The organism is Paenibacillus sp. FSL H8-0283 (assembly GCF_045040675.1).
Lineage (GTDB): Bacteria > Bacillota > Bacilli > Paenibacillales > Paenibacillaceae > Paenibacillus > Paenibacillus amylolyticus.
The window spans coordinates 3,514,569-3,572,239 of record NZ_CP150295.1 but is presented as its reverse complement, the minus strand read 5'-3'; the positions used below and the strand labels follow the sequence as shown (position 1 = coordinate 3,572,239).

Genomic DNA, 57,671 nt, shown 5'->3' with positions numbered 1-57,671 from the left:
CCTCCCATGAGTCGGTGCCAAATCGTTTCTGTAGTTCAGGGAATTGGTCCATATACGGTGTCAAATCGGCAAGAACTCCTTGGTCGTAATATTGCGCAAGATCAGCACGACTTTTCAAAAAGATCAAGTCTGGAATATCCCCGCCTGCAATGAGTGTATTCAGTTTGGTTGTTGCTTGCCCAGCCTGAGGAATCATCATCTCCAAGTCGATGTTCATCTCTTCTTCCAACATTTGGCGTTGAATATCTTCATCACGTGGAGGTACCGGAGCAGCAGCATTAAAAGTGCCTTGGTTAAACATTGAGATTTTCATTTTTGTTGCAAACTGGCCAGACTGGCCTTGCGAATTACTCGAAGTTGTCGATGTAACTTCTTCATTCCCCCCACATCCTGATAAAAGCGTTCCAAGTCCTAAGATTGCCGATAGAATAGCAAATGAAATCTTTTTACGCTGCATATTGACCTCTCCTTTGCTTGTATATTATCACGGTTTCCCCGTAATAAGTTAGGTTGGAACACCTTTTATCCTTTAACGGATCCCAGGAGTACACCTTTGGTAAAATGCTTTTGCAAAAATGGATAAACGATCAATATCGGGACTGTAGTTACAACTACTGTAGCCATCTGCACAGCGAACGTACTGACAGCCCCGGAATTGGCGAGCGAATCAGCGCTTTGAGTTGCAACGTTAAGCAGAATGTTGCGCAAAATCACTTGAAGTGGCATGTAGTTGGAATCATTGATATATACAATAGCATCAAAATAACTGTTCCAATGCCCGACTGCGTAAAATAAGGAAATGGTGGACAGGACGGGTAAGGAAAGGGGTAAAATGATCCGCCATAACGTCTGAAGTTCACTGGCACCGTCTACCCTCGCTGATTCCTCAATTTCACCAGGCAATTGTTCAAAAAAACCTTTGATGATCACCAGATTAAATGCACTAATGAGATTTGGAATAATCAATACCCAAGGACTGTTTAACAATCCCAAAGAGCGGATTAGTAAATAAGTCGGAATTAATCCCCCACTGAACATCATGGTAAACACAATGAAGAGTAAAAATGGACTTCTTCCGGGCAAATATTTTTTGGATAACGGGTAGGCCGCGATTACCGTAAAAAACACGTTTAACGCAGTCCCTACAATCGTTCGGAACAACGTAATTTTATACGCCTGCCAGATCCCATGAGAAATGAATACTTCTTTATAGGCCAGAAAGGTAAAGGATTCTGGTATAATCACAATCCCTCTTCTTAATACTTCCGATTCAGGTGTTACGGAGACAGCAACCACATATAGAAAGGGCAGCACGCACAGTAGGGATAATATAATAAGAACTACATAAACGACGGTTTGCCAGACTTTTTCCCCGATTGTCATATGGATCATTCTAAAGACCACCTCACCAGATTTGCCCATCGAATTTTTTGGCGAGCTTATTCGCTGCCAACACTAAAGCAAATCCGATGACAGCTTTAAACAATCCTACAGCCGTAGCCAAGCCAATCTTAAGACGTTCCAACCCTTCGCGGTATACCCATGTGTCAATAATATCGATCTTCTCCTGGTTAAAGGTGTTGGCAAACATGAATATTTGGTCAAAACCCGCATCCAGGATATGGCTTAATTTAAGAATCAGCATCAGAATAATGACTCCTCGAATACCGGGTAACGTGATATGCCAGAGCTGTCTCCATTTGGATGCGCCATCCATTCGAGCCGCTTCATATAAGCTTGGATCGATTCCTGCCAAGGCGGCAAGGTACAAAATCGCCCCCCATCCAATATCCTTCCATACTTCAGATAAGATGATCAGCATTCTGCCCCAGGCAGGTTCGGTTAGAAACGAGATGGGTTCAACACCTAAATCCTTCAAAATCATGTTAAAGAGACCATCGCCTGGGGCTAGTAATGCTACCATAATTCCATACACAATGACCCATGATAGAAAATGAGGTAAATAAGTGATCGTCTGTACGATTTTCTTAAACCATTGGCTATACACTTCATTGAGGAGTAAAGCAAGCACGATGGGCGCGGAGAAACCGAACAATAGCTTATACAACGATATGACGATCGTATTTTTCATGATGTCCCAGAAATAAACGCCGTTCATAAAATCCGTAAAATTTTTGAATCCCACCCATGGACTATCCCATAGCCCCAAAGCCAGGTTGTAGTTTTTAAAAGCAATCATGATTCCCGCCATAGGAATGTATTTGAATACCGCAAAGTAAATTAAAGCTGGTAATAAGAGAGCATACATCACTTTGTGCTTTTGTATCGTCCTTATCCATGTCTTTCGCTTTTTGGAGATGGGAATGGCGTCCGCTGCCAACTTTGCTTGCATTTCATCACCTCGTCTTTGTTTGTATTTGTATAATAGCACCCGCCTTTCGGATAAATTTCTGAAATATCAAGAATTTCTTATAAGATTTTAAGGAAGTGTGCCTGGCTCGTTCCAACAGCTAATCCCGGCCAAGTGGAGGTTGAGCAGCAAGTGAGCGAATATACTATGTTCTATAACCAGAACCGATTCCAGAAAAGACTAAACGGGCGTTCCTCGGTTGAATACCGGGAAACGCCCTTAGCTTCTTAAATTCGTTGCGCCGCAGCTTGGAGCGCTTTTGTGAACTTCGATGCTTAAAGCCATTCCTTCAAGCAATTCGATTAATTATTCAGCTTTCCTGCCATTTAGCTCGGTAGCTTGGAATGTAGTCCATTTCCCATTAACATACCTCCAAATGAACAGCCCTCCTTTTATCAACCAATCACAATAGATAGCTATCCATGTTGCAAACATCCCCATATCAAATAGGTATACCAAGATATAAGCGAACATAATTCTACAGCAAAACATAGTAATCATACTCACTAGCATGGGGTATTTTGCATCTCCAGCAGCCCGAAATACCGATGGAAGTGCATTGCCGAAAGGCCAAATCAATATCATGACAATCGCATGGCTCCACACAATCTCAGTAGTCCACTGCGTTGCTTCTACTGAAAAATTATAAATGCTCAGTATACTTGGGAACAAGGCTAAACTCACCACGGAACTCACAATCTGTGCCACAAAAATGATACCAAGTATCTTTTTCGTATAGTATCTAGCCTGTGTAAAATCTCCAGCACCTACACATCTGGAAATGACTATGGACATACCTAAACCAATGGCCATTCCAGGTAAAGCTTGCAATGAAGTAATCGTACTGCCAACCGAATTTGCAGCTATAGCAGCTGTTCCAAATGTAGATACCAAACTTAGTATCAACAATCGTCCAAAATAGAATATTCCATTTTCTATTCCATAAGGTACACCAATTCGCATGATCTGTTTAATCATCATTGAATTAAACTTATGCTTTACGGTTTTATTCAGATGAAGAATTTGCTTAGGATTTGTTAGATGAATTAGAATGCATACTGCAGCACCTATCCTGGAAATTAAAGTAGGAATAGCAATCCCTGCAATCCCCATATTGAACCCATATATGAACAAGACATTGCCCGCTATATTCAGAATGTTCATAGCCAGCATAATTTTCATAGGCAATTTGGAGTTGCCCATCGTTCTGAATATGGCAGCTCCAGCGTTATAGAGAGCTAAAAAAGGAATAGAAGCTCCGATGATCAATAAATAAGTGTTGGCATAGTTATATACCTCGTCGGTGATATTGCCAAAGAGAATATCTAAAATAAAGCTTTTAAAGAGATAAATAAAAATCATAATAACAAGCCCTGCTGCTCCAGCAAACCAAACTAATTGATTCGAGGCTTCTCTGGCCTGATTTTCCTGTTTTTTTCCGAGATATTGCCCTACAATCACTGTGCCACCCATAGCTAAAGCTGCGAATAAACTTATTAACAGTAACATAATCATTTCGACTAAAGAAACTGCAGATACGGCTGACTCTCCTATAGAAGCTGCCATGATTGAATCTGACAATCCGATCAAAGATGCTAAAATTTGTTCAATAATTAACGGAATAAATATTTTCATTAAATCTTTATCCGTAAATAACAACGGGGTCGAAAATGGCATTTTCGATTTATTCATAGTTTCAACCTCATATTCTATTATTCACTACATAACTCTCAAGTCACGTTCTCCATTCATTGTAAATTCCTATCTGTATAATTACTAATACCTATGGTGTATTTTGTATCATGCCTAATATGTATCGTATAATCATCTGTGAATGATTTATCCGATGCATTATGAAAGGATGATAAGTTGTGGATATTCGGGTTTTAAAATACTTTTTAACTGTGGCTAAAGTAGGCAATATAACAAAAGCAGCAGAAATCCTTCATATTACGCAACCAACACTAAGCAGGCAGCTTATGGATCTTGAAGAAGAACTGGGTACGCGTTTGTTGATACGAGGAAAAAGACAGATTACACTAACAGATAGCGGTCTCTTGTATCAGCAACGGGTAAAAGAGATCGTTTCCCTCTTAGACAAGACAGAAAGAGATCTGGCAGAACAAAAGGATTTAATTGGTGGAGTAGTTTCTATTGGATGTGTGGAGTCCATTGTATCCAAAGCGTTGGCAGAAATTGTAGAGAAATTCTCTAACCGGCATCCTAGAGTACAATATGAACTGTATAGTGCAGATGGAGATGACATTAGAGAAAAGCTTGATCGAGGAAATATCGATATTGGCATATTATTGGAACCCATTGAAACTGCAAAATATGACTATGTTCGATTACCCTATCCGGACAAGTGGGGCATTCTGATGAGACGAGATGATCCTCTTGCTCAGAAATCAACCATTGGGATTCAAGAAATACTTTCATTACCCTTAATTCCACCCCGTCGGACAATTGTGCAGAATGAGATTGCAAGTTGGCTTGGTGTGGAGAATGATCGTCTTACTATTTTTGCTTCCCATAATTTATTGACTAATGCGATGCAGTTGGTAGAACGGAAACTGGGGTATGCCATATGTGTAAGCGGATCATATACAATCCGGGAAAGTAATAGCACATGTTTTGTTCCCTTTGAACCTGAACGAATAACAAATCATGTACTCGCTTGGAAAAAGAATAGGATATTTAGCTCAGCTACCGCTCACTTTATTCAATTTATAAAGGATATCTATGGTTCATAATAAAAGTGCGCTTTACCTTTAGTGTGGTTATTCTTCAATAAAACAAGGACACGTTATTAACGTGTCCCCAAGATAACAAAAGGTTAAATTCTCAATGAGAGATTTGTTTTTTAGGAGTATACATATAAATTCTTAATAGGATAAACGCCAGGCTCAATATCAAAAATAACAGTCCACCTACTACAATGTACCGAACCCCCATTCCTGATATAAACAACCCTCCAACAGTTGTTCCAATGGTTACGCCCAGGTTACCAGATGTTAGAAATAATCCATTCGCGAATTCAGGGGCTTCCGGAGCTGCTGACGTAATCCAATACTGACTAATATTGCTTGCGATTGCATACAGCACTCCCCATATAACAACAATAATGAACATAGGGACAGTGAATTGGCCCATAAAGAACAGGAAGATGTAGACTACTCCAAATACAAATGGATAGATCATTACGGACTTAATTGCATTTTTGGAAAGCAATCTTCCTCCTAATACGTTACCAAACAAACTGGCTGCACCAAATATAACTAACATTAGACTGAGGCCTTTCCCAGAAATATGAGTAATGGTCGCAAGATATTCGGCGAAGTAACTATACACTCCAGCCGTTGCTGCATTTACAAATATAACGGCAACAATAGATTGCCAAGTTATTGCTTTCTTCAATACACGTAGTTGAGATCCGTATGAAAGCCTTTCTCTGACAGGCATGGATGGAACAAATAGCAATACACCAATGAATGCTACTGCATTCACGATAGCAAAAAAAGTCATAGCAGCATCAATTGAAGCGATACTGGCAATAAAAGTTGTGATGGGTACACCTAGCACAATGCCAGCAGACACGCCCATAATGACTTTTGACACTGCTTTAGGAATCTCTTTCTCACTAACCGAACTAGCTGCTGCTGTCAGAGCGATCGAGATATAGACGGGATGTAAAAATGCCGGGATAACACGAGCAATTATTGCGAATGTAAAGTTTGTTGCAAATATAGAGAAAATGTTACTAATCACGAACACACCGAGTACAAGTAGCATTACCCCTCTGCGATTAAAACGCGAAAACACTAAAGGCAGAATGGGACCCGATATCGCAACTGCAAGTGCAAACAGACTTACTAGCAATCCTGCTTGAGACACGCTAACATTGAACTGTTCAGCAATTTGAGGCAATATCCCAATAACGCCCATTTCAGTATTTAAGATTCCGAAGACACCCAAAGTTAATATAAATATAAATAAATTATTTCGTTTAGACATGATTATTACCCCCACCGTTGCTCCATATTCTCTTTCTCATGCTGTACTCCGCCCAAGATGATATTCAAATGATTGAAACCAAACTCTCCTCCTTTTGGCTGTAATCATTTATAATAATTTAAATTCACATTGAGGGCTTAATACTCATTCGTGTATTATTATATATAAATAAAATGTATCAACAACCACAAAACATCAGGATTCGTGCATTAATACACAACGCGACTCAAATTGTGAATTACTTTTCAAGAAAGTTAGGTGGATGTACATGCTTAAAGTGGACAGAAGAAGTTTGAAATCTCAAGAAGCTATCAAAAAAGCAGTGATAGAACTCATGTCTGAAAAAAGTTTTGATGACATTACGATTCAGGATATTGCTGATCAAGCTAATGTTAATCGTAGAACGATCTATCTGCATTACTTGGATAAGTACGATCTACTGGATAAGCTTATTGAAGAGCATATTGAGGAATTAAAGAGATTGTGTGAATTGGAAGCTGAAACGGATACATTAGAGGGTAGTGCAACATGGTTTTTATATTTTGAACAACATTATTCATTCTTTTCAGCAATGTTAACTAGTAAAGGAGCTCCTTTTTTCCGTAGCAGGTTCCTCGATTTTGTCACAGACGATATTAAGAATGGTTGGGATATGTCCGAGGGAAAAAAACAAGGAATAGATGAAGAGCTTCTTATTCAATTTATCTCACCAGCTTATGTAGGAATTGTAGAATGGTGGTTTATTAATGACATGCCCTATTCACCTCAAGTTATGGGAAAACAAGTGGGAATGTTATTGGAAAATAACCTCTCCTAAACAAAGATGATTCATTCCCAACTATAGTCTGATTTCTTCCAACGCAAAAAAAGGCAACCGAATCATTCCTGTTCGGTTGCCTTTGATTTAGATATAAAACTTTATATACCTTTACTTCTCCGATGGGAGTGGTGTAAAGAGCAGATTGACCGGCAGGTTGCTTCCCGGCGCGGCAGAGAATAGAATGGTTACGCTCTCTCCAGTTGAACCGGTGCGGTAAAGCACGCTTTGTTCACTTGAATTGGCAACCGCAACGTTACCATCGGCAATCGATACCAACTGATTGTTCACCAGAGCTACTCCGGAGTACTTCCCTCCACGAGGGTTAAAGGAGATAAGTGTACGCGGAGCAACATTGGTCAGCGTAATTTTGTACAATACGCCGAAATTACCCGCATTGGATGCGTCTGTGTAAGCCATCGGATCTGTTCCTACCAGATTGGGATCGCTTGAATTGTCACCAAGTGGCAGACGGGCAGGTTTGATTCCCACGTGCTCATCGTACTTTATAATGCGAGTCGCATTCGGGTACGTACCCCGGTTGTGTACTCCGTCACGATCCAGCACAGGTAGCAATGACAAAGCCTCGAAAGGATCTTTATTTTCTTCCACCAGGATAACGTTATAGTCTAAGGAATAATCACTATAAGCGTCCGAATAGAGGGAGATTACTTGTCCTTCTTTCATCGGCGTTTTATTAAGTTCTGTCAAAATCAGTTTGCTTTCCCCAGGTTGAAGGTACTCTTTCTTTTGATCCGCTCCAGTCTGAATCGACTTGAACCATTTATCAATAGACAATTTCCCAGCTACGGTAGCATACGGTGTAGGTCCGGCAAAGCCCATATTCTGTTGTTCAAATACGGCTGGATTCAGATTGTTATTGGTTGCAATCACATACATTTTTACTCTTTTGCCTGTATTGTTCACGTGGTGAATCATGAAACGGGTCTGCCCCGAAGATGATTCTTTATATACAATGCCTTCCGTATTCACAGTTTCCGGACTGTTACTGCGGATCAGCAAACTTGGCTCATCCATGTACGTATAAGGCACTTTCTCCATCGTAGTCACTTCGCCGCCGTTAAAGGTGAATTTCTGTCCTACCGGCGTGAAGAGTAAATTAAAATCGGTAAATGAATATAAGGTCTCATTGGTTATGGTGATGACTTTGGAGTACGTGTTCGTAGCACCGTGATTGTCAGTTACCGTAAGAGTCACCGTTTTTGGACCCGGTTCAAAGAACGCAAGTGAATTGTTCTCCCACGCCGCTTTAACAATATTATTTTCATCATCTGTACTTTGGTCTGTGTATGTTATTTTTTCGCCCATTTTATACTCTTCTTTATCCGTGGCGAACATGGCTACAGGAGGAAGATTAGGAGCCAAAACTTCAATCGTAGTTGAATAGGGATCGCTCCATTGACCATTGGAATCCTGTACTTGATATGAAATCGTATATGTACCTGCTTGATCAAATGAATCCTGGCGACCAGTCCAGCGTTCGTCAACGATATCCATTCCATTAGGTGAACTGGAAGAAGTCACGTAGTCTACTTGATCACCCGCAAAAATTTCCTTTTGGGAAATGGTAAAGCTTGCAACAGGTTTTGTATTAAGATTCAACACAACCGTTTTAGCCGACTGATTCACTTTATAGGTGATGTTCAGAGCTTGAGTAATGGAAGTTAACGGCACCATGAATGTACTTTTTTGCTGATAAGCAGGGCCTTTCATCGTTCTGGTCTCTCCATTTACCGTATAGTCCTTGCTGTTAGTTTTGAATCGGAGTTCATCTTCACCACTAATAATGATGGTTTCCTTGGTTTTGTTATCATATTTGACGCCGTATCCCACACGGTCAACCAGCGCACGGATTGCAACATAGGATACACCGTTTTTTACAGCCATTGGCTGTCCAGCAAGATACGTTTTTCCATCCTGCTCCATTTTGTTGCTATTCATGTACAACGTCAGATTCCCACCTGCTGCTGCAGGAGACGTTCCATCAATGGATGGTTGCTCTATCTGAGCAGGCGTAGCTGGCGTTTCAACCTTCTCAGGGGTTTCCTCTTGAACTACAGGTTTTTCACCCGTTTCGTTTGTAGTCGTCTCTCCCCCATCCAATGCAGGTTTCTCGCTCTCTGTTTTAGGTGTTGCCTCAGTGCCGGTTGAGGTTTGAGTGTCCTTGGTTTCAGTGGGCGGAGTATTGATAGATTTGTTATTGCTCTCCGTCTTCACTTCACGCTCTGCAATCGGCTGCTCTTGCTGTAACACCTCAACTGATTCTACATTGGCTGTGTTTACTGACGCGGTGTCACCTTGCGGTGCTGATTGCGCACTCACAGAACCAACTGCAAATGCTTGAAAAACGGCTAAAGCGGTAAAAATGGATAATTTCTTCTTCATATTCATGTGTTGTCTTTGGCTCCTTCTACTCTCTAGTAATGTATAACCCCTCAAAAAGTCATAGTATTAGACGCTAGATTTAGGAAAAAGTTTCTAATTGAATTGTAAATTATGGATTTTTGTGCAACTATTTTTTCAATGTTTGGTTATAAGTTCTTTGAATAAGAAGCGCCTATTGCATAATAGTCTTGATTTTGCACAAGATAATCCATGTCGCATTTTATAAAGAGGTGGATCAATGACCCCAACCAATCAGGCTTTTTCTGAATTAAAAATGAATATTTCTTATGTTGAACAGTCCCTCTACTGTACTGACGATTTGAAACAACAACAGCTTCTACTTAATGGTGTACAGAGTGTGCTTCTCTATATCGATTCACTTGTAGATCAGGAGATCATTCAAACACATGTCTTAACAGCACTGAATGGCCAAGCTCATTCGGAAATCTACCCATCGTTCACGACTTTAGAAAGTCGAAAAGATACGGATCTGCAACGTGGAATAGATTCACTTATTCAAGGGAAAAGTCTTTACATAATCGATGGGTACCCGGAGTTTTACATTCTTTCTACCGAGAAAATGTATGTCCGAAGCACAACCGAACCGGAGAATGAAGGCGTTATTCGAGGGCCGCATAATGGATTCGTAGAGCAGCTTTCGGTTAATTTGAATCTGATCCGTAGACAAATTATTAGTCCATCCTTAATCGTTCGATATTTTAACGTCGGCGAGAAGACACATACCAAAATTGCAGTTGTATATCTTCAAGACTTGGCCAATCCGGAGTTAGTGAACGAAGTAAAAGAGCGAATCACGTCCATATCTTCAGATATGGTGCTCGCTCCAGGTTTTATTGAAGAGTTTATGGAGGATAACCCCTTCTCTCTGTTTCCCCAGCAGCTCAATACAGAAAGACCTGACCGGGTTATTGCCAACTTGATGGAAGGACGTGTCGCCATACTTGCCGAAGGAAGTCCTTCAGCTCTTATTGCTCCAGTTACGTTTTTTGCTTTTTATCAAAGTCCGGATGATTATCATGGTCGCTGGATTGTCAGTTCCTTTTTACGTTTAATTCGCATGATGAGTTTTGTCATTGCTTTTACATTACCTGCTGTTTATATTGCAACCATCTCTTTTCACTCCGCTATTTTACCGATCGAACTGGCACACACGATCAAGAAATCATTACAGAACATCCCCTTTCCTGCACTTGTAGAGGCAATGTTACTTGAACTGATCTTTGAAGTATTAAGAGAAGCCGGGGTCCGACTTCCCAGCCGTGTGGGCCAGACCATCGGCATCGTTGGCGGTTTGGTTATCGGAGATGCTATCGTTCGTGCGGGGCTTGTATCCTATACAATGATTATTGTGGTTTCACTAACCGCTATCTCGTCGTTTTTGGTGCCTTCGCATGAGATGAGTTCGGCAGTCCGTATTCTCCGCTTTCCAATGATGATTGGAGCGGCGCTTTTTGGATATATCGGCATCGCATTTGGTCTGGTAATTCTAACCATTCACCTCTGTAAGATGGAAAACTTCGGATCGCCTTATTTTGCTCCAGTGGCCCCTTTCCGATTAGCTGACATGAAGGATGTATGGATTCGATTTCCCATCTGGGCGCTTCGCGGGCGTCCTCATGATGCCCGCCCGCAGCGGCTGAATCAGCAGAAGTTCTCTAGGAGTTGGAAAAAACGTGAATAAGGAAACAACAATTACTCGGGGACAATTATTCTTGCTCATTTTGAAATTTGAAATTGGTGTAGATATCTTGTCCCTCCCTTACCGTATACACCTTCTCTCTAAAGGCGGTGGGTGGATCTCTGTATTCCTTGGAGGGTTCCTGATCCAACTTGTCATATTGTTGTGCTGGCTTTTGATGCGAAGATTCCCGAGTTCATCCATTTATGACATTGTAACGCTGATTACGGGGAAATGGATTGGCAAGTTGCTGATCATTGCCTACGTTGGATATTTCCTGTTAATGGGTACTTCTGTTCTGGTGAACGCCTACAGTGTGATTAACCGCTGGATGCTGCAGGATACGCCTCGGTGGGCTATATTAGCCCTCTTCTTGTTCAGCAGTATCTATTTGGTTCGGCAAAAATTACGAATCATTGCCCGAGTACTGGTACTCATCTCCTTTTTGGTCTTGCCCATGATGGTATTGATCAGTTATGGACTCAAGGAAGTTAATCTGTTATATCTTTTGCCTTTAACCGAAGCAGGATGGCCCAATATCATTAGTGGATCAACCGAAACATTAATGGCTATGTTTGGATTCGAGTTTTTTCTCGTTGTGTTTCCTATGGTTGAAGGTAGCAGCGGTGGCAAACTCAAGTCTGTTGCTTTAGCAAGTGCTGTAGTTGTGGTGTTGTATGCATTCACCGTGTTCATTTGTTCAACGGCGTTCAGCCCCCAGCAACTTGACTTAATGCCTGAACCGGTCATATATCTGCTCCGCTCTATCCCACTCGGAACAATGGATCGGGCCGATTTCCTGTTCCTCCCTATCTGGTTAATATCCATTTTTGGGGCCATATGTGGCTATTACTATACGGCATCTTATGGTATAAGTTATCTCTTCAAACAAAAACACCATAAAAAAGCCGTGCCTTATGTCGTTCTTGCTTCTTGCATAATTGCGTATCTGCCACAACAGAAGGAAAAACTTGAGTTAATTAGTACGATAGCCAACAGATCGGCATACTTTTTTCTCATGATCCTGCCTCTGCTCCTGTTGGTTCTATCTTATATAATGAAACGAAAAGAGAAGATGATATGAGTAAACGGGGGAAAATCCTCATCCTGCTGACCCTGCTCATGGTGATGACGGGATGTTGGGATCAGGATAGTTTAAAAGATGCAAGACTGGCTAATGCTTCGGCGTTTGACATCACCTCAGAGGGTGAAATTAAACAGACGCTTGAAATTGTCGATGATTCTGAGAGTCAACAAGGGAGCAGCGGTAATGAAGTCCACTCAGGCACCGGGAGATCCGTCCGTCAAAGTACAGATAGAATTCGCGCTAAAGTGACTGGTGATATCCGGTTTTTCAAATATGGGATGATCTTATACGGCAACAAACTCGCACAAAATGATATCTACCCCTACCTGGACGTCTTATATCGGGAACCCGATTACCCAACATCACATGTGAAAATTGCTATTGTGGATGGCGATGCCGGAGATCTGTTACACCAAAAAAAAGTTGGCAGCATATTGATTGGTGATTTTATTACCAAAAAAATTAAGAGTCTGGAGGAATTATGTATTTTTCCGGAAATGACGTTAGAGACCCTTCTCCCTCCCATGCTGGATCCGGGACAGGATTTTACACTGCCTTATCTATATAAGGATGGAGAGGAGATTGATGCTAGGGGAATCGCCCTGTTTCATGGGCAAAGGTTCAATGGGAGTCTTACGACCGAACAGGCTCCTCTATACATTATTATGAGTGGGAAATGGAATAAAACAGCGCGTTTTGTCAAAAAGGTCCACCCAGGGCCTTCCAACAACCCGCGGAACTATGTCACTTATGAAGCAAATATCGCACAAATTAAGCGCAAACTTGCGGTAAAGGTGGCAAGTGATAGCCAAATTGATGTGAACCTCCGTATCGAACTTCCAGTAACGATCGTTGAGTATGCAATGAATCATCTTCAGGATAAAGACACAATTGAACGTCTGAACAGCCAGTTATCCGATGACATGACTCAGGACGCAGAACAAATTATCAAGACACTTCAGCAAAGTGGTTGTGATTCCTTCGGTATTGGCAGACATTTAATTGCCCATTACCCGGACTTATGGAAAAGCCTAAACTGGAATAAAGAATATGCCCAAGTTCGTTTTCACCCGGAAGTAAAGGTTACAATAGTCGGCAGCGGCGTTCTAAATTAATAACATGCTGTCGTGCAATTGGGAAAGCTCTCTTCCATTTGGAAGAGAGCTTTTGACTGTTGACGTAAAAAGAAGGATTTGCTAATATCTTTAGTCGTTAAGAAGCACTTCAGTGGAAAGTTTTATCGTGCCTGGTTGAGTATAACTTCGGCAGTGAAGCTGACCTATAAAATAGGTGAAAGAAGACGTGATATTCCTTCTTTAAATTTGATAATAAGGGACCTGTTTCTATAACGATCAGAAGTAAGTTCTGTACTTAACTGGCTATCTTGATGAAACAATTCTTGAAGTTGTTTCGCAACTCGCTCGTCATATACAATTGCATTCACCTCAAAATTCAACCTAAAGCTCCGGGAATCAATATTCATCGTCCCTACTGAAGCGACTTCTTCGTCTACTACAATGGTCTTTGCGTGTAAGAATCCATTATCATACAACAGAATCTTGGCTCCATAGTCCAGCAATTCACCAGCATACGCCCAAGTCGCCCAATATACAAACGGGTGATCGGGCTTATTGGGAATCATAATGCGCAGATCCACCCCGGATAGCAGTGCGATTTTACATGCATCCATAAAAGTGCTGTCAGGAATAAAGTAAGGCGTTTGAATATACACACTCTTTTTGGCATTTACTATAAGCTTGATGTACATATTCTTCAGGTGTTCCACCTGTGAGTTAGGACCACTAGACACAATCTGAACTGGACTTGAACCATCAAGCCTTGCTGTGTTGAAGGAGAATTGTTCGTAACTTACTTGATCGGATTTGCTGGCGTGTTTCCAATCCAAAATAAACCTTCCTTGAATATGATTAACGGCATCCCCGTGCAATTTAAAATGTGTATCACGCCAGTATCCAAACTTTTTATCCATGCCTAGATACTCATTTCCCAGATTAAATCCGCCAATATAAGCAATCTCCCCATCAATAATACAAAGTTTTCGATGATTTCGATTATTCATACGGAAATTTAATGGCCTAATCAGTGACGGGAAAAAGACCTCTACTTCTCCACCGGCAGAGATCAGTTCTCTGAAAAACTTCAATGAAAGTTTCTTTGAACCAATTTCGTCATAGAGAACTCGCACTTTTACGCCTTCTTTAGCTTTTATAGTTAATTCATCTCGTAATTTCTTCCCTAAGGAATCCGGTTGAATAATGTAATATTGGATGTTAATCTCTTTCTTGGCTTCCTTGATATCTGCAAATAATGAATCAAATTTCTCTTGTCCATCATCGAAGATGAATATCTCATTGTCATTGGTTAGGATTGCATTGGATGATGTGAGATTCAATTGAATCAAGTCAGCATATTTCATGAGCAGGGGGTTGTTTTCCTTACGTTGCTGCTTCAATGTCACTAACTGGTTCTCGACAATTAACTTTAGGGAGTTTCTCTCTTCAACTGAAAGTCCGTAGAAATTTTTCTTTTTAAGGTTACGTCCCAAAAAGAGATAAACGATAAAACCTAAAATAGGAATGAAGTAAAATATCATGAGCCAGGCCCAAGTATAACCAATGTCTCTCCTTTCAAAAAACAAAAATACCGCTGAGAGTAATATGTTTATAATCATAACGAGCGAAAGTATCAGCGTGACCATACTGCTATATCTCCTGCCTTCCATTGACTTTATGTAAATAATAAAAAGTGCTTATTACTTAGCTGTTCTCGAATGAAGCCGCCATCACAAAGAATATGATAACATACTTGAGGAATACTAAATCTATTAAATGATAATCACTAGACATCGAACCAAAAAAGAATCCACTTCCTATAAAAGAAGGGATTCTTTCACATTGAATATCCTATACTTAGAATCTGTAATTCAAAGAGAACGCAATTTTGATACTTGTTGTTCCCGCACCGGCTCCAATGAGACTTATAGAATTAATTGTTGGTGCAGTATAAGATCTACTGCTACCTGGGGCTACGACAAAACCAGGAATTTGAACACCGTCAATAAGCAAAGCAGCGGTGGGTGAAACCCCCACTCCGTTATTCTCAATTAGAATAGTTCCGTTTATCAGAAACGTTGAGGAATTTTCGTATATAATTGTTGGTGTCCCTCCCGTATCTGACAAATTTATCGTAGTACATACGGCATCGTTCACCACCGCTGGAGAAACCGTATTATTACAATTACCAATTTGAGCCATTTGTGAACCTCCTTAAAAATGCTCTTTCTATAAATATATGTGGGGAGATAGTAGTGGTTCGGGCTATTCCAACTTTGTTTCCATTTATTCCTCATCCTCTTCTTCATTTAGAACTTGATAGTATATATCTATTCCAAATGTGCCGCTTGCAATATTGTTTAAGCTCTTTTCAATCTCCACTTCAATATGATGCATTCCGGCACAGCTAAAAGCACAGGTGTTACCCGGTAGAACAGGAAGCGAACACGTTCCTTCATTATGTATTATGTTCAAAAAGACAGATGAATTACTTTGTTTATGATTATAAATACTTACTGTACCATGTACTTTTAAGGCTGAAGATGCTGACCACAGCGTTAAAACCTCTGTTATGTTTGCTGAATTTATATGGAACTCCCCACAAATAGTTGTTTCAGCGAGACGAGTATTCACTCAGACTGCTCCCTTCCATAATTCTTCCTTTCATTTATTTTATTAGTGATCTGCTGTTTTCATGTATGATTATGCTCCTAATGAACAACAAAAAAACCGCTACATTAGCGGCTTTTAATAGTACTATGTTCGTGACTTTAAACGATATACGACCGACTATCCAATCTCCCCTGCTCGTTAGTTCCTTACAACAGGAATCCACATTTCACCATATACCAAACCGTTTTTCTCTCCCATTTCAACTGTTGTATTTGGACCGCCAACATAGGCATAATCTTTTTCTACGGGGAGGGCTTGACCAAAGGCAATGCCAGTAAGCATATTATTGAGCGCATCAGCCGTTGCAGCTTCGCCCTTCACAACCAGGTATTCTCCCTTAGGAAATTGGATTACTCTCGTTGCTTCTGGCAAAGTTTCTGCTGTCATGACACCAGCATAATGCATCATCTGGTTATTTACTGCTTCGTTTACGGCAAAAATGTAGTCGTTTGTTGCCAGAGACTTTAGTTTGTCCAGGCTTCCATCCTCTTTCACCGTGGACCAAAAATCCGCCTTCTCCTTGCTGATGCCAACATAGTCTGTATAGTCGCTCTTAAGATCCGTTCCAATACCTAACACGATAAAGCTCTCTTTTTCTTCGAAATGATAATTACTCATGGTTTACACCGTCCTCTTTAAATTTTCAATTGATTTGTGTTTTCACTTGATAGGTTTATAATAACCTTAAATCATGTCAGAATATGATACTGTTTAGGGGGCCCAATGAAAAAAGTTGAACGCATTAATACCATCACGCGGTATATCAATAACCGTGCACACTTTACCATCTCTGAAATCATGCGAGAATTTAATATTTCTCGTTCGACAGCCATTCGAGATATCAGAGAAATTGAAGCCATGGGAATGCCACTTGTCGCTGAAGTTGGGCGGGACGGGGGTTATTTTGTCATGAACAACTCCCTCCTGCCCACGGTACGGTTTACCGATAATGAAATCAAAGCGTTATTCATTGCTTTTATGGCGACAAGAAATCAACAGCTTCCTTATCTGAAGAGTCGTCAATCTTTGGCTGAAAAGTTATTGGGCCTTATCTCAGAACATCAGCAAGATGACCTTGTACATTTGAATCAAATATTGCTTTTTGAAGGAACCAATCCCCATAATCCAGACTTGCTTGATCTATCAGACCTGCCTCACCCTACCTTGGAAAAACTCATCCAAATTCTTCTTATAGAACGTTATTTGTTAGTCACTGTCCAAGAAGAGAAGAAAACCAAGTCCTATCCCATTGTTCTCTTGCACCTTCATCATCAAAAAGGCCATTGGATCATTGAAGGTTTTGACTTGGAGGAAGAAAAAAGACGAATCGTATCCGTTGACAACCTCATCCATGTCGAAGCATACCCGGCGAAAAAAAGACTGAGTACAAAAAAGATTGTAGAACAACTCAAACGAAATACACAGGAAGAAGTTATCAACCTTGTTCTGGAACTTGGTCCAAAGGCAATTGCGCAATTCAAAAAATACCATCCTTTAAAGTTTTCAATTGCCTATACAAATCCATACCAGACTACGGCTCTCCTAAAGGCATTTATGAATGTTCATAACTCAGAAGAGTTAACCGAAATCACCAATTGGTTGCTTTTTCTAGGAGAAGATATCAAGGTGAAGGAGATTCCGGAAGAAGTCCTGAATGCTGTACAAGAGAGATTAAGCTTATACCAAATGAAGCAGTGAGCAGCCCCCTCCTACCTAGTCTCTCCATTATCTAACAATACCTTACCTGAATTCAGGCTGAGGGTTCAGCACGGAAAACCAAAAAAAGCCGCTATTGCAGCGACTTGTGATGGAATCATATTCATATTCATTCATGTCTTACGCCAATGTTTGGCGAGCTGTTCCTTCAATACTAAAAGTCAGCATTAGACTGGGCATGATTAGGTGTATGCTGCGGGACGTTTTTAACGAGTAGGAAATAAGTAACAATGGCAATGATACTGGTCATTAACAAAGTGAGTCCTAACGGGACGGCAGTGTCCTCACCCGCGATGCCGACCAGAGGAGCAACCAGTGCACCCAGAAGAAAAGGAACAACGCCGAGCAGTGCTGCTGCACTTCCGGCCATCTTAGCTTGACTCTCCATGGCAAGTGGGAATGCCGCTGTAGACGTAATGCCGATCGAGCATACAAAGAAGAACAATGGAATCACCAATGCGAAAAGTGGACCATGAGCCAGGGTGACGACCAAAGCAGCCACACTTGCTATTATAGCAAGCCATAGTCCCGATAATAGCAGCGTCTGCTCAGGGATACGTTTAGCTAGTCGACCCACGATTTGAGATCCGATGATCAAGCTGATGCCGTTCGAAGCAAATAATATAGCAAATACAGTGGGTGTGACGCCATATATATTTTGGTAAATAAATGGTGTTCCCGCCACATAAGCAAAGACCCCTGCTGTCATAATTCCCTGTGCCAGCATGTAGCCTACAAACTTACGGTCACGCAGAAGCATTCTGTAATTACCCAATTGCTGTTTGAAGTCAGGAACTATACGTCTTTCGATAGGGTGTGTTTCTTTTAAGCTCCACTTTGTCATGATTAATAAGAAAATTCCCAAGAATGAAAGGCAGATAAACACGCCAATCCAGGTTGTGAATGAAAGAACCCCACTTCCCGCGATGGGTGCTGCCAAAGGCCCCAAATTCCCTACAAGCAACAGCAAAGAGAAAAATTTAGTGAGTTCATGTCCACTGTATAGATCTCTAGCTATCGCACGGGAAATGACAATTCCAGCTGAAGCCGCAAATCCTTGCGTGAAACGAAACAAAATCAATAGTCCGATATTCGGAGCAAAAGCACATGCCAAGGAACAAATAATGTAGGCTGCCATACAGATCAACAATGGTCTACGTCTACCGTACGCGTCACTCAAAGGACCCATAACGAGTTGTCCTACACCAAGTCCTAATAAACAGGCAGTAAGGCTAAATTGTACAAGTGATGCCGTTGTATTCATATTTTGTGCAATCTCCGGAAAAGCCGGTAAATACATATCAATCGTAAATGGACCTAATGTAGAAAATAAACCTAGTAGTATTGCCAGTCCAAAAACATTCCAATTCGTGCTCTTCGCCATAATAAATAAAATCTCCAATTCCTTATATAATTTGCAAGCCTAATCGAGTATAAGACATAGAGTTAACTGTAGGTCAAGTCTTAAGACTATTAAAACCAAAAAAAAGCCGCTTATTAAGCGACTTTGAATGGAAAACTATTTAAATTGTGTAACTCCCCCGGCCTGAACCCATATGACTCATGATCATTTCGGCAGCTCGCTTGTAACCGCCAGCCTGCCTTAGAGATTCACCAATGAGGTAAGCCTGCCGTCTATAAAGTGAATTGTGTAGCACTTCTGTTAATGCCTCTCTCAAATTAGTTGCACTGAGGTTATGTTTATTTAAAGTAATACCCGCGCCGAGCTCCTGTACCCGATTGGCGACAAGAGGCTGATCCGATGTTAATGGAATCATCACCATTGGAACGTTATAATATAACGCCTCACTTGTGCTGTTCATTCCAGCGTGTGTAATAAAAACATCGGTATGCTGCAGCATGTCCAACTGGGCAATGTATGGCTTGACGATAAAATTAGGTGGTATTTGATCAGCCAGCGGCTCCATATCCGTGTATTTTCCTGAAGATAAAACAACATTCACGGGTAGATCCCCTAATGCTTCAAAACAAAGCTGATAGAAATCCAAATTTTTATTTAAAATCGTACCCATAGCAATGTACACGGTTTGCGGGTACCGTTCACGAAGCAACTCAAACGAGAAGGTCGGAGCATCTTGGCGTGTTATGATCGAAGGACCCGTGAAAATAAAACGATCATCCAGCTTTTCTGCCTGCGGCTGAAAATAACGGCTGGTGTACACGAGCTTTAACTGACCTGTATGTGCCGGAATCTCTTCCATAGCTGGAATACTCACTTGAAGCTCTTCAGCTAACTCCGTTGTGATCTTCATCGTAGCCTCATAAAGCTCCTTCGTCTCCGTCTCATTCAGAACTGAGCTAGATCCCAGAGGCTCCACAAAAGCAAAGGACGCAATCGAGCACACCGCAGGAATTCCCAGTTTTTCTGCAAGAATAGTCCCTCCCCATCCCATCAGGGAATCAAAGATCATATAATCAAACTTTTGATCCTCGATCACCTGTAGCACATTGGGGATGATCCTCCGGATAATACCGCTTACCATCATATAAATGAACTGATAAGAATGCTTGTATTCCTGGGGTTTCAACACCGGATCATGAGAGAAGGCATCTTGTGGAAACGGATAGGTAATGATCTGGGCACCGGTTTGTTCAATTCGGGAACGATACTCCTCCGTGCACACATAGATGACTTCCTCACCATTGTCTATCAACTGAGTAACTAATCCTAACGATGGATTCACATGTCCTTCAGCTGGAGTAATGACTACTAATACACGTGCCATCTTACCCACCTCCCAATGCAATTAGTCCCCCCGTTCTTCGTGATGTATTTAACGACGCGGTCGTCATCCGTTACATGGAGATGTTATCCTTCACTTGGTTGATTGGATGATGTTCTTGATGAACGAGTTTGGTAATTCGTAGTGATGCCAAGAAACTTAACAAGACCCATAATAATTGCAGTGTTAACACGATCAAAACACCTGTCGATATGCCCCACTGTAACGTTTCGGACAAGGCAATCAGAGCGCCACCAACTCCAATGCTTACGCCCATGTAGAAGGAATCCACAAATTGCAGATTCGCGGACATTTCTCCCTCTTTCCTGGGCAAGGCATGTTGTAAAGCAATGGCTGCTGTTGTAGGGTTGGCCAATCCAACACCGAACCCTGTAATCATTTGTGAGAGAAGGATGAGTATAATCCCACCGTCCGTCAAAATAAGAGCCAGGATCACAAGCGCAGTTCCAACGATCATAATCCCAATGCCCGTCATGACCCTACCCTTTCGGGCCCGACCTTGATCTCGTGCATCAAGCTTGGCTTGTAACCACGCTGCGGCGGACCAGCTCAGAGAACCTGCTGCTACAATGAGGCCAGCAAGGTCAGCTGATAACCCCTTCACTTCGGTTAGTGCCAAGATCACAAAACTTTCCGTTGTAAAATAACAAGCAACATATAGACCCCTCGATACCAAAGTAGCAGGCAATCCTTTTTTTACCGAAAAAGTGCCCACAGGCAGCAATTTACGCATTGGTTGGATCATGACGACTAATCCAGCCAAAGTGAGTACTATGCCTTTCCAATCGGTTATCATACCAAGTCCTGTGAGTAACAGCCCCGTTCCAACCGCAAGCAGAATCGCATACATAATCTTTGAGTCAGTTGCTCGCGCTGGACCTGACAGATCTTGCTGAAGCTGCAAATTACGGAAAGAACGGAATGTGAGACTCAACGCTATTCCAATCAAGGGTAGAACGATCCAGAAAACATATCGCCACGAGATGTAGGAAGCAATAAGGCCTGCTGCATAAGGTCCGATTAAGGTTGGTAGGACAAATGCCATAGAGAATGCGGCCAGGATTTGAGTACGAAGTGTATCTGGATAATGTAACGTCACACAGGTATAAACACATGTGATCAGGGCCCCCGCTCCAAAACCTTGAAGGGCTCTTCCGGCAATAAGCATGTGCATATCGAAAGAAATAGCGGAGACCACAGTTCCTAACACAAAAACACTAAAAGATATCAGCATGGATGTAAAAACGCCGCGCTTGTCAATCTGCTGACCCATAACCAAAGTTCCAATAAGCTGAGATAACAAAAATGCGCTAAAAATCCAACCGTATAAATGAATACCCTCTAAACTTTGTGCCATTTTCGCGGCAATCGTTGTGATAGCCAGTCCTTCAAAAGCTACGGTTGCCAGAACCAGCATAATCCCAATTGTAGGCGCCCTGTACTGAGCATCAAAAATCCCAATCTGATTGTTGTTTGTCTTCCACACCTCCATAATTTGATGGGTATTATGGTAAAATAAACCTTTTTACTTCCTGAATATACATGAAGTGTTATACTTTGTAAAGTTAAATGTTTAAAAAGTAAGATTATGGTCTAGAATAGGGTTCCCCATGTTCAATAGGAGATTTTGCTTGAAAATATGCCATGTTCATTACAGTCAATTTGGAGAAGTTCATCCTCCAGGATCCAGGCATCTGTTTTTTCAACAAAGAAATGAAATCCTCCAATGGATTGAACCAATGCGGGATCGACCGGTGTAGCACTCGCATTTATGCCAATTGTAAAAGCATCGGAGCCTCCTCCGATATATTTTGCGTAAATCCTTACATATTGGTCCTCTTCCAATTCCCATTCATTCTTAAATGAATCGATTGCTTGTTCAGATACTACAAATGAGATCATTGCTCTGCACTCCTTCCTTCATTAATCACATTTTTTCACTTCGCCACGATAATTGGCCATTCTGAAACTGGCTCCGCATCCACACGAAACTTTGGCATTTGGATTATTCATGGTGAATCCACCTAACATTCCGCTCTCTTCATAGTCAATCTCAAGACCATCAATATATGGAATACTGTTTGCGTGAACCAATATTTTAAATTGCTTTTTATTTAACACAATGTCTTCTTCTGCCTGCTGTTCATCCACGATAAGAGTATAAGACAAACCACTGCATCCCCCTTCATCAACGCCTACTCTAAGAAAGGCATTTTGGATATCCGCACTTGATAAGATCTCAACGATTTTGTCCGATGCTGTATCACTGACCTCAATGATCATCTTTATTCCTCCCGGTGGTATCATTTTGAAATTTGGTATCCCAGTCCATTAGACAGGGTATGAATGCTGCAAGAGCAGCTCCTTTTGGCGTAAGTTCATAAATAATTTGTGTAGGGCGTGTCCGTATTGTTCTTTTGACCAAATGATCATGTTGAAGACCCTTTAAACGTCTGGAGAGGATCATTTCGGAAATGGAAGGAATGTTATCGAATATTTCACCGAATCTCTTCGGGCCTTGAGACAGAGCACATAAAATATGGATCGTCCATTTCGTTCCGATGATGCGATAAGCTGTAAATAGTTTATTCGGATCCTCAGTGAGCAATGGTCTGTACACCCACTTTCTTATTCATCTGCGTGGTGAGATCCGAGTACTGGCAATGATACTCGTGACGATCAACAAGAGATGGAAACCCATGGCTACAATTAAGCCGGATTGAAGTGACATACCGCCAGCCTGACACACGACAAGTATGGAACCACCAATGCCAATCACTACACCAGGTGTAAAAGAATCTGCAAATTGCAGATTTGCCGAGGTTTGGCCCACGCCTTCTTCCCCCGTTTGGGAGAATGCGACAACACCACTAATCGGATGCGCCAATCCAATACCAACTCCTGCAATGATCTGCCCAATAACTGCGATGGTAACGGTCACAACAGGTACCCAAAATACGATGGCAATCCCTATGGCAAGTAACAATACGCCAAGAATAATTCTCATATGACGTCCACTGCCCTGATCTGCCGCATCCCACCGTCCTTGCAGATACGCAATGATACACCAACTTAATGCAGCACTCGCCACAATTAATCCGGCCTGAGAAGGTGTAATTCCTTTCACATCGATTAGAGCCAATACCAGGAAATTCTGTGTACTAGTATAGGCAGCGAAGAACAATCCACGTGTTGCCAAAATAGCTGGCATTCCTCTGCGCAACGTAAGTGTTCCCTTCGGTAGCAATTTACGCAGAGGAAATATCATCAATACTAGGCCAATCACGACTAAAACAAATCCCATAATGCTCGGAAGCCTACTTAGACCAACCAGGAAAATCCCTGTACCTAACGTTAAGAGTAACGCCATCCAAGTGGATGAAGATCCGCTATCCCCTCCTGTCTTCTGCACTTTCAATTTCCTAAAGGCAGGTAAACTAAGCAATGCTGAAACCACCAGCACAGGTAAGATCCCCCAGAAAACAAAGCGCCAGGACCACTGATCTGCGATAACTCCTGCTACATATGGACCGAGCATGGACGGAAGAACATAGGCAGTACCAAATGCTCCAAGAATTTTGGCACGCAACTCATCCGGGTAACTTAACGATATAGCTGTATACACACAAGTCATCATAGCTCCGGCACCCAAACCCTGTAGAGCCCGTGATCCTATCATGGTATACATGTCGCCTGCGGTTGCGGCAGCGATCAGCCCTACGATAAATAACAGAAGTGCAAAAGTGAACGGTGCTGCAGGTCCTCTTTTATCAATGATTCGACCGACGACCAGCGTTCCGATAATCTGCGCAAGCAGATAGGTACTGAATATCCATCCGAACAGGCTAAGGCCGTTCAAGTCTCCAGCAATCGAAGGAGCAATGGTGGTGACGGATAGACCTTCGAATCCAACGGCCATCACTGATAAAATAATCCCTATGGTTAGTGCAAAATAACGCGGACTGAAAATACTTTGATGATTAGACGACATGAAATGTGACCTCCAAGAAAATTGGTATGTATACATCGTATCCGGATACTTAGTAAACATTTTTGTTTATAATGTCTAAGCTACAGTCCGGCTTTGACTTTGTCAACATTTTTGTTTAAAATGTAGTTAGTCATGTAGACTCAGTTGCGTCACAAGGAGGTGCACCATGAGCGGAAATCAAACTAAAAAGGATGTCTCGACCAGTACCCGGAGAGCAATTATTAATCTGTTAAAAGAGCGCGGGGGAATGGATGTTGTCACTCTCTCCTCTCAGTTTTCGTTATCCGGAATGGCTATTCGTCAACATCTGAATGCGCTAAAAGGAGAAGGATTGGTCACCACTGTGGAAGAGGCCCGTCCCATGGGTCGTCCCACCAAGTTATGGATATTAACTCCCGCGGCTAATCGTTTTTTTCCAAGTGGATATTCGGATCTATCCGTCAGCCTCATCAATTCAATGAAAGAGGCTTTTGGTACTGAAGGGCTGGACAAGCTGCTGGATGTTCGAAATAAAAATATGCAAGAACAATATCTTCAGCATCTTGGCGATTCATCAGGAGTTAGAGAGAGATTGGAGAAATTGGCCGAAATTCGTACGAATGAAGGTTATATGGCCGAGGTTAAGGAGCAGGATGATGGCAGTCTCCTATTCATTGAGAAGCATTGTCCGATCTGTGAAGCGGCCGCGGTATGTACCGGGTTATGCAAGAATGAGTTACATTTATTCAAAACAGTTCTAGGCGATAATGTTCATATTGAACGGGGAGAATACATTCTAGCCGGAGGAAGAAACTGCGTATACACCGTTAGGCATAATAAGCCATGACCAAAAGAGCAACCTCATTGGAGATTGCTCTTTTGGTTTGGTTTTTGAACTGATTATGTAATTTTGAATTGAGGTAGAGTATAGTAAGAGTGTCGAAAATATACTCTAGGAGGCTACTGCCATGTCACAAAAAATCTGGATGAACCTGCCGGTGAAAGATGTTGTGAAATCCACTACCTTTTTCAATGAGATTGGATTCCATGGGGAGAATGTTGGCAACGAGAGAGCCCAGCTTGTCATAGGCTCAACAACGATTCTACTGTTTCCGGAAGCAACCTTCGAGAAATTTACAGGTGCCAAAACCGCAGATACTTCCCATAGCGCAGAAGTGATATTTTCCATTGGTGCTGACAGCAGAGAAGAAGTTGATGCTTTTATTCAAAAAGTAGAGATTGCTGGAGGAACCATCTTTGGCAAGCCTGGTGAAATAGACGGCTGGATGTACGGCGCTGGATTTGCCGACCTGGACGGTCACCGCTGGAACCTGTTGTATATGGATGAGAGCAAAATGCCGAAACGGTGATGTATAACGCCTATCACTACGTCCGCCTCTTATCCTCCAATTTTGGAACCCTCGAATCGGCCAGTCATGGAGATTCTGAAGTAATTCGTTACGATACTAAAGATAAGGAACACGATTCCTCCAACTACAATATATTGTGTACTTATTCCAGTTACGATTAGTCCACATACACTAGCACCAAGTGTTGTTCCCAGGTTGGAAGAGGTTAGAAAGATCCCATTCGACAATTCGGGTGCCTCTGGTGCTGCCGCTACCACCCAATATTGAGTGATATTGCCCCCTATGCCTCCTATGATCCCCCAAATGAAAATAAGGAAGGCTGTTGGCACACTGAATTGTCCGAAGGTGAACAACAAGATGTATATCGTTATTAATGCAATGGGATACATCTTGATCGTTCTTAAAGGGAAATTAGCGAGCAGTTTCCCTGCTATCATGTTCCCAACCATATTGGCCAAGCCATATAGAAATAACAACACACTGACGGTGTTCCAGTCATAACTTGTCACGGTTTTCAGAAACTCGGCAAGGTAACTATAGACCCCAAATACAGCTCCGTTCATGAAAATCACGCCAGCAATGGATAGCCACATCACGGATCTTCTCAATACATACAGATGAGTACCCATAGAGATTCTTTTCGTAACTGGCATTGAGGGCACAAAAAGAAGTGTTGCTACAAATGCGACGATTGTTACGGCAGCAAAGAACAACATCGCATAGAACAACGATGTGCTGGTGGCAATCAAGCTCGAAAGGGGTACTCCAAGTACCATGCCTGCCGACACGCCTACAAATACTTTAGCGACTGCCTTGGGCGCTTCTTCCTTGGGGACTGACGCCGCTGCGACCGTAAATGCCAATGAGCAATAGACAGGATGGAAAAAAGCCGGAACGACACGTGCAATGACCAATACCGTAAAGTTTGATGTGATGGCGGAGACCAGGCTGCCCACAATAAAAATGCCAAGTACAAATAACATGACATGCTTGCGGTTCATGCCCGAAAATAATAAGGGCAAAATGGGGCCAGATACAGCAACCGCAAGCGCAAAAAGACTCACAATCAAACCAGCGGTTGAGATACTGACCTCGTAATGTTCTGCAATCAAAGGCAAGATTCCGATTACGCCCATCTCCGTATTTAAAATACTGAATACCCCAAAGGTCAGAATGAATACAAGCAGGTGATTTCGTTTAGTTGTCATATGCCATGGATTTAGAGAGATCCCGGTAAGCATTGATCTCTGTCTGAAGGTTGGCAATTTTCTGCTCTGCATCAGCAGTTAAAGCAGCCTTAGCAATAGTTGTGCCCATACCTCGACCAGCGCCATTGATAAACCATACTTTTGTCTTATCCATATCATTCATTCCTTTCAATTTCTTCTCCAGTTGCCTTGCTTTTTAGTTTAGCGTTTATACACCACATAGCAAATACTCATATCTTATAACAAGTTATGCTTGAAAGGCATTTCTGTAAGGTTTATTGTAGAATATAAGGGATAAAGGAGGAGTTACGATGGAGATTAGAGTATTGCGTTATTTTCTTACGGTCGCCAGAGAAGGAAGCATTACACGCGCTGCTGATTTCTTGCATGTTACGCAGCCCACCTTGTCCAGACAATTGAAAGACCTTGAACAAGAGTTGGGAAAGAAATTATTTATTCGCAGTAGTTACAGTATTATTCTCACAGATGAAGGTATGCTTTTAAGGAATAGAGCTGAAGAAATTGTAGGTATGGTTGATAAATTAGAGGCAGAATTTGAATCCATGGAAGAAACCATAAGTGGAGATATTTATATTGGCGGTGGAGAAACGGAAGCCATGAAACAGATTGCAAGAGTGGCAAAAGAAGTTCAGAATAAATATCCCGATATACGCTATCACCTATACAGCGGTAACGAAGATGATGTAACTGAGCGGCTTGACAAGGGACTCCTTGACTTCGGTATTCTAATCCAGCCAGCGGATGTCTCCAAATATAACTATATCAATTTCTCGGACAAAGATGTTTGGGGAGTGGTGATGAGAAAAGAAAGTCCGCTCGCCTCCAAAGATACGATTCGATCTACAGACTTATTACATGTTCCACTGATCTGTTCACGACAGTCGATGAAGCAAACATTTTCGAAAAATGAGTTTGCGGATTGGTTTGGTGAAGATTTTGACAAATTAAACGTCGTAACTACATACAATCTTGCATATAATGCTGCCATTATGGTTGAAGAAGGCATTGGTTATGCATTAACACTTGATAAAATAGTGAATACGTCCAGTGAAAGCGATCTTTGTTTCAGACCTCTAGAGCCAAGACTTGAATCTGGGTTAAATATCGTTTGGAAAAAACATCAGGTCTTTTCGACTGCTGCGGATTTGTTTTTAAAAGACATTCAGGCTAAATTTTAGACTGATAAAGGGATTAACGTGAGTATAAGAAGAAACCCACCGGAGTTTAATTCTCGGTGGGTTTCTTTATGACTTGTTCAATCCCGAGTAAAATAAGCTTCAAGCCGAACTCGAAAGCTCCGTCGGTTCCCATCACCTCAAACAGACCGTTCTTATACATCCTGCTGAAAAGTCCAGCTTCCTTCTCACTCATAGAATCCAGAAGTTGGATCATCTCTTCACCCTGAAGTGCTTCCTGATCCTTAAGAACAGCAGATATATTGCGCTGATGCTGATAATCATCCAGGACGAAGTAGAATACATAGTTCACAAGCGTGAGAACGGCCTGTAATTTCTGTTCTTGCTCTAGTGGCGTTGATTCCATACAGAGCAACATGCGGTTGGTGAAGCGGATCATGTCCGGTTCATGGGGCAGCGTCATCATCATGAGCTGTGTGGAGCACGGGTATCTGCTGAGCACACTCCGTACCGTCACCGCAAGCCCCTCCATCTGCTCCTTCCAGTCCCCTTCAGTATGAAACTCGTCCAGAATAATTTTCGATATCTGGTTGGCCAGACGCTGGTAGAGCGTCTGCTTGCTCTTGAAGTACCAGTATAGAGATGGAGCCTGAATCCCCAACTTGTCTGCCAAGCGTCTCATGCTGAATTTCTCGATGCCCTCTTCTCCAAGAAGTTCCCACGAAGTTTCCAAAATCTTATCTTCCGAAATCTGAGGCTGTTGTTTTTTCATCGGTATCCGCCCTTTTATCTAACAGTGTAAGTTTATGCTTTACAGGTTCATAAGTTCATGATAACATCTAACACTGTAAGGTTCAATCTAACGCTGTTAGATTAGATCAATATTAACGAAGAAAGTAGTGACCCACATGGATGCAGAAAACCTCCATTACTTTGAAAAAGCACCAATCGCCAAAGCCGTAGCTCACTTTGCTGTCCCAATGATGCTAGGCACGTCAATGAGTGTTATTTACTCCATCTTGAATGCCTATTTCCTTGGCACACTTGGTAATACGGCAATGTTAACCGCACTCGCATTAACTTTACCTTTATTCGCGGTCATCATGGCCCTTGGTAATTTAATTGGTATAGGCAGCGGTACATTCATCTCCCGTTTGCTGGGAGAGAAAAAAGTAGATGATCTGAAGCATGTATCTTCATTTGCCTTTTACAGCAGTTTAGTTCTCGGAATTATTGTGATGGCCGTTGGGCTCCCGCTGATTGAACCAATCGTTCATGGGCTGGGGGCAACGCCAGAGTCCTTCGGATTTACAAAAGAGTATGTCACGATTATGCTTATAGGTTCACCCTTCGTCATCTTATTCTTCACCCTGGAGAATATCGTGCGCTCAGAAGGTTCAGCAATGACTTCTATGACCGGTATGATTCTCAGTGTTGTTATAAATATTATCCTCGATGCACTATTCATTTTTGTCTTCCATTGGGGCGTGATTGGCGTTGCATCTGCTACCGTCATCTCCAACTTGGTTGCGAGTGCATTTTACGCATTCCATATGAGTTATAAGAGTCAATTCTTAACCGTCTCCCTGAAATGGTTCAAGGTGACGAAGGACATCCTGAGTAATGTGTTCAAAATCGGTGTTCCCGTCTTTGTTATGAGTGTCTTCTTGGGTGCAATGTCGCTTATTCTTAACCTTTTTCTTGTCGAATATGGGGATCAGGCCGTTGCTGGGTATGGAATCTCATCACGTTTATTACAATTTCCTGAGTTTATTCTGATGGGTTTGTGCGAGGGAGTTGTGCCGTTGATTGCCTTCTCATTCACAGCGAACAAATTACGCATGAAACAAACGATTGGATTCACGATAAAATCTATTTTGGGTTTAGCCATCCTGTTTGGGGTTGTCGTCTATCTGATTTCCGACCACTTGATTGGTTTATTTACGACTGACCCGCAATTAATTGAAATGGGTAGCTACATTCTTCATGTAACCTTTTTATCCTTGTTCATTACAGGAATGACTTCTTTGTTTATGGGGATCTTCCAAGCAACAGCCCAAGGAACCGCCGCGTTTGTTATGTCCATCATTCAAGGAATTACACTAATTCCTGTATTGTATATTGCTAATCAAATGAACGGCTTTCATGGAGTGATCTGGTCGCTCGTTATTGCGGATGCCGTGGCGTTCCTAGTTGGGGCCATCATGTTATATGTTTTGCGGACCAAATTGCAGCCGGATCTGGAACATTTAGCACAGTAGATAACATATAACACGCAAGAAGGCAGGATAAGGGCGCTCCCGCTCCCTGACCCTGCTCTTTCATTTCCAAATGACAATTATTTATCTAACGATACTAGGAAACTATAACTGTAACTGTTATAAGGAGAGCTTGGTCAACATATGTTCTATTTCATCCATATACCCTTCCACTGTAATGCTTCTCGGAGCAAACAGAAATAATAGTGATTGTTTCCATTCCGAGCCTGCAATAGAGGTTGGTAACATCGAATGTTCTGTATTAGAGAAGATTTTCACATGAAGCAAGGAAGATGGCTGAATTCCTTTACGGTATGCTTGCTCTGTATCAACAATGTCCACATTCACATCATCTTCTCCAAGCAGAAGTAGTACAGGGGTTTTGAAATGATGCAAATCCGCCGTGGCATCTGAAGCAAAATTTTTCTTTATGAAGTTCCAGCGTTCTTTGGAAATCAGATCATCCTCTCGAGCAATCTTGGTGTACTCTTCATATGTGCCTTGTTTCTTTAAAATCTCTTTAATCTGGTTTTCATAATCGACCTGATTTTGAATCTCCTCCGTGGAATAACTATCTTTCGCCATTTGGCCGCGTGTGTTGTATTCTCCCTGTTCCAACCAGTTTATCGCTGGTGATACCAAAATACTGAAGGCAAGATGTTCTTTCCCAGCAAGCTTAGGAATCACCCAGCCTGCTTGGCTGGCACCCCATACGCCTATTTTGGAATCATCAATGATGGATTGTTCTTTCGCCCATGCAATTGCTTGTTGTGCCTCCACAACACGATCATCCATGCTTTGATCTAGCCAGTTTCCCTCTGAACCCCCGATTCCCCGTTTATCTAGCGACAAGGATGCATACCCGATCGATGCCAGTCGCTCCCATAACGGTTTGTATCCCTCACCATGAGTAGAGTCTATCGGACCGTCACCGTGAATAAACAGTACTAGACCTAGCTTGTCTGAATGGTTTCTGGGTAACGTGAGCGTACCTGTTAACTTACCCTGTGGAGATTGAATTTCAATGGTTTGTTCCTCCATGTCAAAATCACTTTGATCGACTATGTACAGTCCTGCACCAACCATCAGTAAGATTGCCACAATAACTGAGATGTATCGTTTTTTCCAATTAAACATAACTATCTCCTTTGTAAATCATATAATACCATTGGTTTTCGCCTAAGAGCAGGCCGGTCAGAAAGCTGTTTGTGCTATACTGCTTGCGAAATTGATAGCGTTCATATAACTGTATCGCTTGATGATTCTGACTTGCCACATGCAAGCTAAGAGATGATATTGATTTGGATTGCAACATATATTTCTGTGCCCATTGAAGCAACTGCGTACCAATTCCCTTGCCTTGGTGCTGTGGATGTACAACCAGATCTTCCACATAACATTCACCTAATGTAGGAGTATGCTTCAGCAGATGTAAACCAGTTATTAACTGAAGCAGTTTCCACATGCCAACCCTATTGCACTGGCCCCACCAATGAGGATTGGCACGAACGCTTGTTATTGCTGCTCTGTTATCTGCTTCCTTCCATTTCAAGCACATGGTGCCAACAATTTCCTCATTTTCACGAGCAATGACTCGAAGAGTACTTTGTTCCATGGGCGGATGATTGAGCAACTGTTCAAATGCGTAAGCCAGATCAGTTATGGACAATGAAGTGATCTTTTGAAATTTGTGTCCAAAACCATAAGCCATGAGTTCAGCAACAGCTTGATGAAACTGGGGACAAACGGGTTCTATCTGAATGGAAGTTGTCACTGTGTGCCTCCCCTACTCGATCATTTGTAACAATAGCTCATAATGAAGCTTTTCTGGTGTGAATAAAGATAAATAAGATTTTTCTACCATAATAAGTGGACCGTGATACGGATAGCCCTGGTGTTCTGCATAAGCATAAAATTCGTTGATATGTTCTTTGAGTTCAGCTTCAATTTGTACATATACATGACGAGAAAGGTATTTTCCTCTAGGCAAAACTAAATCGTTTGCTCCCTCCTTTTGTGTATAAATTCCTACGGTGTCCGTCTCGTCGTACGCATAATGGATGTCGGCTTCAAATAAATTGGGAATGTTTCCTTTATGTTGGGTCAGTTGCCTTGCTTGCAAGTACCCTTGCGCTTCCATATGGAACCACAGTGATAAGTGAATCTCCTCACGAGTAACAATATAATAAGTCACTTGATCCTCAAGCGGAATATGCTCTTGCTCATGCAACAACTTGCTGATAAGGTGCTTTGTTTGCTGAAGCTGAGTGATGGCTTCTTCCGTGTCTGCCAACGCTTGGCGAAATAATGATGTGATTTGAACGGTTGTCAGATTACTCAAACATTCCTTGATCATTTGAACAGACAGTCCCATTTTGCGAAGCAACAAAATATGAGATAGACGGTAAATTTCATCTACCCCATACATCCTGTATTGGTTTTCTGCTATATAAGCAGGGTGTAACACCCCTTTTTCTTCGAAGTATCGAATTTGATGTACAGAGACTTTCATCAGCTTTGCCAGCTCACTAATCGTAATTTCATCACTCAACCAATTCACCACCTTTGCTGTTTTTCATATTACAAGCATAAACCTTAGGTCTGACCTAAGGTCAAGTTTTATTTTAGCCTCTCCTGATAACAAAAAAACCACGGCACCAGATTCGGTACCGCAGTTTATTAATCAATCATCCTATTGGATTTGTTTCATGTAAGATTTGAATTCCTCAGCAATTTCTTTGTATTTGGTATGATGCAGGTAATGTGAACCTTCCATTGGGATCATCTTACCCTGTGCGGATTGTTTGGCTTGTTCTTCATGTAGCGGAATCCACTGCGGGTTTTTCTCGTTATTGGATTGAACAAAGAGAAGCACTGGCAGATCACTAGGATACGTGAGTTTTTCTCCATTTTTGAAATTGGAACCCAGATGTTTAAGCTCATTTACTAATGTCGGATTTGTCGAGACTTGATTCGAAATCAACTTCATCTGTTCTTTGGTATGTTCATCATAGTCAAGTGATGCATATGAATCACCACTCACTTTATTGAGTACTCTCATTAAGCCTGATTTTTGAAAGAATTTCATTAAGTTCAAAGGTAATTTAACATCCATGCCAGGTTGATTCGGAACACTGCTATCGATCCCGACAAAAGCAGAGACTTCATCCGGATACGTGTTCACATAAGTCGCCGCGTACAGTCCCGTGATGGAATGCCCCATCAGAATATAACGATCTATACCGAGCTGCTGTACAGCTTCATGAATTTCACTAACAATATTCTCGGTGGTTCTCTCCTTTTCGGTTTGGTCGCTTAACCCATAACCGAAAGGCTCAATCGCCACAACTTTGTAATCAGAAGTTAATTCATCGATTAACAATTTGAAATCAAGTACTGGTGACGGTGTTCCTTGTCCGGGAAGTAGCACGATGGTTTGTTCGCCGCTACCTTGAATGGATACATTCATATTCTTCCCATCAATATTGACATATTGGCCGTACGATTCGATTTTCTTTTTCTCGGCCCCATTACTTATCGTATGAACGACAAACGTGATGCCCATGAACAGCACCAGCGCGCCGACAATACCACCTATTATTTTCAACCATAAGTACCGTTTTTTACGGCCCTTAGTCCCCGTTGTTGTTACATCCACTGCTTCTGCCATTTCCATCTTCTCCTGTCGTTTATATCTGTAGAGCCGCTCTTGCGACATAGGTATAGTGTAACCATGAAAGATGTCCCCTTCGTGACGGGAATATGAACGGAGTATGAACTACAAAAAAAAGAGAGCTGCTTGTTGAGAGCAGTTCTCCATAGGATAAGACAGTTTTAGTGGTCCAGGAACACAAGCTGAATGAAGAACAATACCGCAAAAATGTAGAAGATTGGATGAACATCTTTACCTTTTCCACGAAGCAGCTTGAGTACCGGATAAAAGATGAAACCTACGCCGATGCCTGTTGCAATACTATGCGTCAATGGAGTAAGAATGATAATCAGGAAGGCAGGAAATGCTTCTTCGAGATCATCCCATTTGATTTTGCTGATAACGTTAATCATAAAGTATCCAACAATGATCAGTGCCGGAGAAGTAATCGCCGGAATGCTTGATATTACACTTACGATCGGTGTGAAGAACAAGGTCAGCGCAAGCAGTACACTTACCGTTACCGCTGTCAGTCCCGTTCTTCCTCCTGCAGCTACCCCTGTGCTGGATTCGATGTAAGCCGATGTTGGACTTGTTCCGAGCAAAGCACCTGAGGTTGTTCCTACGGCATCTGCCAATAATGCGCCACGCGAGCGTGGGAATTTACCATCCTTAAGCAATCCTGCTTGTTCAGCAACGCCGAGCATCGTGCCTGTCGTATCAAACAGCGTGATCAACAAGAAGGTAAATATGATTGTATATAAGCCATTCGAGAATACCCCTGCCAGATCCAGTTGCAAAGCCGTTGACGCGAGGCCTTGCGGCATGGATACAATCGATTCCGGCATTTGGAATAGTCCCATAATCCAGGCAAGTATCGCTGTTACCACCATTCCGATGAACAGGTAACCTTTCACATTATAAGCCATCAGCACAACGGTAATAATCAATCCGATAATGGTCAGATAAGCCATCGGCTCAGCCAAGTTTCCGATCGTAATCAAATTCGATTCTGAATCGGCAATAATCCCGGCATTTTGCAAACCTACCGTTGTAATAAACAATCCGATCCCTGCGGTTATGGCATGTTTTAAGCTAGCAGGAATTGCATCTAGCAACATGTAACGGAATGAAGTCAGTGATAAAATAATAAACAAAATCCCTGCTATAAATACGGCTCCCAGTGCAACCTGCCAAGATACGCCATACCCGGCAACTACGCTATAGGCAAAGAATGCATTCAGCCCCATACCCGGCGCGATGACGATTGGATAATTGGACCATATTCCCATAATCAGAGTTCCCACAATACTTGCCAGTACCGTTGCTATGAATACTCCGTTAAAGTCCATGCCCGTGCTGCTGAGTATTCCTGGGTTTACGATAACTATGTATACCATTGTGAAAAATGTTGTAACCCCTGCGATAATTTCTGTGGGGATGGTCGTGCCTCGTTCTTTAAGTTTGAACCATTTGTCCATGGTAAAGCCAGCCTCCAACTTTCAAATTATACTCCAAAGCTAAAAACAAAAAATCCTAATCTTCATATAGGATTGTAATATTGTCGCTCCTATATTCGTTGTTAGGATTTAAAGATTCAACAGCTAAGCTCTAAACTAAACATAAAGATACTCATATCTGTTTTCAACCTGAAGTCCATTTCGTATTCTAATTAAAATTACATGCAATGTCAATGAATTAACGATTTGTTCACAGTTATTTACGAACTATACAGACATCATCTCTTTTGTTCATTCGTTTTTAGGATAGAGTAAGTACGTATCGCTCAATGTCTGCGATATATGAAGAAAAGACTGCCAGCAATGTTCACTGACAGTCTCTTGCTTAATTCGTAGTAGGTTTCTCTTCATATTCGCTGGATAATTCTTTTAGCGATTTGATTTTGCCATGGGGATGATGTCATTCCTGAACAACTTTATTCTGCTTGTATAGGTAATAAGAGAATTAGGCAAGCATATAAGACAAATTATAGAGAATTCAGAAGTTAATTGGCAGGACCCAGATTAATCAAGCTGACCTCGGATAATGAGACGGTTGTGTTGCCATCTTGCTCACCATCAATGTTACCCAGATCAAATGAAATTCGAGTATTCGCATAGCTGTCTTCTGTTGCATCAAATGTAAACGTGAACTCCTGTTCTTCTGGGGTCAAATCAACTCGTGCCCCAAAGAACCCATGCCATTCATAGTTGGCAGCTGCATCGACCCATCCAATCCCCAAACCCAATTTCCTGGACTTCTCCGCTTTGGCTTTAAACGTTAATTTATATTTAAAACCTTGCTGTATGCCGAATCCTTCATTGATGACTTGACGATCCCATGGATGCTGTCCTGCATGACCAATCTTGGCTTGAAGCTGTTGATTGCTAACTTGCATCTCAAGGTCCGCTGCATTACCATCCGCGTGGGTAAACCAACCTTCTGCACCTTTGGAGAAGTCCCCATTGGGAATAAGGTTAACATGAGCTGGCTGACCTCCTTGATCTGCATTCGGATTAACTTCATATAATTGGACGTTATTGATGTGAATCGAGTGTTCACCTGTAGATAGCGGATATCCTAATCCAAATGCAAGCATAGCTGCCGAATCGGAGGTATCCCCCATAGTGAAGGTGTAAGTATACGACTTTTGATCTGCGGTTAATTCCACTTCTTCTTCAAAATACTTCACAAAATCGCCTGCATTCTGAGAAAGAACCGCTTGCATGGATTTAGGACTTGAAGCAGATGCCTCGAAGGTAAGTCGGTACGTTTTGTTTGCATCCAGTTTGATCTGACCTTGTTGCAATAAAGCATCCCACCAATGTTCACTTGTACCAGGCAATTTAACCATTAATCCTTCACCCTCGTCATGTGAGGCTGTCAGATCATTAGGAGTTAGCTCCCAATGATTCAGATCAGCTGTTAGCTCACTGTTCTGAATTTTGTTTTGTGAAATATCCACCCAACGTGTATTATAATCTGCTCCTTCAAAATTCACATAATAGGGTTTGCCTGCTGTCAAGTTGACCCCTGGAAAATACACCGTTTTATATGCTTGCCATCCACCCGTGTCTCCGAGACTCAGGTCTGATTGTGCAACGGTTGTACCTTGTTCATCCTGAATGCTGAACTGAACCTTGGAATCACTTTTTCCACTGGCCATTCGGGCAGACAGAACATATACTCCGTCGTGAGCTACATCGATTTTATATTGCAGCAGATCTCCCTGATCCATGTAACTGACATGTTTTCCTCCTTCTACGGAGTCCTCCAGTTGTAAGCCCTGCATCATCCAGGCTTCGGTTGCAGGAACATGTGCGTAGCCATTCACTGACAGAGGTTTGCCGCGTTTCGTCAGACGAACATTGTCCACATATACCTTACCTTTAGAACTGCCGAATAACAGTTTTAGCTCGGATTGTGCGATTGATGCTCCATCTCCAATGATGATTTCTCCGGTGTATGTTTTCATTTCTTGGTTCAAGGAGAGGTTTTGTCCTTGATGAACCTGTACCGTATGCCCATTACTGCTGACAACATCAATGTCGATACTTCGCGGTGTGTCTGCCTTGGCATCTAAGGAGAAACCATACGTTGTATTCGCTTCCAGTTTCAAATCGGGTTGGTTCACCGAAACTTGTTGTGGGTCATTATTCGTTTGAGTAACATCAACAACCAGCTGACGCTCCATAATTGGGAATTTCGAAAAGTTATTTACACTTATATTGGCTTCAGCATTCTCCTGGACGCTGGTGGTCCAGAAACCGAGGCGTTCCTTACCTTGATCAAATGTACCATTGTAAATGAAATTACCATCAGGCAGCGCGTTCCGTTCAACCGTTATTGGATCAGCCTCACCCACCTCAATCAGTCTGACATTGGCAAGCCAAACCGTTGTATCATCCAGCCCCAGATTAAATTCAAATCTGGCATTGTTATCCGTGCCATCCCGCATATTAAAGGTATAGTCATAGGATTGCCAATCTGTCGTGAGTGCAAAGGTGTTATCACCCGAATAATTGGTCCAACTTTTTTCGAATTGGTTCAGTTTGGACATGATCGTACGGTTAGCAGATGCTTTCGCATCAAATTGTATCTTGTACTTTTTGTTTTTCTTGATGTACATCGGCATCTGAGTGAGTTGAACCGAGTAGTTTTCAGTACCCGATGCATCAATGGTAACTTCTGCTGCTTTCCCTTTCTGCTCATCTGTTACAACTTTGACACTGCCAGCTCCATCAGCATTTGTGATGAATTTCCACTGCAGAGGCACTCCATTGTCTGCAGCCCCTTCCGCAAAACGTTCATTGTATATTTGATTGCCATCGGCTTGTGGGTCACGCTGTTGCACAGGCTCGATGGGATTTGTTGTTACATCAGGCCATGTGTCTAGATTTTTGTAAGAATATACTCGCACAAAATCAACATTCATCTTTTCGGAAGTGAAGTTGCTTTCAGGTGCCCCCGGCCAGTCTCCTCCAACTGCCAGATTCAGAATCAGATAGAATGGACGATCAAATGGTGCAGGGAACGTATAATACTCGGGTTGGCCGGCGGCCTTCGTTTGCCAGTTGGTCACTTCATGATGCAGCTTTCCATCCACATAGAAACGAATCATACCCGGCAACCATTCCACCTGGAAATCATGATAATCGTCAGCGAAAGTTTCTCCCTTCGGAAGAGTAAGGCTTCCCTGATCATGTCCATGGGAACCGTCAGGCTTCACACTGTCATAATGCAATGTGCTATATACCTTGTTATTACTCTCTTTGCCACCAATTAGCTCCATAATATCGATTTCTCCAGAGGCAGGCCATCCACCATAATGTGCTTCATCTGTTGGCATCATCCATATGGCAGGCCACATGCCTTTTTCGATCGGAAGCTTCGCACGTACAACTACTTTACCGTAGGTCCAGTCGCCTTTTCCCATGGAGATCAGTTTGCCAGAGCTGTAATCTTTACCGTTTTTCGGACCCTTTTTTGCTTCAATCTGCAACACGCTTCGATTCTGATCTTTCGTAATGCGAGTGTTGTCCGGGCTGTAATATTGCATTTCATTGTTATAAACGAGTCCTGTATCCTGCACGGTCCATTTGGAAGAATCAATCGAAGGTCCGTTAAACTCATCATTCCAGACCAGTTCCCATTGATCATGCGGAATCGTTGTTGCTGGAACCGGTTTTTCGCCCGCCGGATTGCTTGGTGTCGATGGTGTAGACGGTGATTGCCCGTCTGGAGAAGATGGTGTGGGTGTACTTGTCACATTTGTTGAACCACCAGGCTGCGATGAAGCAGGTGGTTGGGCTTCACCCACCATGGATGTGCGCAATCCTTGTTTTACTTTCTCTCCGTTGATCACAACATCATCGGCATCTACACTCAATTTTTGGATTGTACCTTTGGTATCCATTTGAGTCTGACTCGCTTCTGCATGAATATTCATGGAATCAATCAGGCTGTTTGAAGAGATCTCCAGAATGGATTTCTGCTTTACATGCATCTCCTGAATGTTGCTTTCTTCCGTAATGGCAATTCTGACGGGTTCCCCACGTTTGTCAACGACTACTCGCTTCAGCTTGGAGTTGTTAATGTTGATGGAATGACTGCCTCCGCCTTTAATGATGACACTTCCTGTAACAGTTACGCCCTGAAGAACAACAGATCCCTCGCCTATGCCTTCTGCCAGTAGCAGATTTCCATTGACAACCATATTTTTCAACGTGATATCCGTTGATTTAATAATCAAGTTGCCATCTACCCGGGACTCATATGCTCCAGGAGTGCTTTTTACATCTGCAATCATCGCTGACAGTAACTCTGCCGTCTCCGCTCGTGTAATCGAGGTTTTAGGATTTAATTTGCCTTGGAAACCTTTAAGAATATTTTCGTTCACCAGATAGGTAAGCGCTTTCTTTGCATAACCGGAAATATCATCTGCATCCTGAAATTTCAATTGTTCACTATCTTCATTTGTAACCGCTGAAAGTTGAAAAGCTCGATCTACCATAACCGCTGCATCTTGGCGTGTAATCGGTTGTTGTGGTGACAGATGTTCACGGTCTGTCCCTTCGATGATGCCAGAACCATTCGCTCGTACCATCACGTCATAGTACCAATCGTCTGAAGTCATATCCGCATATGAACCAGTCGCCGCATTACCGGTGAAACCAAAGGCCCGATCCAGAATCATGACGAATTCAGCTCGGCTAATGACCTGACTGGGCTTGAACGTACCGTCCGTATAACCTTTCAATAAATTCAAGTCTTGCAAACGTGTAACTGCAGATTGTGACCAATGCCCCGTCAGGTCTGTATAGGGAACAGAGAAGTGCAGGCTTTTTGCCTGCACATTTCCCACCTCCGCTTGACCCTGTACACTTTCTGCTCCAGCAGTTGCTGGATAAACGAGAGAAGCCATTAAACTCCATGCCACCATACATGCCAGTCCTTTTCTCATCCTTCTTCCTCCCTCAGCTCAGTTATCCTTGCATTTGCATAGCCTATTCCTTGACTGCTCCAATAACGATCCCCTTAACGAAGAATCGTTGTAAAAACGGGTATACCATCAGGATCGGAAGCGCGCCGATAAAGATCTGTGCTGCGCGTACGGTTCGCTGCGAGATATTCTCCAACATGGAAGGATCGACGTTGATTTTGCTGAGATCTTGCTGAACAATAATGGTCTGTAATAGAGAAGCAAGTGGATAATTTTTAATATCAGACATATAGATCATGCCGTCGAACCAGGAGTTCCACTGATACACCATCGTAAATAAGGACAAGGTTGCGATAGCTGGAAGTGAAAGCGGTACGTAGACCAGAATCAACGTTTTGATATGACCTGCTCCATCCAAATAAGCTGCTTCCTCAAGTTCTTTAGGCAGACCGCGGAAGAAGTTCATCATGAGAATAACGTTCCACACGGACAGTGCGCCAGGCAGAATAAGCGCCCAGATTGTATTCATCAAGCCAAGCTTCTGGATCAGAATGTAACTTGGAATCAAACCGCCGCTGAACAAAATGGTAAATACGAAAAACCACGTATATAAGGAGCGACCTTTAAAACTGATATCTTCCTTCGACAACGGAAATGCGGTTAAGAGCATGATGACCATACCAATGATCGTTGCAATTACAGTCCGTTTAAGTGATACGATCAAGGAGTTGATGAAGTTCGAATTCCCGAATGTTTTCACATATGCGTCCGTTGTGAACCCGATGGGCCAGAAGGTAACCAGGTTTGATGATGCTGGCGCCATACTGCTGAATGAAACAGCCAATATATGAATAATTGGTAAAATGCAGAGTATCGATAATATCCCAAGAAAAGTATAGTTAGCGATGCTGAATATGCGGTATCCTTTTGTTTTATAATACAAGCCCTTTTCTCCTCTCTAGAAAACTCGATAATTAGCTAGTTTGTAAGCCATTCTGTAAGATATAACAATCAAAATGGTAGCAACCACAGATTTGAACAACCCTACTGCTGTGGCAAAACTCATCTTCCCGTTCAGAATTCCGAGTCGATATACAAAGGTGTCAATGATGTCGCCTTTGTCATACACAAGTGGATTGTACAAGTTGAATACCTGATCAAAACCGGCGTTCAGGATATTGCCGATAGAGAGTGTCATCAGTACGATTGTAATCGGCATTAATGCCGGAATCGTAATGTGCAGCGTCTGTTTAAATCGGTTGGCCCCATCCACCTCGGCAGCCTCGTAGAGCGCAGGATTAATTCCTGAGAGAGAAGCCAGAAATACGATCGTACCAAAACCAAATTCTTTCCACACATCACTGAGGATCAGCGTTATCCGGAACCATGTACCGTCTCCCAGGAAGAAGATCGGTTCTCCTCCAAAGGCTACGACAAGCTGGTTGACCATGCCGCCCTGAGGAGACAGGATATCGAGCAGAATACCACCGAGAATAACCCATGATAGGAAATGCGGTAGATACACAAGCGTTTGACTTACTCTCTTGAATGCCGTCAAGCGTACTTCATTGAGCAAAATGGCAAACAGGAATGGAGCGAATAGTCCTGCGATGATTTTGAAAAATGCAATGACCAACGTATTCCAGATCACCTGACCTACGTCCGGATATAAAAATAAATATCGGAAATTGTCCCAACCCACCCATTTGGATTCAGAAAATCCCAAGTATGGTTTGAAATCCTGAAAAGCAATTACAATGCCGCCCATCGGTATGTACTGAAACACCAGTGCCAGCAATACAGCTGGAATGAGCATCATATGCAAGGTCCAGTTCCGTTGCATATTCCAGCGCTGTTTAACCCTGGTGGAGCGCCGTTTATGCGGCGTTTCTAACGTATGTTCCTTCACTCCTGCATCCCCCATGTTCTAAATTTTGTATTTTACAAGTCATCGTGAACTTGTATATTAAAATTATAGCAATGGAAATTTGTGATCTATATCCTAATATTGCAACAACGATATCAATATTTTAATAAGATTAAGGAGGTTGGACTTTGTTCACACGCTTGAATGTCTTTACCAAAATTACACTGTTGTTTGTGATGCTGCTTATTCTGGTGCTGTTTCTCTATACATACTCGAACCGGGAAAGCGTGCGTGTTATCGAACACGAGATTCAGAACAATACGATGAATCATCTCTCGACATTTGCTGATTCAGTAGAATCCAACATTTACCAACTGTCATTGTATGGGATGTCTATTGGGCAAGATTCGAGTATTCAGGAATATCAACGTCCCGACTACAAGGACATTCCCTATGAACGTGTGAAAGTTGGAAGTGCCATTCTGGAGAAAATGAATCTGTACAACGCAGCAAGCAAATGGCATTCGACCATCACACTATACTTCCCAAGGATGCAAAAAGTGATATCAACGGATTATTATGCTTACATTCCGTACAGGGATGATGAATTTAAGGAGCCTCTCTCGCAATCCTGGACCTATGCTGACAATCAGTTTATCTGGTACACTACCGATCCAACGACAGCGATGGCGAGACCTGGCAAAGCCAGATTGATTACCAAAATCAGTTTTCCAGTTCATCACTTAACTGCACTTCTTAATCAAAACAAGTTAAACAATAAGGGCGATCCATTCATGTTCCATCCCGACTATGGTTTAATCAGCAATAGCTCTGGAAAGGAAACCCTGAATGCCATCCTGCCCTCTCTGAAAGAAGCAACACTGCAAGCCAGCGGCGGATTCAGCACAACGTTGAACAAAACGGAATATTACGTCTCCTATATTCAATCCAAGAGCCTGGGCTGGTATTATGTTGACTATGTGCCGATGCAGCAGATTTTGAAACCGATTACGAGCAGCCGAAATCTTTTTTACGCTTCAATTGCCGTTCTGATCGTGATGAGCGTTGTTGTATTATATACACTCTACCGAAGTGTGCAGCTTCCACTCTTACAGTTGGTGAAAGGGACGAATCGCTTGTCAACCGGGGACTTTTCCGTTCGGCTGCATCATTCTGCACGCAATGAGTTCAGCCTGTTATTTGCACGTTTCAACATCATGGCTCAACGAATTCAAGAATTAATCGAGAATGTATATGAGGAGAAATTAAGAAGTCGGGAAGCCACGCTCAAACAGTTACAATCGCAGATTAATCCGCATTTTCTATATAACTGCCTGTTCTATATCAAGAACATGGCCCGAATGAAAAATGAAAAGGCCGTGGTAGCCATGGCACTGAATCTGGGGGAGTATTACCGATACATAACCAGGTCCGAAAAGGATCAAGCCACGCTTCGTGAAGAACTGACGATGGTCAAAAATTATTTGGAAATCCAGTCACTTCGTCTGGAACGAATGCATTTTACAATCGACGTGCCCCATGATATTTTAGATAAAACAGTTCCCAGACTAACCCTTCAGCCTATTATTGAGAACGCTATTATTCATGGTCTGGAGCCCAAATCGGTGGATGGTAAGATTAAAATCTATGCGGACTGCGAGGATGATGTGTACACGATTATCGTGGAGGACAGCGGGCTTGGTATGTCTGAGAAACAGCTTGATCATCTGAGGGATAATCTTCTTAAACCGCTGGATGAGAATATGGGATGTGGTACATGGAATGTCCATCAGCGTTTGTCTTTTCTGTACGGTGAAGGATCTGGACTATCCTATGAACAGTCTTCAATGGGTGGAATTAAAGTTAACATCACATGGCACGACAATACAGACAAGTAGGTGAACGACCCATGCTGCAAATATTACTAGTTGACGATGAACGTTCCGTCGTGGAAACGCTGGCAGAGACCATTCCGTGGGAAAGCTGCGGGATCGGTACAGTTCATGAAGCCTTATCCGGTGCAGTAGCGCTGGAAATTATGGACAACCACGATATTGACATTGTAATTACGGATATACGTATGCCCGAAATGTCAGGCATTGCACTAATTACAGCGATTCATGAAAAGTGGCCGCATGTGCAGACAATTCTTTTATCAGGTCACGCCGACTTTGAATATGCGAAACAGGCCATTGCACAGGAAAGCTTTGATTACTTGCTGAAACCTGTTAGTGATGAAGATCTCATCGAATCCGTGCAACGTCTTGTTCATCGAATTAAAGAAAAGTGGGAAACCGCAGCATCTCATCAAAGAGCCTTACACGCCTTTCAGGATCATCTGCCATTGCTTCAATCCACGATGCTGCATGAGTTGCTGACTGGAAAAGTCTATGATCAGAAGACGCTGGCAGACAAGCTTGATCTGCTGGAGCTTCCCTACTCCGTAGGAGAAGATCTCGGCATGCTGATTATTCGTATGGAGAAACATCTATCCGATATGGCACACGGCGACCTGGCTTTAATGGAATATGCGATATGTAATATCATAAGTGAAGTGATGCATAATCATTTTCATATCTGGCACACACGAGACGTGCATGATTACATTGTTGTTCTGGTAAGCATGAAACATTCCACAACGATGAGTTACAGCAGGAGTGAGACGCCTCAGACATTGCTTGAGCAGTATGCTGCCCAGATTCAAACCAATGTTCAGTTATACTTGAAAGGTGCTATCTCCATTTCGGTCTCCAGTTGGGGCAAGTTTCCCCATGAAATTGGAGAACTCTATGAGCGAACGGTTATGTCCATGCGTAAACGGATGGGTCAGGTGCAAGGTTTGTTTGTCACCGCTTCCGATGAAACGGATGCTAACCCTCTACATACGATCAGGTCGCTGTATCAGCCACCAACGTTGATTAGCCTGCTCGAAGCTGGTCGCTTTGAGGATGTGGAACAGAAAATCGAACACATTTTTGCGGAACTGCTGCATTCCAATGAACATCATGATATTGCCGAGTCAACCTTTGAGGTGTATTTTGCTATAGCGGGCGCGTTTGCGTACATCATTCATAAAAATGGCAAACAAATCTCTTCTTTGATTCCAGCAGAGTCCTATCGTTACTTTCAAGCTCCCAGCTATTCCACTGCGCAGCAGCTACAGGACTGGTCCGTCCGTACACTTCATTACATACGAGATGATGCTGAACAAGAGCTTAGAGACAATCACAGCACCATTGTGCGCAGCGTCAAAAGTTTTGTCGACCTTCATCTGGCTGGTGATGTATCACTGCCTGCAATTGCTGACCATGTGCATCTGCATCCAGTGTACTTGTCCAAGGTATACAAGGCGGAGACAGGTGAAGCACTTACTGCCTATGTGTACCGGTTAAGAATGGAGAAAGCAGCCTATCATTTGCGAACATCAACCGCCAAAGTGTTTGAGATTGCAGAACTTGTCGGTTACAACAATACCGCATATTTCATTCGAGTTTTCAAGAAATTTTATGATCTTACACCGCAGGAATATCGGGAAAATCTGCCGGTTTAAGAGAGTACACAGACCAGACTTGACGTTCTAGTAATCTCTCCGGTTTCCCCTTCTCCATATCAAATACAAAAAGGCATTGCCGGAGATCTTCTCCTGCAATGCCTTTTTGGTGCTTATGTGGCCGGGATGAATCATTTCAGCCAGCCCTTTGTCATCCTATTTTCCGCTTTTCACGGAATCATACCACTCGTTAACTTCTTTCGTAATCTGATCTCCGCCTGAAGACTTCCACTTCTCAACAAATGAGTCGAACGCGTCCACAGAGGTTTTGCCATATACAATTTGAGAGAAGGTATCCTTCTCCATCTTCGTCAAAATGTCATTGTTCATCTGCATCGTCATTGAAGGTGCACCGGTAAACATTTGATTGAACACGATATCCTTTTGATCCAAAACAATCTTGGCTGCATCAAGCATAGGTACTGGTACACCTGATTTGATTTTTTTCTCAAATGGTGTAGTTGCTTCTTCACCGCTTGCCAGCTTGGCAAGTGTTGTCATACTTAGATTGGGAATACGCGCTCCATCAAAAGTCAACGTGTACTTCTCGGGAGCATAACCCCCCGTAAGACTTGCATCGGTTGATGGTTTCCCATCTACCATAACCCAATCGTATCCTTCCGCAAATCCATGCTCAAACTCATCGCCCTCTTTAGGATTCGCATAGTGATCAAAGAGATAGTTCTGATAGGTGAAAAAGGCTTCCGGATTTTTCATGTCTTTGTTAATTAGAACTACGCCATTTCCGTTTGACGTACCATGTCTTCCTGCTTGACCGTTTGGACCAGAAGGAATTGGATACGCCTTGTATTCAGCCTCCGGATTGTTTTTCTTCACATCCTCCAGCGGCCAGGATGGCATCCAGTGAGGACCAACCACAATACCTGCTTTTCCGGCAGTAAATTCTTCAGCTGCTTTTGTCTCATCATACACGCCGGCTTCTTCCGGGATATACCCTTTGCTCATCCAGCTCTGTAATTTGGCCAAAGCCTGCTTTGCACCAGGTGTAACGGAACCGTATTCAAGTTTTCCATCTGCCGTCAGATTCCATTGGTTTGGCATTGTACCATAAGCGCCAAATACCCACCCAGCTTCTGACATCCATGTGTTCAGCCAGTTCTTGAAGCCAATGGTGAGTCCGTAAGTGTCCTGCTTCCCATTGCCATCCGGATCTTGATTCGTAAACGTTTCCATAATGACTTCAAGATCATCTATCGTTTTAGGTGCTTCCAGATTGAATTTCTTCATCCAGTCTTCACGGATCCACATGACAGGATCACCATTATAGGAATAGTCCAGAATCGGAATACCGATCTTTTTGCCATCTTGCATGTATGGATACCATACGGAAGGATCTTCGTTTACGGCTGCTTTCCATGTGTCGCTGGCATATTTGTCAAACAACTCGCCCGCATCGACAAATTTTCCGGACTCAATCAATTCACGCACCAGATTGAATTCGCCGCGATACGAAATAATGTCCGGCATGTCCGCATTGGAAGCAAGCGATAGACGCAGTTTTGTCTCAAATGCATTATTGGTGGATGGAGATATCCACTGGTTTTTCAACTCAATTCCGAGTTTCTCCTTGGCCCATTTTGTATGGACGTTGTTATCCTGATCCTCGCCTGACTTAAACTTCACGTCTGGACCCCATGGTCGTAAATACGTAATGGATACTGGTGGATCATACTTCCCATTTTTGAGCTCCAACGTTGTCGCTGGTGTACTCGATTCAGTTTTCTTATCGCTCCCGTTACTACACCCACTCAAGGCTGCAGATAGGGCCAATACACCGATCATGACCAAACTGCCTACTCGTCTCTTTTTACTTGTGTCCAACTTCGTTCCCCCAGTCTATGTAATGTTGCTTACAGGTTAATCATAATGAATTTTTGATATTTATGCCCATACTAATATTGCAACATTTATTGCATTAATTTAGGATATTGGATATTGAATACATATATTGAATAAATACAATACCAGAAAATAGAAAAAAGCAGCCGCTAACGGCTGCTTCAGTCTGCTTAATTACTCGTATATTTAACCCAATCGTACTCAGCATAGAGCGGATTAGCCCCGTTATAAGGACCGAGCCAGCTATCTACTCCTGTTCCATTCCACAAGTTCATCATGATTTTTCCGGGTGTTTTAGGAATATTGCTGGTTGCCGTGTGTTTCAATACACCATCAACATACCATTTGATATGTCCCGGCTGCCAGTCAAATGCGTACGTATGGAAACCTTGGGATGCATCAAAACCTAGATTGATAATCTTCTCATGATTACCAACCCCATTGGTATAATAATTAAACTGAACTTTGGTTGTGTCTTTTCCTAAAAATTCGATATCAATCTCATCCCATTGGGTGCCATGTGCGGGCCCTGTGTATGTGAAAAATGAGGAAACTACACCTGTGTTCTTGGCAGGTTTCATACTGACTTCATATAAGCCGTACCCATACGTATTCGTGGTACGATACTCTCCGCAATCAAACTTGTTCTGTGCAGAGCTGGTCAAACCAAGCTTAAGCTTGCCGTCACTTGTAAAATTAACATTGTTAGCCCTCCACGTACAGTTAAACATGTTCCCATTGGAATACCCATCCGCTTTTTGCCATGTACTTGCGTTAAAATAGGTTAGAGGTTCCCAGAACACATAACCCGCGAAAGCGCTTACCGAAAAAAACAAAGAGATGACACCAGTTACCGCCAAAGTATACCAAGACTTCCTCTTCATCACACACCTCCATGAATGATTCCAACATGTATAATCAGCGCAATAATAGATAGCGCTTACATGGTTGGTATTTCCATTTTATCCGGAAGCATGGTGGTAAACTATAGCAAACTTTAAAGCAGAGATATTCAATTTTTAAGATCTTCGTTCTTGTATCTAATCATGTCATGTTAAGACTATGCCAGTTTCATACACGTAAGATGGATTGAATGAAGCGCCTGCCCTTCAGCATAGAAGGAATCAGGCGCTCCATGAAAACCATTTTTACATATATCTCAACATGTTTGTTTCTTTATTCACCCTAAAAGGGTTCTATTTCGCACCAGCTCGTACCAAAATGGCTTCAATTTCTTTGAAGCCATTATTCTTCGCATGACTGAGTGGTGACACCCCATCACGGTCCGATATGTTTACGTCTGCTCCATGATTAATGAGTAATTGTATCGTCTCCTGCTGCCGAGCATTGCCATCGTTAAGAATGATCGCTTCGAGTAGTGCTGTCCATCCCAATTGATTCACATGGTCCACATCCACCGAAGTTTGAGTGAGTAGTTCTTGCACTACATCCACATATCCATGCTCCGAAGCTGGAATAAGTGCTGTCCCTCCATATCGATTTGTTATCGCTGGGTCCGCTCCCGCCTCGATTGTCAGCTTCAAAATATCCAAGTATCCTTCAGCACCAGCATACAGAAACGGGGTATTTTTCATATCGTCCTGTATATTCACATCTGCCCCCGCTTCAATTAACACTTTAGCCGATGTTAGATCATTATTGTAAGTTGCAATCATTGTAGCGGTTCGTCCACTCTGATCTTGAGCATTGATATTGGCACCTGCTTGAATCATTTGTTCGATGCGTTCAGTATCGCTGTCCTCTACTGCCTTGAACAGCTGTTCATCTGCTGAAGTCATGGCCTTTTCCTCCACGTTAGAGTCGTTTCTCATTTCAGGCACGCAACCTTGAACGATCAACATACTGCTTATCAGGACAACGATAATCAGCGTTTTACTCATACTGCCTCCTTTACTCCAGTGTCAAGGTGACCGAAGAAGCGATACTCCAATCCCCAACTGGGTTTATTGTATACGTAGTACCCGGAGTCAACTTTCCATCATTTGTTAGGTCGAATACACCCGTCGCACCTTTTCGACTTGAATATTTATAAGTGGCCGTCAGAACATCCCCGCTAGGTGAAGTTAACGTTACACTTCGACCAGAGAACAGTTCATCCCCAGGGTCCTGGTCAAGTGTAACTTCAATGGAGGTTTCGCTCACTGCTTGAGCACTTGCAACCACTAGTGGATCAAACGATTTCGCCGTAAATGAAGCATTTTCGATGTTGGCCCAATCCGAAGAAACCGTATATGTGACACCTGATTTCAGCGTTTGTCCCTCAGGCAAACGGAACTTCGGTTCTTGTTTGCCATCTGTGGATTGCGTGAACGGAACATATCTGGCAACGATAGGCTCGCCACCTTCTGGCGTAATTACAACTTGTCTTGCCTGCATGGAAGAGATGATCTGATACGTTTTGCCTCCTGCTTGCTCTTGATCATTCAGCACGAATGCATTAGCTCCTCGACCACCACTGTAAGCCGAAATGATGTAACCATAATCCACGACACTGTTCACTTGCAATGCTTCAATCTCGAATGTATCATTCGTTACTTGACTAACCGTTGTCATGTTTATTTTCGTACCACTGCCTTCAAAGGAACCAGCGTCTTGGCCTTTGTAAGTCAGGTTGTACACTTCACTAGCATCTTGTACGGACGTTGGAACGATGTAAGTCGCGATTGACCCTGTTTTCAAACGGGGCATATTGGTTAACGTCAACCCGCCACTAAACGCAAAGTCCGTTTGTGCCTTGGCAAAAGCTTCATTCGCTGCTGTCAGCGGCTTGTCAAAAGTTACAATTAACGTAATGGCATTCAGTGATCTAACGCTCTTGATTTGAGCTTGCTCCGAAGGAATAGCTTGGTGTGCAGTTTGCAACAGCACTGCTGTTTCGCCGCGCGTTGCTGTACCGTTCTCGGAGTAGAACTCGCTCATCCAATGGTGAACGGACTTTACATCACGTTGCATCGCTTTGGATACGACCTGTTCGAGTTCAGCATCCGACACTTGAGTTTGCGGATTGAATTGTCCATCGTTAGCCTGCATGATGCCAAGTTCAACAAGCTTTGACGCATATGGCGCATACCATGCATTCGGATTCACATCCGTCAATTCTACGGTTTCTCCCCTCTTGCTCTCCAAATTAAACGTTTTGAAAACCAATGAAGCTAACTCCGCACGAGTAATTGCTTGATGTTCACCCATAGATTGATCTGCATACCCGTTCATGATCCCCAAGCTATTGAGATCCTTGATAGCAGCTTCAATCTGTTGTTGATTAAGCTGTGTGGTTGTTGCCGCAATGTTAGTAACGTATGTAGCTGCATGTACTTGATTCGCAGTTAACGGGAACACTGCTGTACCTAATGCAGTTATGGTTAGAAATGTAGCGATTTTGCGGGTTGTAGAATTCATGGTTGAATTCCTCCTCTATAGGTTGTAGTTGCCTGTATCTATAGAATAGAGGACAAAAAGAAACTCCCAAGGCTAAAGTTATTAACAAAATATAAACTGGCTCTAAATTTTCACGAAACTTATGCAGTAAACCGGTAGCCTGCACCCCAGACGGTTTCAATATACTCCGGATTTTTGGGGTCTGTCTCCAGCTTGCCGCGTAGTTTGCGAATATGGACAGTAACCGTTGCAATGTCTCCGGTGGAATCCATGCCCCAGATCCGCTCGAACAGATCTGATTTGCTGAATACACGGTTGGGATGACTCGCAAGAAATACAAGTAACTCGAATTCCTTGGTTGTAATCGCCACCTCTTCTCCATTAACAAAAACGCGGCGTGATCCTTTGTCAATGTGAAGCCCGCGAATGTGGATTTCATCCTGCTCAGCTGGTTTGTTTTTGCCAAGTAGTCTCTCGTATCGGGTCAAATGAGCCTTTGCTCGTGCAACCAATTCACTTGGGCTAAACGGTTTTGTAATAAAATCATCCACTCCCAGATTAAATGTCCTGATCTTATCGATTTCTTCCTTTTTCGCGGAAACGACAAGGATGGGTACCTCCTTCACCTCGCGAATGCGCCTGCAACATTCGAAGCCGTCGAGTCCAGGAAGCATCAGATCAACAATGATCAGATTATAGTCCCCCTCCAGTGCCTGCTTCAGACCTCCATCTCCAGTATGGCAGAGATCCACGGAAAATCCGTTGAGCTCAAAATAATCCCGTTCCAGTTCCGCAATCGTTGTTTCGTCTTCAATGATCAAAATGTTTGCCATAACTCATTAGTTCCTCTCTTCATTCAGCCGTTTCAGTTTGATATATATACTCGTGCCATCATTGGGCTGGCTTTCTGCCCAGATAAAGCCCCCATGTCCATCAATGATTTGGCGGGCAATTGCCAGCCCGAGCCCACTTCCGCCCGTTGAGGAATTCCGGGATTGTTCTGCACGATAGAAGCGTTCAAATATATAAGGCAGTGCCTCTTCAGGTATTCCCCTGCCATTATCTTTAAAGCCCATCGTAATCCATTTCTCATCAGCTTGAAGTGTAATCTCGAATCGTTTGTGTTCATTCTCCATGTATTTGAGTGCATTATCCACCACATTAACAACGGTACGTTTTAACTTCTCCGGATCCACAGCAGCCATAGCGGGACCAGACACCTGGTTATTCCAATCCAGGGCAACACCTTTGTCCTCCAGATCATATCTCAGCTCTTCGATGCTATCTTCAAGGAAATCAGCGAGATCAACTGCTTTAAACAGGAAAGGCTCTTGGTTCAAGTCGAGCTTGGAATACAAAAACAGTTCATCCACCAGCTTATCCATGCTAACTGCTTTGGAGTGAATGATATTAACATAACTCTCCATTTTCTCCGGAGTATTAGCCACGCCGTCACGAATACCCTCAATATACCCTTTGATATTGGTAATCGGCGTACGGAGATCATGCGAAATGTTGGAGATAAGCTCTTTGCGGTTCACTTCGTCCTGCTGACGTAACGCATAGGAGAGCTGTAATTGATTCCGCATGCTCTCAAACGCTTCGCTAAGTTGACCAACCTCGTCATTGGAGTTTAGCTGAAGTTTAAAGGATAGATTGCCATCCTTAATATGTTCGGCTGAACTTCGTAGTTGATTCAAGGGTTTAATGAAGCTGCGCGTGATCCAGCGGAACAAGAGCAGATTTGCAATGATGAGGACGCCAATAAGCAGGAATGACATCACAGGCAGCAACTTGCGAGTAAGCTCCGCAAAGGGGCTTCTCTCACGAATGACAAAGATACTCCCCCGTTCCCCATCTGAATATTGAAAATCAAATTTTGCATACGCGTAAAATCGCTCACCAATATTGAAGGTGCTCCGAATCTGATAATTGTTAAGATCATAGGCAGGCAGTGCTTGCTTCAGTTCTGGCTGGTTGAAGGTCAGTGATTCGAAGATCTGACTATTCTCTCGTCTGATATAGAGCCCTGACTTCTCAGCTCGAAGCTTCATATCATATTCACGCAGCAAAACCTTGTTCTGCAGGTCGTCCGGGTCATTTTTGGCCAGAAACTTCATCTCTTGAAAGATCGATTCTCCCTGTTCAGTCAGGGGGTTGATCTGATAATGTACCTTGTATATATCACGGAAACTCTGTAGATCCCCTGTGGCCGCAATCGTATACAGACTTGCCGTAAGCAGGATGAACAGTAGACTTATAACAAGCATGCCCGTAAAGGACAGCAGCATTTTTATTCGAATTGACATGGGTTCCCCTTCTCAAGCAAACAATTGGATTAGTTAGTGCACATGTTAACACAAGATGGATTCTATTGCCCATATGTAAAAAAGAGCTTTCTTTTTCATTATATATGTTGACAGTGATAATCGTTATCAATAATGTTGGAGTAAGGTGCACAACGATTTATCTTAGAATGACTGGCAAACACTTTTGAAATGAGGTACGTAATGTGAAAGTAGACGTTAATCAGTTAGCAGCGCATTTTGCACACATTCCTTTTCAAGTAGAAGGCGTATATCGATATGCTAGAAATCCAGGGGTTCCCCAGGCTGACTATACCGATTCTTTTCCTGGATTTGTATTTCCTCTTACAGGAAAAATACAATTTCAATTTGATGGTACACCCTATATTTTTTCACCAGGAAAAGTTGTACATGGGGGCGCGAAAATGAAACTGGATCAAACCGTGTTTCATAGAACGGACTGGGAATATATCCTCGTTTTATACCGAATATGTAGTTCGGACCTCGAAGAGACAAGCTTTTCCCATCAGCATTTTGAATTATCAACGGGTCAGTCTCCACGTCTGATCGAATTAATCATGCGTCTTTGGCATGTGTATAACCAGCGTGGAGGTATTTCAAAGTTTCAGACCGAAATGCTGTTTCGCGATGTACTGAATGAGACCTTAATATGTGTTGATCATAGGCAAAACAGTTGTGAAACAGATGTTTTATTCGAACGGATCTCTACCTATATCCAAGAATACTATGATCAAAATCTGACTGTCGGATCGCTTGCAGAACAAAATAATATTAATCGAAATCGACTTTCCTACGTGTTTAGAAGACATGCAGGTATGGGTCCAGCAGAATATGTATTGAAATATCGTATAAACATGGCACAACAAATGTTATTGGCAAGTGATGCGTCTGTACAACAGATTGCCGAGACCGTTGGCATTGCTGACCCCTTTTATTTTAGCAGAGTGTTCAAGAAACAATATGGTATTTCTCCTACGGAGTATCGTCTGAAGTTCATCAATAATCCATCCTGATTTCAATAGGCATCCATGTTATACCAAAGCTTAAATCAGTATACTGAACATATAGGATTAATACACAGGAGGAATGACGATGCACTATCAAGCTATTAAATTAAATGAGGAATTTTCGAAATTAAACGATCTTTGGTCTCCGAAACTCATTGGTGAAATGAATGACTATCAATTTAAGATCGTTAAGATTGCTGGAGATTTTGAGTGGCATGTTCATGAGGAGACTGACAAGTTATTTTTTGTGCTCGAGGGGGAAATGATAATTGATTTTCGTGATGGGCAAGTGAAGATTTCCAAGGGCGAGATGTATATTGTCCCTAAGGGAGTCGAGATCAAACCTTCCGCCGAAAAGGAATGTCATATCATGTTGATGGAGCCTAGAAGCGAAGTAAACACTGGCGGGACTAAGGCCGAATAAGCGTCAGTTATTGGAACCAGGAAGTTAATTTGCAATATCAGAGAGCCGATAACCCCGTAATGGGGTTATCGGCTCTGCGTCTGTACGGCTAGCTCTTCGACATACATTAATCAGCAAACTCTCGGTTATGTCACTTGTTGCTGGTCTTCCTGATCAATTCCACACCATCGTATGCCAGAATTTCCACACTTGCTGCCTTCTGCAGTATGTAATGATCAAAAAAGTTCTTCGCATAGTCTGTAACAATATTTCGCATCTCCATAACATCCCGTTCACCTCTGAGTTCCTCATTAACACTGGTAAACACGATGTCACAGTAATCTAAATGTGCAACACGATCAACTGAGAAATAATAGGTTTCCATGCTATTGTTAGCGCCAATAATCGCATTCATATTATAGTTAGGTTCACAAAACAGGAACAAGAAAGGTTTCTTAAGATCGCTGTCAAGAAGTCCAAACGCACCGCTATCCAAACCAATCCCGCAGGTGAACCGGTCATCATCACGGCAAACCATCGCCGTCGTAGGCCCTCCATAGGAATGTCCGACTATACCCATGCCGATGTCAAGCAACAATCTGCCCTTAAAGATGGAATTCAGCTCTCCAGAGTCCAGTTTGTAAAGATAATCGGCTACATACCTTACATCTTCTGCCTGTAATTCACTATACTCTGTTATCTTGGAAAGTATCGGTAGTGCAAGCACGTTACGGCACATCTCAATGGCAGTTTCATCGTCAGGACGCATCTCCATCTTACCAGCCAACGCCAGCATCTCCGGATCTTCACCAAACGCTGTAATGACATCCGAAAAGTCCTTTGATACATTAAACAGGCGCCCATCTTTACGTTTATACATCGTGCTATTCTGATGGCCGATGCTTACCACAACATACCCCATGCTTGCCAAGTCTGTACAGAGCACTGTCCCCCATTCTGGAGATCCGCCCCCGCCGCAAACATAGAATAACACTGGATAGCGCTTTTCCTTCCCGGAAAGAGCAAGGTCGTCGTAACACTGGGTCTTGATATCTATAGAGAAAACATCCTTCAACGCATTGACAAGTGGCTGCTCATTAAACATCTCGTAGACTTCAGGAAACATGTACGTTGATGTAGTCTTACCTTCGCTACTGTCAGACGGATAGTACACAAAAGCGGTCAGTTCTCTTTTGGAGTAATCTGATGCCGTGTACTCAAAATCCATCTGGGTTCGACCGACAGTATAGCCCCCAATTGGTTCTGGAAATGCGTCATAGGTTTTCATTTTCTTTCCCCCTTAAGATCGCTAACCATTTCAGAATATTTATGATCTTCAAGCAGCCCATGACCCATAAATTCAGCAAAGTACTTGCTGATCTTATGTTGCAGCTCAGAGTCCTTAATATCGAATTCCCTAAAAAACAAGATTAAATTAAGCTGCATTGACTCAAACATAAAAGAGATCAGATCGTCGTCAACATCCGGTCGGAGATATCCATCAACCCTCATTCGGCGTAAAATGTCCTTGATCATGGGGAATGACTCGCCCTTTAACACATTCACATATACTTTCAGCAAAATGTCCTCAGGAATATATGAAAATGTTTTAGTCAGTTTGATTTCCAACTCATTCAGTGGCTCGGTCACCATGCCATTAACGTTACCAAATAAGCCAGTAAGGAAATAGCTGTAAAGGGAATCTTCATTACTGTTACTGAAGTATGTAGCTCTTTTCTGGGTCACAATACGTATTAAGTGACAATAAAGGTCATCTTTGTCTTCAAAATACCGATAAAATGTTCCGGGGTGCATGGACAAACTATCCAAAACCATCTTCATAGTTATATCCTCGTAAAGATTATCAACAAAAAGATGCATAGCGCTATTCGATATTTCCTCGCGCCTTGCTTCGTCTAAACGAAAGAAAGTATTTTTTGGCATAGACTACTCCTTAATGTATAGTGTGAACTGATTCACACTATACTGATAATAAATTCACAAGTCAACTAGTTTTGAAAAGATTCGGGAAGAAATATGCAAGAGCCGCTGATCACTCTGATCAGCGGCTCTTTGAGATGTTTGTATTAAAATCAGTTGGTGAGGGATGAAATTCATGAATATCGGATCAGATATCTATTCAACGAGAAAGGACTTCAAGTACTTTACCACTTCCATCTTCAATAATACGTATACTGTTGTCATCGATGAGTTGAATGGTACTATCTGAATTCAAAATTTCCTGCTGGTCCGTTACCCCGTGAGCAATGGATTTGCGAATCAGACCTTTATTTTTGAATACCAAGGTGTAAAGATCGTAGTCTTCCGTTTTTCGATTAGTGTGTTCAATGATGACAATAAGTAGATTTTGGGGACTCCTCTTGAAATTTATTTTAAGATCATGAGTATTCACATTCATGTCCTTGATCCCTAAGGGTATCAAACTCTTTTGTCCAGTAGAAGCATTCGTAATCTCAAGGTCTCCTTTTGCAGTGCGAATGACATAGGTGTAACCCATGTTGCTGCCATAAAAAGTATCAGTATAATTGCTCAATCCAGTCACGGTTACCTTGTTCGTTT

General features: G+C 42.5%; 52 protein-coding genes (2 of these 52 cut by a window edge). 15 read left to right on the top strand and 37 right to left on the bottom strand.

Features of this window, described 5'->3' with window-relative positions; all coding sequences use genetic code 11:
- The 3 genes from MHI52_RS16030 to MHI52_RS16020 form a co-directional block, all read right to left on the bottom strand.
- Positions 1-457: the beginning of an extracellular solute-binding protein gene (locus MHI52_RS16030; RefSeq protein ID WP_076253143.1), read on the bottom strand. The gene continues 1,130 nt to the left of window position 1, outside the view; only the first 457 of its 1,587 coding nucleotides appear in the window; it begins with the start codon at positions 455-457; its stop codon lies beyond the left edge, outside the window.
- Positions 458-522: 65 nt separating this feature from the next.
- A complete protein-coding gene (locus tag MHI52_RS16025; RefSeq protein ID WP_036615551.1) occupies positions 523-1,392 on the bottom strand; it encodes a carbohydrate ABC transporter permease in 870 nt (289 codons plus the stop codon).
- 13 nt (positions 1,393-1,405) lie between these two features.
- The gene (locus MHI52_RS16020; RefSeq protein ID WP_036615554.1) at positions 1,406-2,353 is read right to left on the bottom strand and encodes a sugar ABC transporter permease; all 948 of its coding nucleotides are present in this window, start codon (positions 2,351-2,353) and stop codon (positions 1,406-1,408) included.
- Between the two features lie 132 nt (positions 2,354-2,485).
- Here MHI52_RS16020 and MHI52_RS16015 point away from each other — a divergent pair, with 132 nt between their 5' ends.
- Complete coding sequence (locus tag MHI52_RS16015; RefSeq protein WP_405157315.1) at positions 2,486-2,602, top strand: IS3 family transposase; 117 nt, start codon at positions 2,486-2,488, stop codon at positions 2,600-2,602.
- A gap of 75 nt (positions 2,603-2,677) precedes the next feature.
- Here MHI52_RS16015 and MHI52_RS16010 read toward each other — a convergent pair whose 3' ends face one another.
- The gene (locus MHI52_RS16010) at positions 2,678-4,063 is read right to left on the bottom strand and encodes an MATE family efflux transporter (protein WP_235200833.1); all 1,386 of its coding nucleotides are present in this window, start codon (positions 4,061-4,063) and stop codon (positions 2,678-2,680) included.
- Between the two features lie 179 nt (positions 4,064-4,242).
- Here MHI52_RS16010 and MHI52_RS16005 point away from each other — a divergent pair, with 179 nt between their 5' ends.
- The gene (locus tag MHI52_RS16005) at positions 4,243-5,124 is read left to right on the top strand and encodes a LysR family transcriptional regulator (protein WP_036615557.1); all 882 of its coding nucleotides are present in this window, start codon (positions 4,243-4,245) and stop codon (positions 5,122-5,124) included.
- Positions 5,125-5,215: 91 nt separating this feature from the next.
- Here the strand turns inward: MHI52_RS16005 and MHI52_RS16000 are convergent, their stop codons facing one another.
- Positions 5,216-6,385: an MFS transporter gene (locus MHI52_RS16000; RefSeq protein ID WP_036615559.1), complete on the bottom strand. Its 1,170-nt coding sequence runs from the start codon at positions 6,383-6,385 to the stop codon at positions 5,216-5,218.
- 268 nt (positions 6,386-6,653) lie between these two features.
- Between MHI52_RS16000 and MHI52_RS15995 the strand changes: the two genes are divergently transcribed.
- Positions 6,654-7,202 (top strand): TetR/AcrR family transcriptional regulator, encoded by a 549-nt coding sequence (locus MHI52_RS15995; RefSeq protein ID WP_036615561.1) that lies wholly within the window; start codon positions 6,654-6,656, stop codon positions 7,200-7,202.
- 111 nt (positions 7,203-7,313) lie between these two features.
- Here MHI52_RS15995 and MHI52_RS15990 read toward each other — a convergent pair whose 3' ends face one another.
- Entirely contained in the window at positions 7,314-9,614 is a 2,301-nt protein-coding gene (locus MHI52_RS15990) for a copper amine oxidase N-terminal domain-containing protein (RefSeq protein WP_036615564.1), read from the bottom strand.
- Between the two features lie 232 nt (positions 9,615-9,846).
- Here MHI52_RS15990 and MHI52_RS15985 point away from each other — a divergent pair, with 232 nt between their 5' ends.
- Genes MHI52_RS15985 through MHI52_RS15975 form a run of 3 tightly spaced genes read left to right on the top strand, consistent with a single transcriptional unit; the run spans position 9,847 to position 13,509 of the window.
- On the top strand, positions 9,847-11,310 hold the full coding sequence (locus tag MHI52_RS15985) for a spore germination protein (protein ID WP_036615566.1): 1,464 nt from the start codon (positions 9,847-9,849) through the stop codon (positions 11,308-11,310).
- Positions 11,303-12,391, top strand: coding sequence for an endospore germination permease (locus MHI52_RS15980; protein ID WP_036615569.1), 1,089 nt, complete (start codon positions 11,303-11,305; stop codon positions 12,389-12,391). The genes MHI52_RS15985 and MHI52_RS15980 overlap by 8 nt, the downstream gene beginning before the upstream one ends.
- Positions 12,388-13,509 (top strand): Ger(x)C family spore germination protein, encoded by a 1,122-nt coding sequence (locus MHI52_RS15975; RefSeq protein WP_036615573.1) that lies wholly within the window; start codon positions 12,388-12,390, stop codon positions 13,507-13,509. Before MHI52_RS15980 ends, MHI52_RS15975 begins: the two co-directional genes overlap by 4 nt.
- 164 nt (positions 13,510-13,673) lie before the next feature.
- Here MHI52_RS15975 and cls read toward each other — a convergent pair whose 3' ends face one another.
- The 4 genes from cls to MHI52_RS15955 all read right to left on the bottom strand — a co-directional run bounded on the left by cls (position 13,674) and on the right by MHI52_RS15955 (position 16,758).
- Positions 13,674-15,113: a cardiolipin synthase gene (gene cls, locus MHI52_RS15970; protein WP_083684765.1), complete on the bottom strand. Its 1,440-nt coding sequence runs from the start codon at positions 15,111-15,113 to the stop codon at positions 13,674-13,676.
- A 211-nt stretch (positions 15,114-15,324) separates the two neighbouring features.
- A complete protein-coding gene (locus MHI52_RS15965; RefSeq protein WP_076253140.1) occupies positions 15,325-15,669 on the bottom strand; it encodes a DUF3992 domain-containing protein in 345 nt (114 codons plus the stop codon).
- An 84-nt stretch (positions 15,670-15,753) separates the two neighbouring features.
- Positions 15,754-16,101: an S-Ena type endospore appendage gene (locus MHI52_RS15960; RefSeq protein WP_076253139.1), complete on the bottom strand. Its 348-nt coding sequence runs from the start codon at positions 16,099-16,101 to the stop codon at positions 15,754-15,756.
- 177 nt (positions 16,102-16,278) lie between these two features.
- Positions 16,279-16,758 (bottom strand): GyrI-like domain-containing protein, encoded by a 480-nt coding sequence (locus MHI52_RS15955; RefSeq protein ID WP_076253138.1) that lies wholly within the window; start codon positions 16,756-16,758, stop codon positions 16,279-16,281.
- 105 nt (positions 16,759-16,863) lie between these two features.
- Between MHI52_RS15955 and MHI52_RS15950 the strand changes: the two genes are divergently transcribed.
- On the top strand, positions 16,864-17,838 hold the full coding sequence (locus MHI52_RS15950; RefSeq protein WP_076253137.1) for a YafY family protein: 975 nt from the start codon (positions 16,864-16,866) through the stop codon (positions 17,836-17,838).
- A 172-nt stretch (positions 17,839-18,010) separates the two neighbouring features.
- Here the strand turns inward: MHI52_RS15950 and MHI52_RS15945 are convergent, their stop codons facing one another.
- From MHI52_RS15945 to MHI52_RS15915, 7 genes are all read right to left on the bottom strand, one after another.
- Positions 18,011-19,240, bottom strand: coding sequence for a multidrug effflux MFS transporter (locus MHI52_RS15945; RefSeq protein WP_076253136.1), 1,230 nt, complete (start codon positions 19,238-19,240; stop codon positions 18,011-18,013).
- A 139-nt stretch (positions 19,241-19,379) separates the two neighbouring features.
- The gene (locus MHI52_RS15940; protein ID WP_036671332.1) at positions 19,380-20,603 is read right to left on the bottom strand and encodes a macrolide family glycosyltransferase; all 1,224 of its coding nucleotides are present in this window, start codon (positions 20,601-20,603) and stop codon (positions 19,380-19,382) included.
- Between the two features lie 70 nt (positions 20,604-20,673).
- Complete coding sequence (locus MHI52_RS15935; RefSeq protein WP_036671331.1) at positions 20,674-22,113, bottom strand: MFS transporter; 1,440 nt, start codon at positions 22,111-22,113, stop codon at positions 20,674-20,676.
- Between the two features lie 122 nt (positions 22,114-22,235).
- Positions 22,236-22,523 (bottom strand): HesB/YadR/YfhF family protein, encoded by a 288-nt coding sequence (locus tag MHI52_RS15930; protein ID WP_076253135.1) that lies wholly within the window; start codon positions 22,521-22,523, stop codon positions 22,236-22,238.
- Between the two features lie 21 nt (positions 22,524-22,544).
- Positions 22,545-22,904 carry an iron-sulfur cluster assembly accessory protein gene (locus tag MHI52_RS15925; protein ID WP_017688344.1) on the bottom strand — a complete coding sequence of 120 codons (360 nt, stop codon included), beginning with the start codon at positions 22,902-22,904 and terminating at the stop codon, positions 22,545-22,547.
- Entirely contained in the window at positions 22,894-23,241 is a 348-nt protein-coding gene (locus MHI52_RS15920) for a winged helix-turn-helix transcriptional regulator (RefSeq protein ID WP_370511441.1), read from the bottom strand. Before MHI52_RS15920 ends, MHI52_RS15925 begins: the two co-directional genes overlap by 11 nt.
- Before the next feature lie 12 nt (positions 23,242-23,253).
- Complete coding sequence (locus tag MHI52_RS15915) at positions 23,254-24,612, bottom strand: MFS transporter (protein WP_076253134.1); 1,359 nt, start codon at positions 24,610-24,612, stop codon at positions 23,254-23,256.
- 166 nt (positions 24,613-24,778) lie between these two features.
- Between MHI52_RS15915 and MHI52_RS15910 the strand changes: the two genes are divergently transcribed.
- The gene (locus tag MHI52_RS15910) at positions 24,779-25,438 is read left to right on the top strand and encodes a metalloregulator ArsR/SmtB family transcription factor (protein ID WP_036671328.1); all 660 of its coding nucleotides are present in this window, start codon (positions 24,779-24,781) and stop codon (positions 25,436-25,438) included.
- Between the two features lie 121 nt (positions 25,439-25,559).
- Positions 25,560-25,961 (top strand): VOC family protein, encoded by a 402-nt coding sequence (locus MHI52_RS15905; protein ID WP_076253133.1) that lies wholly within the window; start codon positions 25,560-25,562, stop codon positions 25,959-25,961.
- Positions 25,962-25,990: 29 nt separating this feature from the next.
- Here the strand turns inward: MHI52_RS15905 and MHI52_RS15900 are convergent, their stop codons facing one another.
- Positions 25,991-27,169 (bottom strand): MFS transporter, encoded by a 1,179-nt coding sequence (locus tag MHI52_RS15900; protein ID WP_076253132.1) that lies wholly within the window; start codon positions 27,167-27,169, stop codon positions 25,991-25,993.
- Positions 27,159-27,323, bottom strand: a complete 165-nt coding sequence (locus MHI52_RS15895) for a hypothetical protein (RefSeq protein WP_156946122.1) — start codon at positions 27,321-27,323, stop codon at positions 27,159-27,161. The genes MHI52_RS15900 and MHI52_RS15895 overlap by 11 nt, the downstream gene beginning before the upstream one ends.
- 157 nt (positions 27,324-27,480) lie before the next feature.
- Here MHI52_RS15895 and MHI52_RS15890 point away from each other — a divergent pair, with 157 nt between their 5' ends.
- Positions 27,481-28,368, top strand: a complete 888-nt coding sequence (locus MHI52_RS15890; RefSeq protein ID WP_076253131.1) for a LysR family transcriptional regulator — start codon at positions 27,481-27,483, stop codon at positions 28,366-28,368.
- Between the two features lie 46 nt (positions 28,369-28,414).
- Here the strand turns inward: MHI52_RS15890 and MHI52_RS15885 are convergent, their stop codons facing one another.
- Positions 28,415-29,098 carry a TetR/AcrR family transcriptional regulator C-terminal domain-containing protein gene (locus MHI52_RS15885; RefSeq protein ID WP_076253130.1) on the bottom strand — a complete coding sequence of 228 codons (684 nt, stop codon included), beginning with the start codon at positions 29,096-29,098 and terminating at the stop codon, positions 28,415-28,417.
- 136 nt (positions 29,099-29,234) lie between these two features.
- Between MHI52_RS15885 and MHI52_RS15880 the strand changes: the two genes are divergently transcribed.
- The gene (locus MHI52_RS15880; protein WP_076253129.1) at positions 29,235-30,587 is read left to right on the top strand and encodes an MATE family efflux transporter; all 1,353 of its coding nucleotides are present in this window, start codon (positions 29,235-29,237) and stop codon (positions 30,585-30,587) included.
- A 117-nt stretch (positions 30,588-30,704) separates the two neighbouring features.
- Here the strand turns inward: MHI52_RS15880 and MHI52_RS15875 are convergent, their stop codons facing one another.
- The 8 genes from MHI52_RS15875 to MHI52_RS15840 all read right to left on the bottom strand — a co-directional run bounded on the left by MHI52_RS15875 (position 30,705) and on the right by MHI52_RS15840 (position 42,587).
- Positions 30,705-31,721, bottom strand: coding sequence for a S9 family peptidase (locus MHI52_RS15875; protein WP_076253128.1), 1,017 nt, complete (start codon positions 31,719-31,721; stop codon positions 30,705-30,707).
- Positions 31,714-32,358: a GNAT family N-acetyltransferase gene (locus MHI52_RS15870; RefSeq protein WP_076253127.1), complete on the bottom strand. Its 645-nt coding sequence runs from the start codon at positions 32,356-32,358 to the stop codon at positions 31,714-31,716. Before MHI52_RS15870 ends, MHI52_RS15875 begins: the two co-directional genes overlap by 8 nt.
- 12 nt (positions 32,359-32,370) lie before the next feature.
- Positions 32,371-33,135 (bottom strand): MerR family transcriptional regulator, encoded by a 765-nt coding sequence (locus tag MHI52_RS15865; RefSeq protein WP_076253126.1) that lies wholly within the window; start codon positions 33,133-33,135, stop codon positions 32,371-32,373.
- 141 nt (positions 33,136-33,276) lie between these two features.
- Positions 33,277-34,254 (bottom strand): alpha/beta hydrolase, encoded by a 978-nt coding sequence (locus MHI52_RS15860; protein WP_101313828.1) that lies wholly within the window; start codon positions 34,252-34,254, stop codon positions 33,277-33,279.
- Between the two features lie 164 nt (positions 34,255-34,418).
- Positions 34,419-35,717 carry an NCS2 family permease gene (locus MHI52_RS15855; protein WP_017688352.1) on the bottom strand — a complete coding sequence of 433 codons (1,299 nt, stop codon included), beginning with the start codon at positions 35,715-35,717 and terminating at the stop codon, positions 34,419-34,421.
- A 524-nt stretch (positions 35,718-36,241) separates the two neighbouring features.
- Positions 36,242-40,699 carry a carbohydrate binding domain-containing protein gene (locus MHI52_RS15850; protein WP_076253124.1) on the bottom strand — a complete coding sequence of 1,486 codons (4,458 nt, stop codon included), beginning with the start codon at positions 40,697-40,699 and terminating at the stop codon, positions 36,242-36,244.
- Positions 40,700-40,742: 43 nt separating this feature from the next.
- A complete protein-coding gene (locus MHI52_RS15845; RefSeq protein ID WP_017688354.1) occupies positions 40,743-41,621 on the bottom strand; it encodes a carbohydrate ABC transporter permease in 879 nt (292 codons plus the stop codon).
- Positions 41,622-41,636: 15 nt separating this feature from the next.
- The gene (locus MHI52_RS15840) at positions 41,637-42,587 is read right to left on the bottom strand and encodes a sugar ABC transporter permease (RefSeq protein ID WP_017688355.1); all 951 of its coding nucleotides are present in this window, start codon (positions 42,585-42,587) and stop codon (positions 41,637-41,639) included.
- Positions 42,588-42,733: 146 nt separating this feature from the next.
- Between MHI52_RS15840 and MHI52_RS15835 the strand changes: the two genes are divergently transcribed.
- Entirely contained in the window at positions 42,734-44,443 is a 1,710-nt protein-coding gene (locus MHI52_RS15835; RefSeq protein ID WP_083684762.1) for a sensor histidine kinase, read from the top strand.
- Positions 44,444-44,454: 11 nt separating this feature from the next.
- Positions 44,455-46,095 (top strand): response regulator, encoded by a 1,641-nt coding sequence (locus MHI52_RS15830; protein WP_036615627.1) that lies wholly within the window; start codon positions 44,455-44,457, stop codon positions 46,093-46,095.
- Between the two features lie 156 nt (positions 46,096-46,251).
- Here MHI52_RS15830 and MHI52_RS15825 read toward each other — a convergent pair whose 3' ends face one another.
- From MHI52_RS15825 to MHI52_RS15800, 6 genes are all read right to left on the bottom strand, one after another.
- Complete coding sequence (locus MHI52_RS15825; RefSeq protein ID WP_051447411.1) at positions 46,252-47,898, bottom strand: extracellular solute-binding protein; 1,647 nt, start codon at positions 47,896-47,898, stop codon at positions 46,252-46,254.
- A gap of 227 nt (positions 47,899-48,125) precedes the next feature.
- On the bottom strand, positions 48,126-48,839 hold the full coding sequence (locus tag MHI52_RS15820) for a glycoside hydrolase family 16 protein (protein ID WP_036615630.1): 714 nt from the start codon (positions 48,837-48,839) through the stop codon (positions 48,126-48,128).
- Positions 48,840-49,151: 312 nt separating this feature from the next.
- Positions 49,152-49,856, bottom strand: a complete 705-nt coding sequence (locus MHI52_RS15815; RefSeq protein WP_076253123.1) for an ankyrin repeat domain-containing protein — start codon at positions 49,854-49,856, stop codon at positions 49,152-49,154.
- A 10-nt stretch (positions 49,857-49,866) separates the two neighbouring features.
- Complete coding sequence (locus MHI52_RS15810; protein ID WP_076253122.1) at positions 49,867-51,375, bottom strand: S-layer homology domain-containing protein; 1,509 nt, start codon at positions 51,373-51,375, stop codon at positions 49,867-49,869.
- Positions 51,376-51,494: 119 nt separating this feature from the next.
- Complete coding sequence (locus MHI52_RS15805; protein ID WP_076253121.1) at positions 51,495-52,187, bottom strand: response regulator transcription factor; 693 nt, start codon at positions 52,185-52,187, stop codon at positions 51,495-51,497.
- Between the two features lie 6 nt (positions 52,188-52,193).
- Positions 52,194-53,663 (bottom strand): HAMP domain-containing sensor histidine kinase, encoded by a 1,470-nt coding sequence (locus MHI52_RS15800; protein WP_076253120.1) that lies wholly within the window; start codon positions 53,661-53,663, stop codon positions 52,194-52,196.
- Between the two features lie 203 nt (positions 53,664-53,866).
- Between MHI52_RS15800 and MHI52_RS15795 the strand changes: the two genes are divergently transcribed.
- Positions 53,867-54,694: an AraC family transcriptional regulator gene (locus MHI52_RS15795; RefSeq protein ID WP_076253119.1), complete on the top strand. Its 828-nt coding sequence runs from the start codon at positions 53,867-53,869 to the stop codon at positions 54,692-54,694.
- 79 nt (positions 54,695-54,773) lie between these two features.
- On the top strand, positions 54,774-55,112 hold the full coding sequence (locus tag MHI52_RS15790; RefSeq protein WP_076253118.1) for a cupin domain-containing protein: 339 nt from the start codon (positions 54,774-54,776) through the stop codon (positions 55,110-55,112).
- Between the two features lie 130 nt (positions 55,113-55,242).
- Here MHI52_RS15790 and MHI52_RS15785 read toward each other — a convergent pair whose 3' ends face one another.
- The 3 genes from MHI52_RS15785 to MHI52_RS15775 all read right to left on the bottom strand — a co-directional run.
- A complete protein-coding gene (locus MHI52_RS15785) occupies positions 55,243-56,379 on the bottom strand; it encodes a choline esterase (RefSeq protein ID WP_076253117.1) in 1,137 nt (378 codons plus the stop codon).
- On the bottom strand, positions 56,376-57,035 hold the full coding sequence (locus MHI52_RS15780) for a TetR/AcrR family transcriptional regulator (protein WP_076253116.1): 660 nt from the start codon (positions 57,033-57,035) through the stop codon (positions 56,376-56,378). The genes MHI52_RS15785 and MHI52_RS15780 overlap by 4 nt, the downstream gene beginning before the upstream one ends.
- Before the next feature lie 196 nt (positions 57,036-57,231).
- Positions 57,232-57,671, bottom strand: partial view of a copper amine oxidase N-terminal domain-containing protein gene (locus MHI52_RS15775; RefSeq protein ID WP_101313825.1) — the 3' portion only. It continues 409 nt past the right edge of the window; only the last 440 of its 849 coding nucleotides appear in the window; the start codon falls outside the window, past its right edge — the gene reads right to left on this strand; the stop codon is at positions 57,232-57,234.

Coding starts and splice junctions, on each gene's coding strand:
- MHI52_RS16025 (WP_036615551.1), bottom strand. CDS start 1,392: ATGATCCATATGACAATCGGGGAAAAAGTCTGGCAAACCGTCGTTTAT.
- MHI52_RS16020 (WP_036615554.1), bottom strand. CDS start 2,353: ATGCAAGCAAAGTTGGCAGCGGACGCCATTCCCATCTCCAAAAAGCGA.
- MHI52_RS16010 (WP_235200833.1), bottom strand. CDS start 4,063: ATGAATAAATCGAAAATGCCATTTTCGACCCCGTTGTTATTTACGGAT.
- MHI52_RS16000 (WP_036615559.1), bottom strand. CDS start 6,385: ATGTCTAAACGAAATAATTTATTTATATTTATATTAACTTTGGGTGTC.
- MHI52_RS15995 (WP_036615561.1), top strand. CDS start 6,654: ATGCTTAAAGTGGACAGAAGAAGTTTGAAATCTCAAGAAGCTATCAAA.
- MHI52_RS15990 (WP_036615564.1), bottom strand. CDS start 9,614: ATGAATATGAAGAAGAAATTATCCATTTTTACCGCTTTAGCCGTTTTT.
- MHI52_RS15985 (WP_036615566.1), top strand. CDS start 9,847: ATGACCCCAACCAATCAGGCTTTTTCTGAATTAAAAATGAATATTTCT.
- MHI52_RS15975 (WP_036615573.1), top strand. CDS start 12,388: ATGAGTAAACGGGGGAAAATCCTCATCCTGCTGACCCTGCTCATGGTG.
- cls (WP_083684765.1), bottom strand. CDS start 15,113: ATGGTCACGCTGATACTTTCGCTCGTTATGATTATAAACATATTACTC.
- MHI52_RS15965 (WP_076253140.1), bottom strand. CDS start 15,669: ATGGCTCAAATTGGTAATTGTAATAATACGGTTTCTCCAGCGGTGGTG.
- MHI52_RS15955 (WP_076253138.1), bottom strand. CDS start 16,758: ATGAGTAATTATCATTTCGAAGAAAAAGAGAGCTTTATCGTGTTAGGT.
- MHI52_RS15950 (WP_076253137.1), top strand. CDS start 16,864: ATGAAAAAAGTTGAACGCATTAATACCATCACGCGGTATATCAATAAC.
- MHI52_RS15945 (WP_076253136.1), bottom strand. CDS start 19,240: ATGGCGAAGAGCACGAATTGGAATGTTTTTGGACTGGCAATACTACTA.
- MHI52_RS15940 (WP_036671332.1), bottom strand. CDS start 20,603: ATGGCACGTGTATTAGTAGTCATTACTCCAGCTGAAGGACATGTGAAT.
- MHI52_RS15935 (WP_036671331.1), bottom strand. CDS start 22,113: ATGGAGGTGTGGAAGACAAACAACAATCAGATTGGGATTTTTGATGCT.
- MHI52_RS15930 (WP_076253135.1), bottom strand. CDS start 22,523: ATGATCTCATTTGTAGTATCTGAACAAGCAATCGATTCATTTAAGAAT.
- MHI52_RS15925 (WP_017688344.1), bottom strand. CDS start 22,904: ATGATCATTGAGGTCAGTGATACAGCATCGGACAAAATCGTTGAGATC.
- MHI52_RS15915 (WP_076253134.1), bottom strand. CDS start 24,612: ATGTCGTCTAATCATCAAAGTATTTTCAGTCCGCGTTATTTTGCACTA.
- MHI52_RS15910 (WP_036671328.1), top strand. CDS start 24,779: ATGAGCGGAAATCAAACTAAAAAGGATGTCTCGACCAGTACCCGGAGA.
- MHI52_RS15905 (WP_076253133.1), top strand. CDS start 25,560: ATGTCACAAAAAATCTGGATGAACCTGCCGGTGAAAGATGTTGTGAAA.
- MHI52_RS15900 (WP_076253132.1), bottom strand. CDS start 27,169: ATGACAACTAAACGAAATCACCTGCTTGTATTCATTCTGACCTTTGGG.
- MHI52_RS15895 (WP_156946122.1), bottom strand. CDS start 27,323: ATGGATAAGACAAAAGTATGGTTTATCAATGGCGCTGGTCGAGGTATG.
- MHI52_RS15890 (WP_076253131.1), top strand. CDS start 27,481: ATGGAGATTAGAGTATTGCGTTATTTTCTTACGGTCGCCAGAGAAGGA.
- MHI52_RS15885 (WP_076253130.1), bottom strand. CDS start 29,098: ATGAAAAAACAACAGCCTCAGATTTCGGAAGATAAGATTTTGGAAACT.
- MHI52_RS15880 (WP_076253129.1), top strand. CDS start 29,235: ATGGATGCAGAAAACCTCCATTACTTTGAAAAAGCACCAATCGCCAAA.
- MHI52_RS15875 (WP_076253128.1), bottom strand. CDS start 31,721: ATGTTTAATTGGAAAAAACGATACATCTCAGTTATTGTGGCAATCTTA.
- MHI52_RS15860 (WP_101313828.1), bottom strand. CDS start 34,254: ATGGCAGAAGCAGTGGATGTAACAACAACGGGGACTAAGGGCCGTAAA.
- MHI52_RS15855 (WP_017688352.1), bottom strand. CDS start 35,717: ATGGACAAATGGTTCAAACTTAAAGAACGAGGCACGACCATCCCCACA.
- MHI52_RS15850 (WP_076253124.1), bottom strand. CDS start 40,699: ATGAGAAAAGGACTGGCATGTATGGTGGCATGGAGTTTAATGGCTTCT.
- MHI52_RS15830 (WP_036615627.1), top strand. CDS start 44,455: ATGCTGCAAATATTACTAGTTGACGATGAACGTTCCGTCGTGGAAACG.
- MHI52_RS15825 (WP_051447411.1), bottom strand. CDS start 47,898: ATGATCGGTGTATTGGCCCTATCTGCAGCCTTGAGTGGGTGTAGTAAC.
- MHI52_RS15820 (WP_036615630.1), bottom strand. CDS start 48,839: ATGAAGAGGAAGTCTTGGTATACTTTGGCGGTAACTGGTGTCATCTCT.
- MHI52_RS15815 (WP_076253123.1), bottom strand. CDS start 49,856: ATGAGTAAAACGCTGATTATCGTTGTCCTGATAAGCAGTATGTTGATC.
- MHI52_RS15810 (WP_076253122.1), bottom strand. CDS start 51,375: ATGAATTCTACAACCCGCAAAATCGCTACATTTCTAACCATAACTGCA.
- MHI52_RS15805 (WP_076253121.1), bottom strand. CDS start 52,187: ATGGCAAACATTTTGATCATTGAAGACGAAACAACGATTGCGGAACTG.
- MHI52_RS15800 (WP_076253120.1), bottom strand. CDS start 53,663: ATGTCAATTCGAATAAAAATGCTGCTGTCCTTTACGGGCATGCTTGTT.
- MHI52_RS15790 (WP_076253118.1), top strand. CDS start 54,774: ATGCACTATCAAGCTATTAAATTAAATGAGGAATTTTCGAAATTAAAC.
- MHI52_RS15785 (WP_076253117.1), bottom strand. CDS start 56,379: ATGAAAACCTATGACGCATTTCCAGAACCAATTGGGGGCTATACTGTC.
- MHI52_RS15780 (WP_076253116.1), bottom strand. CDS start 57,035: ATGCCAAAAAATACTTTCTTTCGTTTAGACGAAGCAAGGCGCGAGGAA.